The sequence below is a fragment of the Cohaesibacter gelatinilyticus genome, assembly GCF_900215605.1.
GTDB classification, from domain to species: Bacteria; Pseudomonadota; Alphaproteobacteria; order Rhizobiales; family Cohaesibacteraceae; genus Cohaesibacter; species Cohaesibacter gelatinilyticus.
In genome coordinates this window covers 2,137,164-2,194,834 of record NZ_OBEL01000001.1, presented here as the reverse complement: position 1 = coordinate 2,194,834, position 57,671 = coordinate 2,137,164, and the positions used below count along the sequence as shown (strand labels likewise).

55 protein-coding genes and 1 tRNA gene (1 of these 56 only partly in view) are annotated in these 57,671 nt (G+C 49.7%); 30 read left to right on the top strand and 26 right to left on the bottom strand.

What is annotated here, in order from left to right; genetic code table 11:
- Positions 1-31 precede the first annotated feature (31 nt).
- Positions 32-760, top strand: coding sequence for a uracil-DNA glycosylase (gene ung, locus CRO57_RS09975; RefSeq protein ID WP_097153094.1), 729 nt, complete (start codon positions 32-34; stop codon positions 758-760).
- A 121-nt stretch (positions 761-881) separates the two neighbouring features.
- Entirely contained in the window at positions 882-2,534 is a 1,653-nt protein-coding gene (ettA, locus tag CRO57_RS09970) for an energy-dependent translational throttle protein EttA (RefSeq protein ID WP_097153324.1), read from the top strand.
- Between the two features lie 446 nt (positions 2,535-2,980).
- Here the strand turns inward: ettA and CRO57_RS09960 are convergent, their stop codons facing one another.
- Positions 2,981-3,472 carry a GNAT family N-acetyltransferase gene (locus CRO57_RS09960; protein WP_097153093.1) on the bottom strand — a complete coding sequence of 164 codons (492 nt, stop codon included), beginning with the start codon at positions 3,470-3,472 and terminating at the stop codon, positions 2,981-2,983.
- A gap of 131 nt (positions 3,473-3,603) precedes the next feature.
- Positions 3,604-4,113, bottom strand: coding sequence for a tRNA (N6-threonylcarbamoyladenosine(37)-N6)-methyltransferase TrmO (tsaA, locus tag CRO57_RS09955; RefSeq protein WP_097153092.1), 510 nt, complete (start codon positions 4,111-4,113; stop codon positions 3,604-3,606).
- A gap of 182 nt (positions 4,114-4,295) precedes the next feature.
- Between tsaA and CRO57_RS09950 the strand changes: the two genes are divergently transcribed.
- Both CRO57_RS09950 and CRO57_RS09945 read left to right on the top strand, forming a co-directional pair.
- Positions 4,296-5,372: a DUF2336 domain-containing protein gene (locus tag CRO57_RS09950; RefSeq protein ID WP_097153091.1), complete on the top strand. Its 1,077-nt coding sequence runs from the start codon at positions 4,296-4,298 to the stop codon at positions 5,370-5,372.
- An 82-nt stretch (positions 5,373-5,454) separates the two neighbouring features.
- A complete protein-coding gene (locus CRO57_RS09945) occupies positions 5,455-5,805 on the top strand; it encodes a VOC family protein (protein ID WP_170956018.1) in 351 nt (116 codons plus the stop codon).
- Between the two features lie 153 nt (positions 5,806-5,958).
- Here CRO57_RS09945 and galU read toward each other — a convergent pair whose 3' ends face one another.
- Entirely contained in the window at positions 5,959-6,855 is an 897-nt protein-coding gene (gene galU / locus CRO57_RS09940; RefSeq protein ID WP_097153089.1) for a UTP--glucose-1-phosphate uridylyltransferase GalU, read from the bottom strand.
- A gap of 339 nt (positions 6,856-7,194) precedes the next feature.
- Between galU and CRO57_RS09935 the strand changes: the two genes are divergently transcribed.
- From CRO57_RS09935 to hisN, 3 genes are all read left to right on the top strand, one after another.
- On the top strand, positions 7,195-8,451 hold the full coding sequence (locus CRO57_RS09935; RefSeq protein WP_097153088.1) for a lytic murein transglycosylase: 1,257 nt from the start codon (positions 7,195-7,197) through the stop codon (positions 8,449-8,451).
- Positions 8,452-8,498: 47 nt separating this feature from the next.
- Positions 8,499-9,734: an SGNH/GDSL hydrolase family protein gene (locus CRO57_RS09930; RefSeq protein ID WP_097153087.1), complete on the top strand. Its 1,236-nt coding sequence runs from the start codon at positions 8,499-8,501 to the stop codon at positions 9,732-9,734.
- A 254-nt stretch (positions 9,735-9,988) separates the two neighbouring features.
- Positions 9,989-10,777 (top strand): histidinol-phosphatase, encoded by a 789-nt coding sequence (gene hisN / locus CRO57_RS09925; protein WP_097153086.1) that lies wholly within the window; start codon positions 9,989-9,991, stop codon positions 10,775-10,777.
- 51 nt (positions 10,778-10,828) lie between these two features.
- Here hisN and CRO57_RS09920 read toward each other — a convergent pair whose 3' ends face one another.
- Together CRO57_RS09920 and CRO57_RS09915 are read right to left on the bottom strand one after the other, a co-directional pair.
- Positions 10,829-11,803, bottom strand: coding sequence for an alpha/beta fold hydrolase (locus tag CRO57_RS09920; RefSeq protein WP_097153085.1), 975 nt, complete (start codon positions 11,801-11,803; stop codon positions 10,829-10,831).
- A 172-nt stretch (positions 11,804-11,975) separates the two neighbouring features.
- Entirely contained in the window at positions 11,976-12,416 is a 441-nt protein-coding gene (locus CRO57_RS09915) for a hypothetical protein (protein WP_097153084.1), read from the bottom strand.
- A 397-nt stretch (positions 12,417-12,813) separates the two neighbouring features.
- On the opposite strand from CRO57_RS09915, the gene CRO57_RS09910 reads away from it, so the two are divergent.
- A complete protein-coding gene (locus CRO57_RS09910) occupies positions 12,814-13,275 on the top strand; it encodes an Hsp20 family protein (protein WP_097153083.1) in 462 nt (153 codons plus the stop codon).
- A gap of 162 nt (positions 13,276-13,437) precedes the next feature.
- On the opposite strand, the gene CRO57_RS09905 is transcribed toward CRO57_RS09910, so the two are convergent.
- Complete coding sequence (locus CRO57_RS09905) at positions 13,438-13,986, bottom strand: TetR/AcrR family transcriptional regulator (RefSeq protein WP_170956017.1); 549 nt, start codon at positions 13,984-13,986, stop codon at positions 13,438-13,440.
- 254 nt (positions 13,987-14,240) lie between these two features.
- On the opposite strand from CRO57_RS09905, the gene CRO57_RS09900 reads away from it, so the two are divergent.
- Positions 14,241-14,717 (top strand): YHS domain-containing (seleno)protein, encoded by a 477-nt coding sequence (locus CRO57_RS09900; protein ID WP_097153081.1) that lies wholly within the window; start codon positions 14,241-14,243, stop codon positions 14,715-14,717.
- 81 nt (positions 14,718-14,798) lie between these two features.
- On the opposite strand, the gene CRO57_RS09895 is transcribed toward CRO57_RS09900, so the two are convergent.
- The 6 genes from CRO57_RS09895 to CRO57_RS09870 form a co-directional block, all read right to left on the bottom strand.
- Positions 14,799-15,854 (bottom strand): threonine aldolase family protein, encoded by a 1,056-nt coding sequence (locus CRO57_RS09895; RefSeq protein WP_097153080.1) that lies wholly within the window; start codon positions 15,852-15,854, stop codon positions 14,799-14,801.
- 84 nt (positions 15,855-15,938) lie between these two features.
- A complete protein-coding gene (locus CRO57_RS09890) occupies positions 15,939-16,520 on the bottom strand; it encodes a DoxX family protein (protein ID WP_097153079.1) in 582 nt (193 codons plus the stop codon).
- A 41-nt stretch (positions 16,521-16,561) separates the two neighbouring features.
- Positions 16,562-17,380, bottom strand: coding sequence for an HvfC/BufC N-terminal domain-containing protein (locus CRO57_RS09885; protein ID WP_170956016.1), 819 nt, complete (start codon positions 17,378-17,380; stop codon positions 16,562-16,564).
- Positions 17,370-18,263 carry an MNIO family bufferin maturase gene (gene bufB / locus CRO57_RS09880; RefSeq protein WP_244580047.1) on the bottom strand — a complete coding sequence of 298 codons (894 nt, stop codon included), beginning with the start codon at positions 18,261-18,263 and terminating at the stop codon, positions 17,370-17,372. Before bufB ends, CRO57_RS09885 begins: the two co-directional genes overlap by 11 nt.
- Before the next feature lie 46 nt (positions 18,264-18,309).
- Entirely contained in the window at positions 18,310-18,603 is a 294-nt protein-coding gene (locus CRO57_RS09875) for a BufA1 family periplasmic bufferin-type metallophore (protein ID WP_097153077.1), read from the bottom strand.
- A gap of 537 nt (positions 18,604-19,140) precedes the next feature.
- A complete protein-coding gene (locus CRO57_RS09870; RefSeq protein WP_097153076.1) occupies positions 19,141-20,034 on the bottom strand; it encodes an N-formylglutamate amidohydrolase in 894 nt (297 codons plus the stop codon).
- Positions 20,035-20,232: 198 nt separating this feature from the next.
- On the opposite strand from CRO57_RS09870, the gene cpdR reads away from it, so the two are divergent.
- Both cpdR and CRO57_RS09860 read left to right on the top strand, forming a co-directional pair.
- The gene (cpdR, locus tag CRO57_RS09865; protein WP_097153075.1) at positions 20,233-20,595 is read left to right on the top strand and encodes a cell cycle two-component system response regulator CpdR; all 363 of its coding nucleotides are present in this window, start codon (positions 20,233-20,235) and stop codon (positions 20,593-20,595) included.
- A gap of 151 nt (positions 20,596-20,746) precedes the next feature.
- Positions 20,747-20,821 (top strand) — tRNA-Val (locus CRO57_RS09860).
- Between the two features lie 60 nt (positions 20,822-20,881).
- Here CRO57_RS09860 and CRO57_RS09855 read toward each other — a convergent pair.
- The 3 genes from CRO57_RS09855 to CRO57_RS09845 form a co-directional block, all read right to left on the bottom strand.
- Positions 20,882-22,189: a TRAP transporter large permease gene (locus tag CRO57_RS09855; RefSeq protein ID WP_097153074.1), complete on the bottom strand. Its 1,308-nt coding sequence runs from the start codon at positions 22,187-22,189 to the stop codon at positions 20,882-20,884.
- On the bottom strand, positions 22,174-22,578 hold the full coding sequence (locus CRO57_RS09850; protein WP_170956014.1) for a TRAP transporter small permease: 405 nt from the start codon (positions 22,576-22,578) through the stop codon (positions 22,174-22,176). The genes CRO57_RS09855 and CRO57_RS09850 overlap by 16 nt, the downstream gene beginning before the upstream one ends.
- A gap of 115 nt (positions 22,579-22,693) precedes the next feature.
- Complete coding sequence (locus tag CRO57_RS09845; protein WP_170956013.1) at positions 22,694-23,704, bottom strand: TRAP transporter substrate-binding protein; 1,011 nt, start codon at positions 23,702-23,704, stop codon at positions 22,694-22,696.
- Positions 23,705-23,824: 120 nt separating this feature from the next.
- Here CRO57_RS09845 and CRO57_RS09840 point away from each other — a divergent pair, with 120 nt between their 5' ends.
- Together CRO57_RS09840 and CRO57_RS09835 are read left to right on the top strand one after the other, a co-directional pair.
- On the top strand, positions 23,825-24,274 hold the full coding sequence (locus CRO57_RS09840; protein ID WP_170956012.1) for a MarR family winged helix-turn-helix transcriptional regulator: 450 nt from the start codon (positions 23,825-23,827) through the stop codon (positions 24,272-24,274).
- A 128-nt stretch (positions 24,275-24,402) separates the two neighbouring features.
- Positions 24,403-27,540: a 2Fe-2S iron-sulfur cluster-binding protein gene (locus tag CRO57_RS09835; RefSeq protein WP_244580046.1), complete on the top strand. Its 3,138-nt coding sequence runs from the start codon at positions 24,403-24,405 to the stop codon at positions 27,538-27,540.
- On the opposite strand, the gene CRO57_RS09830 is transcribed toward CRO57_RS09835, so the two are convergent.
- From CRO57_RS09830 to hutG, 4 genes are all read right to left on the bottom strand, one after another.
- Positions 27,535-28,017: a hypothetical protein gene (locus CRO57_RS09830; RefSeq protein ID WP_097153069.1), complete on the bottom strand. Its 483-nt coding sequence runs from the start codon at positions 28,015-28,017 to the stop codon at positions 27,535-27,537. The genes CRO57_RS09835 and CRO57_RS09830 overlap by 6 nt on opposite strands.
- A 278-nt stretch (positions 28,018-28,295) precedes the next feature.
- Complete coding sequence (locus CRO57_RS09825) at positions 28,296-29,051, bottom strand: IclR family transcriptional regulator (protein WP_097153068.1); 756 nt, start codon at positions 29,049-29,051, stop codon at positions 28,296-28,298.
- A gap of 6 nt (positions 29,052-29,057) precedes the next feature.
- Positions 29,058-30,434: a formimidoylglutamate deiminase gene (locus CRO57_RS09820; protein ID WP_097153067.1), complete on the bottom strand. Its 1,377-nt coding sequence runs from the start codon at positions 30,432-30,434 to the stop codon at positions 29,058-29,060.
- A gap of 91 nt (positions 30,435-30,525) precedes the next feature.
- Positions 30,526-31,338, bottom strand: a complete 813-nt coding sequence (gene hutG, locus CRO57_RS09815; RefSeq protein WP_141401213.1) for an N-formylglutamate deformylase — start codon at positions 31,336-31,338, stop codon at positions 30,526-30,528.
- 115 nt (positions 31,339-31,453) lie between these two features.
- On the opposite strand from hutG, the gene CRO57_RS09810 reads away from it, so the two are divergent.
- From CRO57_RS09810 to CRO57_RS09800, 3 genes are read left to right on the top strand one after another with little or no spacing between them, the layout of a single operon-like run.
- Entirely contained in the window at positions 31,454-32,431 is a 978-nt protein-coding gene (locus tag CRO57_RS09810; protein WP_097153065.1) for a TAXI family TRAP transporter solute-binding subunit, read from the top strand.
- Positions 32,418-32,906 (top strand): DUF1850 domain-containing protein, encoded by a 489-nt coding sequence (locus CRO57_RS09805; RefSeq protein WP_097153064.1) that lies wholly within the window; start codon positions 32,418-32,420, stop codon positions 32,904-32,906. The genes CRO57_RS09810 and CRO57_RS09805 overlap by 14 nt, the downstream gene beginning before the upstream one ends.
- Before the next feature lie 12 nt (positions 32,907-32,918).
- The gene (locus CRO57_RS09800) at positions 32,919-35,135 is read left to right on the top strand and encodes a TRAP transporter permease (RefSeq protein ID WP_097153063.1); all 2,217 of its coding nucleotides are present in this window, start codon (positions 32,919-32,921) and stop codon (positions 35,133-35,135) included.
- Between the two features lie 71 nt (positions 35,136-35,206).
- On the opposite strand, the gene choV is transcribed toward CRO57_RS09800, so the two are convergent.
- From choV to CRO57_RS09785, 3 genes are all read right to left on the bottom strand, one after another.
- Positions 35,207-36,244: a choline ABC transporter ATP-binding protein gene (choV, locus tag CRO57_RS09795; protein ID WP_097153062.1), complete on the bottom strand. Its 1,038-nt coding sequence runs from the start codon at positions 36,242-36,244 to the stop codon at positions 35,207-35,209.
- Positions 36,241-37,077, bottom strand: coding sequence for a choline ABC transporter permease subunit (gene choW, locus CRO57_RS09790; protein WP_097153322.1), 837 nt, complete (start codon positions 37,075-37,077; stop codon positions 36,241-36,243). Before choW ends, choV begins: the two co-directional genes overlap by 4 nt.
- Before the next feature lie 94 nt (positions 37,078-37,171).
- Entirely contained in the window at positions 37,172-38,092 is a 921-nt protein-coding gene (locus CRO57_RS09785; protein ID WP_097153061.1) for a choline ABC transporter substrate-binding protein, read from the bottom strand.
- Positions 38,093-38,203: 111 nt separating this feature from the next.
- Here CRO57_RS09785 and betI point away from each other — a divergent pair, with 111 nt between their 5' ends.
- The 3 genes from betI to betA are packed head-to-tail and all read left to right on the top strand — an operon-like array spanning position 38,204 to position 41,972.
- The gene (betI, locus tag CRO57_RS09780) at positions 38,204-38,851 is read left to right on the top strand and encodes a transcriptional regulator BetI (protein ID WP_097153060.1); all 648 of its coding nucleotides are present in this window, start codon (positions 38,204-38,206) and stop codon (positions 38,849-38,851) included.
- 5 nt (positions 38,852-38,856) lie between these two features.
- Complete coding sequence (betB, locus tag CRO57_RS09775; RefSeq protein ID WP_097153059.1) at positions 38,857-40,317, top strand: betaine-aldehyde dehydrogenase; 1,461 nt, start codon at positions 38,857-38,859, stop codon at positions 40,315-40,317.
- Positions 40,317-41,972, top strand: coding sequence for a choline dehydrogenase (gene betA / locus CRO57_RS09770; protein WP_097153058.1), 1,656 nt, complete (start codon positions 40,317-40,319; stop codon positions 41,970-41,972). Before betB ends, betA begins: the two co-directional genes overlap by 1 nt.
- Before the next feature lie 143 nt (positions 41,973-42,115).
- Here betA and CRO57_RS09765 read toward each other — a convergent pair whose 3' ends face one another.
- On the bottom strand, positions 42,116-43,492 hold the full coding sequence (locus CRO57_RS09765; protein WP_170956011.1) for an aminotransferase-like domain-containing protein: 1,377 nt from the start codon (positions 43,490-43,492) through the stop codon (positions 42,116-42,118).
- Between the two features lie 51 nt (positions 43,493-43,543).
- On the opposite strand from CRO57_RS09765, the gene CRO57_RS09760 reads away from it, so the two are divergent.
- The 5 genes from CRO57_RS09760 (at position 43,544) to CRO57_RS09740 (ending at position 48,727) form a co-directional block, all read left to right on the top strand.
- Positions 43,544-44,896 (top strand): hydroxymethylglutaryl-CoA reductase, degradative, encoded by a 1,353-nt coding sequence (locus CRO57_RS09760; RefSeq protein ID WP_342068277.1) that lies wholly within the window; start codon positions 43,544-43,546, stop codon positions 44,894-44,896.
- Between the two features lie 35 nt (positions 44,897-44,931).
- The gene (gene dctP / locus CRO57_RS09755; RefSeq protein ID WP_097153055.1) at positions 44,932-45,975 is read left to right on the top strand and encodes a TRAP transporter substrate-binding protein DctP; all 1,044 of its coding nucleotides are present in this window, start codon (positions 44,932-44,934) and stop codon (positions 45,973-45,975) included.
- A gap of 64 nt (positions 45,976-46,039) precedes the next feature.
- Positions 46,040-46,537 (top strand): TRAP transporter small permease subunit, encoded by a 498-nt coding sequence (locus CRO57_RS09750; protein WP_210200797.1) that lies wholly within the window; start codon positions 46,040-46,042, stop codon positions 46,535-46,537.
- Entirely contained in the window at positions 46,534-47,853 is a 1,320-nt protein-coding gene (locus CRO57_RS09745; protein WP_097153054.1) for a TRAP transporter large permease, read from the top strand. The genes CRO57_RS09750 and CRO57_RS09745 overlap by 4 nt, the downstream gene beginning before the upstream one ends.
- A gap of 4 nt (positions 47,854-47,857) precedes the next feature.
- Positions 47,858-48,727 (top strand): hydroxymethylglutaryl-CoA lyase, encoded by an 870-nt coding sequence (locus CRO57_RS09740; RefSeq protein ID WP_097153053.1) that lies wholly within the window; start codon positions 47,858-47,860, stop codon positions 48,725-48,727.
- 57 nt (positions 48,728-48,784) lie between these two features.
- Here CRO57_RS09740 and CRO57_RS09735 read toward each other — a convergent pair whose 3' ends face one another.
- Positions 48,785-49,678: a DMT family transporter gene (locus tag CRO57_RS09735; protein WP_097153052.1), complete on the bottom strand. Its 894-nt coding sequence runs from the start codon at positions 49,676-49,678 to the stop codon at positions 48,785-48,787.
- A gap of 623 nt (positions 49,679-50,301) precedes the next feature.
- Here CRO57_RS09735 and ykgO point away from each other — a divergent pair.
- Complete coding sequence (gene ykgO, locus CRO57_RS09730) at positions 50,302-50,427, top strand: type B 50S ribosomal protein L36 (protein WP_097153051.1); 126 nt, start codon at positions 50,302-50,304, stop codon at positions 50,425-50,427.
- 163 nt (positions 50,428-50,590) lie between these two features.
- On the opposite strand, the gene pyk is transcribed toward ykgO, so the two are convergent.
- Both pyk and CRO57_RS09720 read right to left on the bottom strand, forming a co-directional pair.
- Positions 50,591-52,027: a pyruvate kinase gene (gene pyk / locus CRO57_RS09725; protein WP_097153050.1), complete on the bottom strand. Its 1,437-nt coding sequence runs from the start codon at positions 52,025-52,027 to the stop codon at positions 50,591-50,593.
- 21 nt (positions 52,028-52,048) lie between these two features.
- Positions 52,049-52,408, bottom strand: a complete 360-nt coding sequence (locus CRO57_RS09720; RefSeq protein ID WP_170956010.1) for a DUF1036 domain-containing protein — start codon at positions 52,406-52,408, stop codon at positions 52,049-52,051.
- 366 nt (positions 52,409-52,774) lie between these two features.
- Between CRO57_RS09720 and CRO57_RS09715 the strand changes: the two genes are divergently transcribed.
- The 5 genes from CRO57_RS09715 to metH all read left to right on the top strand — a co-directional run.
- Positions 52,775-53,071, top strand: coding sequence for a DUF1244 domain-containing protein (locus CRO57_RS09715; protein WP_097153048.1), 297 nt, complete (start codon positions 52,775-52,777; stop codon positions 53,069-53,071).
- Positions 53,072-53,215: 144 nt separating this feature from the next.
- On the top strand, positions 53,216-53,485 hold the full coding sequence (locus CRO57_RS09710; RefSeq protein ID WP_097153320.1) for a DUF2312 domain-containing protein: 270 nt from the start codon (positions 53,216-53,218) through the stop codon (positions 53,483-53,485).
- 173 nt (positions 53,486-53,658) lie between these two features.
- On the top strand, positions 53,659-54,621 hold the full coding sequence (locus tag CRO57_RS09705; protein WP_097153047.1) for an ArsR/SmtB family transcription factor: 963 nt from the start codon (positions 53,659-53,661) through the stop codon (positions 54,619-54,621).
- A 108-nt stretch (positions 54,622-54,729) separates the two neighbouring features.
- Positions 54,730-55,629 carry a methylenetetrahydrofolate reductase [NAD(P)H] gene (metF, locus tag CRO57_RS09700; protein WP_425291278.1) on the top strand — a complete coding sequence of 300 codons (900 nt, stop codon included), beginning with the start codon at positions 54,730-54,732 and terminating at the stop codon, positions 55,627-55,629.
- A 123-nt stretch (positions 55,630-55,752) separates the two neighbouring features.
- Positions 55,753-57,671, top strand: the 5' portion of a protein-coding gene (gene metH, locus CRO57_RS09695) for a methionine synthase (RefSeq protein WP_097153045.1). It continues 1,786 nt past the right edge of the window; only the first 1,919 of its 3,705 coding nucleotides appear in the window; it begins with the start codon at positions 55,753-55,755; its stop codon lies off the right edge, out of view.

Genomic DNA, 57,671 nt, shown 5'->3' with positions numbered 1-57,671 from the left:
GTGCATACCATATGATGTGAGGACGAGGTCAATGGCGGATCTGAGGCAGGAATTGGCGCAGTGCGGTGATTGGAATGAGGCTTTAAGCGATCAGTATGATACGCTTGCCAAGCTTCAGGATTTTCTGAATATAGAGGAGCAAAATGCGCAAATCCTCCCTGTTGCAGGCCAAAGGCTGAATGCCCTGCGCATGACATCCCTGAAAGACGTGAAGGTCGTCATAACGGGTCAAGACCCTTATCCGGGTCTGGAGGATGCAATCCCTCATGCCATGGGCCTATCATTTTCGGTGGCACCGGGTGTGAAGCCACCGCGCTCTCTGAACAACATCTATAAGGAGCTTGCTGAGGATTGTGGTTTGCTCAAACCCAACCATGGTGATCTGCGTGGCTGGGCGGAGCAAGGCGTCTTGATGTTGAACTCTGTTCTGACGGTTAGGCAGGGTGAGGCCGCAAGCCATGCGAAGAAAGGTTGGGAGGGATTTACCCGAGCCGTGCTTGATCTGATCAATGAGAAATCAGAGCCCGTTTGTTTTCTCTCATGGGGCAAGCATAGCCACGCTTTGACAAAGGATGTCGATGAAAGCCGTCATCTCGTGATCCGTACATCTCACCCCAGTCCGTTGGGTGCGCGAAAGGCTGGATCGGATTTCGAAGCGTTTCTTGGGTCCGGTTGCTTTGGTCGCGCGAATGAGTTTCTCATCAGTAAAAATCGAGAACCCATCGATTGGGCCTGCCTGTCAGAGCCTGTTTTGCTGTAAAATAGGGCAAATTCTGTTGTCGTGCTTGTCTGCAGACAACAAAGGGATTGAACAGGGCCTTCGCTTTCAATAAAACGGGCCAAACGCGATTTTCCACTTTTACATGAGTGACGGCAATTTCATGGCAAGACAGTTTATTTATCACATGCATGGTCTGTCCAAGACCTATACCGGTGGCAAGAAGGTGTTGGATAATATCCACCTGTCTTTCTACCCGGATGCAAAAATCGGCATTCTCGGCCCTAACGGCGCTGGTAAATCCACCATCCTGCGTATCATGGCCGGGCTGGATAACGAATTTACCGGTGAAGCTTGGGCCGCGGAGGGCGCAAAAATAGGTTATTTGCCGCAGGAGCCTGTTCTTGATGAGAGCAAGGATGTGCTGGGCAATGTGATGGAAGGGGTTGCTGAGAAGCAGGCCATTCTGGATCGCTATAACGAATTGATGATGAATTACTCTGATGAAACCGCCGAAGAAGGTGCGAAGCTTCAGGATATCATCGATTCTCAAAATCTTTGGGATTTGGAGAGCCAGGTTGAGATGGCAATGGACGCTCTGCGTTGCCCTCCATCTGATGCTGATGTCTCCGTTCTCTCTGGTGGTGAGAAGCGCCGCGTGGCGCTTTGCAAATTGCTGTTGGCTGAGCCTGATTTGTTGCTGCTTGATGAGCCGACCAACCATTTGGACGCTGAGACCGTTCATTGGCTTGAGAAGCATCTGCGTGAATTCAAAGGCTCTGTCTTGATCATTACCCACGATCGCTATTTCCTCGACAATGTTACCGGCTGGATTCTTGAGCTTGATCGTGGTTCAGGCATTCCTTATGAAGGCAACTATTCTGCCTACCTTGATGCCAAGGCCAAGCGTATGGCCCAGGAAGGCCGCGAAGAGGCCTCTCGTCAGCGTGCGCTTGCTCGTGAGAAAGAGTGGATGGCGGCAAGCCCCAAAGCACGTCAAACCAAATCCAAGGCTCGTATCAAGTCTTATGACGAGTTGCTCAAGCGCAATGAAGAACGTGCGCCTGGAACCGCTCAGATCATCATTCCAGCTGGCGAACGTCTTGGTGATGTGGTCATCAAGGTTGAAGGCCTCAAAAAGGGCTTTGGTGATCGGATGCTGATTGATGGGTTGGATTTCAACCTGCCACCAGGTGGCATTGTCGGAGTGATCGGTCCAAACGGTGTTGGGAAATCCACCCTGTTCAAGATGCTGACAGGCGATGAGCAGCCTGATGAGGGAAATGTGACGCTTGGTTCAACTGTGCAGTTGGGCTTTGTTGATCAGTCTCGTGATGCTCTGGATGGCAACAAGAATGTTTGGGAAGAAATTTCCGAAGGGGATGACATCATCAAGCTGGGCAAGCGTGAGATGAATAGCCGTGCTTATTGCTCTGCCTTCAATTTCAAAGGCGGTGATCAGCAACAGAAGGTTGGTTCCCTGTCTGGTGGTCAGCGGAACCGTGTGCATCTGGCCAAGATTTTGAAATCTGGCGCCAACGTGTTGCTGCTCGATGAGCCCACCAACGATCTGGATACCGAAACTCTTGCAGCACTTGAAGATGCTCTTGAGGATTTTGCAGGTTGTGCCGTGGTCATCAGCCATGATCGCATGTTCCTTGACCGTCTGGCCACGCATATTCTTGCCTTTGAAGGTGATAGCCATGTTGAATGGTTCGAAGGTAACTTCGAGGACTATGAACAGGACAAGATTCGTCGTCTAGGACCGGATGCAGCCAATCCAAAGCGTGTGAAATACAAGCCTTTCAGTCGCTGAGTTCAGATTTTATCTGAGAATTTGATTTGGAAAAGCCCCGCTCATTTGAGTGGGGTTTTTTGTTGCGATTCTAAAACGTGGAGCGTCTATTGGGTTGTTTCTATATATTTGTTCTCGGATTGTTTTTATCAAGAAGCAGGATCTGGAGTGGCAAAGTGGTAAGGAGCATGTGATACTTTACAAACCGGCTCTGCCTTATAAATATGGTCGCTGCTTTTGCAAGCAATGTGGAACATCGCTGGGTGAAATTTTGTCTGACGATGAAAGCTTTCCAATCGGGGCCAATGCGCTGGATGGTGAGTTTGCCGTTTGAAACCAGTTCCACGAGTTTGTCTCGGAGAAACCGTCCTGGCACGAGATTTGCGATGATGCATCGCAGTCAGAGGGGCATCCACCTGTCCCTGAATAAGGTAGGCGAGTGACCTGCTTGATCTGAAATCAACTTCTCAAGAGAAACTGGCTTTCAATCTTATGATTTTAATGGGAGGAAGATTTTCCCGACCAGGAAACATACCATCTCCAATCTCGATAAATCCCCACTTCTTATAAAATGGTACGGCGTTGAGGGTTGCCTCGATGATGACTTCATGGGTGCCGTTGGAGCGGGCATCCTCAAGTGCGAGTTTCATGAGAGCTGCCCCAACGCCATATCCTGTGAAGTCTGCATCGACAAATAGTCGTTTCACTTCACCTGGCTCGCCATGGGAAAACCCGATGGCTTGTTCATCGATTTCGGCAATCCAGATGAGGCCTTCTTCACAATCAGATCGATAGTCTTCAATAGTGCGGCCATGCATCCAGCTATCCACAACTTCTTGTGAATAGGGGATCGGCGCCAAGTCACGGGTAGAGGCTGATATGAGAGAGAATACTGCTGCTCTATCGTTAGCCTTGGAACGGCGATATATGATGCTTGGTGTCTCTGCTGAGATAGCCATCTCTCACCTCAATGGTCTGTTCTTTGAGCATGTGGAATGGGCAGGATAGGGGAGATGCGTTCAGCCTGACAGAGCCAAATCAGCTTCATTTAATAAAAAATGAGGCTACTAATTTTTTGTTCTGGGAAATATCAGATTTTGATTTTTTCTTCTTCTTTCACTTCAGATGCATGCCACCCGACTTCGGCTTGTGGGATTGCATCCGTCTGATGAAAATAAGGTTTGATATCCAGTAACGGTGTGCCATCAAGGCAGTCGATATAGCGAATTTTCAATCGATCCGGCAGAACATCCAGCAATTCCACAACAGAAATTGAGATCGGATTTGGTCTATTGGGAGAGCGCAACGCGAAGGTTCCATGGATACTTTCGGCAAATTTCGGACGCTGTTGAACGAGGGTGCGCATGGCCTCGTGCATCCAATAGAAAACAATGACATGGCTGCAGGTCTCAAGTGATTTCAGCGCTGGCCTGAACTCTTCTTTCACATGCACATAAGCGATTTCATCGGTTTTTCTGCCATTGCGAGGGCAATCTGCGCGGGTTTGGAAAGGTGTTTCGATGTGACCAATGAAACTGAGCCAGGCGTCCTGGGTCAGGCAATTGGCATCAAGCTCTAGTTCTCCGGGGCGCACGGGCATGATCTAATATCCTGCTGACTGAGTGGATTGTTCAAGTTTGAAGTAAATTTTAGCTATCTTTTCAAGGTATTATCATAAAAGCTGGCTGTTGTGTTTAGTCAATTCTACAGATGTGACGTTTATTCTCAATCTATCCTGTCTTGAAAAGCTGGTGGGTCTCGTGGATTTACCGAGGTAGAACTATGTATGCAGCACTTAAGACCGAATTGGTCGATATGAAATTGTTGGACGGTGAAAGCGGACGTGGGAAGAGTGACGAACTGGTTCGTCATGTATCGAGCTTGTTTGCGCTGACTTCCGAGCACTGCACCGATGAACAGATTTACACTTATGATGTTGTTTTGCAGCGTTTGGCAGACGTCGTTGATGTTGATGGACGTGCCTTTGCATCGAACAAGTTATGTATGTTGCAAAATGCTCCCTATGGTCTGATGCGACGCTTTGCGTTCGATGTTATCAGAGTTGCCGGACCGGTTTTGCGTAAATCTCCTGTTTTGAGTGATCAGGATTTGCTCGATGTAAGCGATGAACGCGGGGCCGATCATATGTTGGCGATTTCCTGTCGCAAGGATTTGTCTGCGAAAGTAACCGATTTGTTGATCCACTATGCTCATGGACCGGTATTGATGCAGTTGGCGGCGAATGGTCGGGCGCAGATCTCTCAAAAAGGAATGGCGTTCTTGCGGCAAATGGCGGCCAATGATGCGAAGATGGCGGAAAGCCTGAAACAACGTCAGGCCCAACATGATCAATTGCGACTGGTGAAAAATCCTACTAGCCCATTGGCACAAGAATTGAATTTGACTGAGATCATGCGAGATTTGGAAGCCCGAATTCCGCCAGACAAACTGGATCTTTCACTGGATCCGTATCTGGCTCGCTACAAATTCGAGGCATCTGCCGTGCGGGCGAAGGATCTGGAGAAAAAATCCCGATTGAATGAAACCAGTCTTCTTCGCTATGCAGGACATGATCAGTTTGCTGATGTGATATGTGGTATCGCCCTGATGTCCGGTATTTCCTACAAGATTATCGCGCGGATGATGTCTTCGCTGCATTGGGAACAGGTTTTGTGCCTGTTCAAGGTCATGCGGTTTTCAGATCGTTTGGTGAGCGAGCTTTTGTGTTGTGGCCCGTGGAAGTTGCGTTTATCTCGCAACCAATGCATCGCAATTCTGAAGCAATATCGACAGATGAGTGTTGAAGAAGCCCATGCAAAAGTGCTTTTATGGTCTCAGAATGGTATTATCCTTGATTGATTAAGGATGGGCTTACCAAATTCATGCAATAACTTGGAGAAATATTTGCCAGTTGGCATGAATGGGACAAAAAGGGACGGTCATGCATGTAACCGCATTTCGAATTTTCGTGCGAGATCTTGCTGTCGCACGAGAATTCTACGCAAATAATTTGCAATGGCCCATGGTTTGGGATCGCTCTGAACAAGGTGCTGTCGGATTTGAGCCGGGAATGCTCGTAATCATAGAGGAAGAGGATGCTGAAGGTCCGCAATCCTCGCTCATTGGTCGTTTTACCGGCTTGTCTTTGGCAGTGGATAATCTGCCGGAGATCTATAAATTGCTCAAATCACGTGGCGTTCCATTCGTTGCTCCACCTGAACGTCAATTCTGGGGCGGATCTCTGGCGCATTTTATTGACCCATCAGGCAATATCGTCAGTTTGGTTGAGTAATTTCCTGATGATTTGAATAGTCTGAAGAGACGGGTTTGGATGCCATCTTCTGTTGCTGCCAGAAGGTGGCATTTTTTGTTGTGGTTTCAGTTGCCATAAAAAAACGGGCTTTTGTGCCCGTTTTGTTTGAACATTCCAATGAAATCTATGAGATCAGGATGCCTGTTTCAGATCATAGCTGGTAACCAGTTCTCGCAGATGATCAATGATCTGCGGAGCCAGATCTTCTCTATCCAGACCATAGGCAATGTTGGCCTCGAGGAAGCCGGATTTGGAACCGCAGTCGTAGGTGGTACCCTTGAAAATAAGGCCGGAAAATTCCTGATCGTTGTTGAGTTTGATCATCGCATCGGTCAACTGAATTTCACCGCCGCTGCCAGGGGTTTGCGTTTCCAGATAGTCAAAGATTTCGGGTTGAAGGATGTAGCGGCCAGACAAGATCAGATTGGAAGGCGCTGTGCCAGGAGCGGGTTTTTCGATCATGCTCTCAATCTCGACACTGCCGTTCTGACGAGGACCTTTTTTAACCACACCATATTTATGGGTCTCTTCCATTGGCACTTCTTCCAGTGCGACAACATTGCCCTGGCGCTTGTGATAGATTTCCATCATGTCTGACAGACAGCCAGTTGGAGATTTCATGATCATGTCTGGCAACAACAGAGCAAATGGTTCATTGCCGACGAGATCACGTGCGCATTGAACAGCGTGTCCCAGCCCCAATGGCTGTTGCTGGCGTGTAAAACTGGTGCGACCAGCTTTGGGAAGATCCTGACGCAATTCTTCCAGAACATCGAGTTTTTGGCGCTGAATCAGTGTTTGTTCCAACTCTACCTGAACATCGAAATGGTCTTCGATCACCGCCTTGTTGCGGCCTGTAACAAAAATGAAATGCTCAATACCCGCTTTCTTTGCTTCATCCACTACATATTGGATAACCGGTCTGTCGACGATCGTCAGCATTTCTTTTGGCATGGCTTTGGTTGCTGGCAGAAAACGTGTACCAAGACCTGCAACCGGAAAAACAGCTTTGCGAATGCGTTGTGCCATTGTGATCCCCATTTCTTACCATCCGCTGCTGATTACTCCAGCGGACTGGCTCATTTTTTTATTGCTGGTGTTTGTCATTTTTTTGACATCCAGCAAGAGATTTGTCCGTATGTCCGGAAATCTCGTTTAATATCGGAATCCACGCCTCCCACAGACGTAGACATTTCGTGCAGGATATATGCAAGGTTTTAATAAAGGCCGAGTGAACAGTCAATTTGCGGTAATAGAGGAGCGCTAAACTGGCAAAAATCGGATTAAAGTAAATGATTTCCTAACTTGTTCCATATTTGATTGGCAAGAAGAGGTTGGGTGCCTTTGTGTTATTGATGAGGAACAGATATGCGGCGTGGCTTTTTGAAAGTTTTGGGCAAATTGGGCCGATCTTGCGGTGTTGCCAAACCCGCATTGTTGGCAATGACCCTTTTTATGGGATCCACTGCGGCATTTGGACAGAATGCCCAGGGTTTTGACCGTTGGGTCCGCAATTTTTGGCCAACCGCGCAGGCGAATGGTATTACTGCAGCGACCTATAATGCAGCCTTTGCTGGTGCCAAATATGACCCCTCCGTGATCCGCAGGGCGACCAATCAACCGGAATTTGTCAAGCCGATCTGGTCCTATCTAGATAGTGCTGCCAGTGCGACACGCATCAAGAATGGCCGTAAGATGAAGCAGAAATATGCGAATCTGCTCCGCCAACTTGAGGCTCGGTATGGGGTGGATCAACATATTTTGTTGGCTATCTGGGGCATGGAAAGTGCGTATGGTGCTATTTTTAAGAACAAGAAATTGATCAAGCCGACAATCCAATCTTTGGCCATGCTTGGATATGCGGATCGCAGGCGTTCCAAATTTGGCAAGACCCAATTGATTGCTGCTTTGAAAATTTTGCAGAACGGTGATGTGAAACCATCGCAGATGATGGGATCGTGGGCCGGGGCCATGGGGCATACCCAATTCATCCCGACGACTTATCTGGCCAAAGCTGCTGATTTTGATGGTGATGGACGACGTGATATCTGGAATTCCATTCCTGATGCTCTGGCGTCGACGGCCAATTTGCTGGCGACAGCGGGCTGGCAAACTGGCAAGACGTGGGGTTACGAAGTTCAGCTGCCACGCAGTTTCTCGTTTGAGCTGGCCAATGGCAAGATCACAAAGAGCCTTGCTGATTGGCAACGCATGGGAGTTTCTCGTGTTCATGGCAAGACATTCCCGCGCCCTACCGATATGGCGCAGTTGATTTTGCCTGCAGGTTATAAAGGTCCCGCTTTCCTGATCCTCAAGAATTTTGCCATGATCAAGCGTTATAACAATGCGACATCTTATGCTCTGGGAGTTGGGCATCTGGCGGATCGTATTCGTGGTGGTGGTACGTTTGTTCAGGCTTGGCCACGGTCAGACAGGGTTCTGACGCGGTCCGAGCGAAAAGAAGTGCAAACTCTTCTCAATCGGGCCGGATATGATACAGGCGGCATAGATGGTCGCTTGGGTTCAAAGTCAAAATCTGCTATTCGCCATTGGCAGAAGCGCCGTGGATTGGTACCGGATGGATTCGCGTCCGGGGCCTTGCTACAGGCTTTGCGCGCACGATAGTGTGTTATAGGTGCGGTTGCCTGTTCTGAGAGTGGATAATTGAAGCGATGACTGTTATGGGCCGAAAAAACTTGGCGCGCCGTGCGGGCCGGGGAGTGACATTGGGTGTTGCCATGTCGCTGTTAGTCAGTGCTGTTGCGCTGGCTGCGCCCAAGTCAGATGATTTTGTATCCAAGTCTTCGTCTTCATCTTCGATTGACCTTTCCTCATCATCGGGTCCGCGCGTTGGTACAGATGACGGTAGAATAATCGTTGCTCAAAATTTCTTTCAGCGTTTGTTCGGGATTGGGAGCAAGAAGAAAAAACCATCTGCGCAAAAACAGAAGAAGAGGGGGGGAACGAAAAAATCTCGTTCTACTACACCTCCAGCAGTCAAAACTGTTCCCAAGGATCCCGATGCTGCGGTTATTGCGGTCTTTGGTGATGAGTTCTCGCAAGATATCGCTTTTGGTTTGCGAGATGCATTTGCAAAGACACCTGATGTGAAGGTGGATATTCATAGTGTACGGAATACGGGCTTGTTGCATCGTGCCACGAGGAACCCATTAGCGGATCTGACTCCATTAATCGAGAGTAAGCCCTTTACCTTCGCAGTGGTTATGGTTGGTTTGAATGATCGGGGAAAATTTCCTGCTGTGAAGAATGAAGAAGGTGAAGTGGTGCGTGAGGCCATTGCGTTTCAAGAGCCTGGTTGGGAAGGTCTCTATGCCAAGCGTATTGATGCCGTGCGTATAAGTCTGCAGAATAAGGAAAAGCCTGTTTACTGGGTTGGCTTGCCTCCGGTAAAAAGTGCCAAGCTGACAATCGAGCTGAATTATCTCAATGATATCATACGATCTCGCCTGATTGAACGAGACGAGCGTTTCATTGATATCTGGGATGCCTTCTCCAATGAAGATGGTGACTATGTGCGCCGTGGACCTGATCTGTCTGGTCAGGATAAGAATTTGCGTCATAAAACGGGTATTCGATTTACTGCAGCAGGACGGCGAAAATTGGCCTTCTTTGTCGAAAAGCTGGTGATTCGAGCTTTGTCCCAATCCGTTGATGAAGCGGCACTACCTGACTTTCTATCATCCGATGACGAGGCTGCTCTCAAGGAAGGACGAGGAGATCGGCGTGGTATCTTCGTGGTTCGCCAACCGCCAGTGGATGCGACAAAGCTGATTGCACCGGGTGACAAGATTGTTATCAATAATCAGAATAAAGAGCTGGGAAATCCCGGAGCTGGCGTGCCTGATCTGCGGGTGGATGATTTCTCCTGGCCTGTAAAAAGTCAATAATTGAGGGTCGATAGAGACTGTTTCTCAATCGTGATCACTTGAAGCACTTCTTGCAATCGTTGAAACGCGAGTAGTGGTTTCGCTCTTTGTTTCGATGCGAGTTCTTATCCAAAAAGTGCTTCAGCTTTTCGGGAATACGCTCTAAATTGAGATCGACACGAAAGAAATTTGCTCTTGTGCTGAAAACTGTCTAAAAGGCGGGAAAGGTGCGAACTCTTTCAAGCGCCCAATCGCCCCAACTTTCAGGATAGCTCATGTCCGTCACAATCAAGCCGGATCAGTCCTTTTTTCACTCTCTCGCCGATATTGCGGGAGAGACTGTTCTACCTTTTTTCCGCCGTTCCATTGTCATTGAAAACAAGGAGCAGGATGACTTTGATCCCGTGACGGAAGCAGATCGTGAGGCCGAGCGCCGAATGCGCGAAATGATTGCGGGGACTTTTCCCGAAGATGGCATTCTCGGCGAGGAATTTGAGTCTGAACGTCTGGATGCTGACGGTCTTTGGGTGCTGGATCCCATTGATGGAACCCGCGCTTTTATTTCCGGTCTACCAGTTTGGGGAACCTTGATCGGCTATCGTCATATGGATGGGACTCATATGGGGATGATGAGCCAACCTTTTACTTCTGAACGTTATTTTGGCGATGGCAAACAGAGCTTTTACGTCGGCCCAGATGGGAAACGTGCCATTGAAAGCCGTTCTTGTGCCAGCCTGTCTGATGCGACCTTGTTTACCACCACACCCACTCTGTTCAATGAGCAAGAGCGTGCAGCCTATGACAAAGTGGAAGCAGCCTGTCGATTGCCTCGTTATGGTGTCGACTGCTATGCATATTGCATGGTTGCACTCGGTATGGCTGATATCGTGATTGAAACCGCTTTGAAGCCGGTTGATATTGCTCCGCTCATTCCCGTTGTGGAAGGGGCTGGTGGGATTGTAACCAATTGGCAGGGTGGTTCAGCCTTTGATGGTGGTCAGGTGGTTGCCAGTGGAGACAAGGATTTGCATGAGCAGGTTCTTGAGATGTTGACCTCAGGCTAAGGTTTATGCCAGTCCTTTGGACAGGCGCGGCTTTTTCAAATATTGGTTATCTCAATCATCTTTGGAGCCTGGGATGAAGGCGTCAAAGGCAGCCCAAAACTGCTCCCGATAGATGTTTTTTTCCATGAGAATTTCGTGACGGCTGCCTGCAATGGTAATAGCGTGACCACAGCGCATGGTTTGCGCCAGGATTGCAGTAGCTTTGGAGCTGACGATTTGATCAAAGCCGACAGGCATCATGAGGGTTGGTGTGTGGACGGCAGACTGAAAGTCGCTCGATTGCAGATTACTCATTGCTTTACAGGCTTCATGGACCCATTGAAAAGTTGGTCCGGCGATGCCTTTTTCGGGATAAGCTTCCAGAAATAGTCGATTGCGGTCATAGCGTGGACCATCTGATGTCAGCGGATTGGTGTCAAAAGACCAACTCCCGGTGACTGATCTCTTATCGACGCCCAATGCAAATTTCTGCCCCATCATCAGTAGTCTGGCCAAACCAGTCAGTCGGCGGATGGTGATTTGGGAGACACGCTTACCGAGGATTTTTCGACGATCGGTTGCCAATTGAACCAATGGTGCGGACAGGGCTGCACGGTCAAAGATGGTTCTAAGGCGCGGCAATTGGTTCAGGAGGATCAAGGCTCCCATGGAGTGAGCCAGAGCGAAAAATGGTCGTGGGCAATCAGGAAGTACTTGTTCGTGCAAAAATTGCTCCAAATCCCGACCATAATCTGAAAATCTGCCAATATGACCTTTGCGTGGATTCTCCAGCAGGCGATCGGAGCCGCCCTGTCCACGCCAGTCAAATGTGGCGACGGCAAAACCCTTTGCGCGCAGCTCGCTTACAACTTCATAGTATTTTTCGATATATTCGGCGCGCCCCTGAAGCAAACAGATCGTGCCTCTGGGTGTGGGAGTTGTTGCGGGCCAAAGTGCGGTTCGAACAATGTGGTCATCAAAGGCTTGCATTTCCCTGCATTTGCCGTCTTTCAGCTCGGGAAAAGTCTCAATCTGTTCAAGCCGCATAATGATGTCCGTGTGTCCGCCGTCGTTGACCTATTTTAACTGGAACTATAGCAGGCGGTAAGGGGAAATTCTCCAGAGTCCCCCGAAAGAAATGTATTCTTTTCTTTCATTTGGCAAAATGATATCAGGCACGCAGGTGCGAGCCTGATATCATTGTTGCTGGGATGGGAAATTAGTAGTACCAGAAAGGCTGACGTGGTGGTACATAGCCATTGTCCCAACCATAGCGATGGTAAGGAATCGGACGGGCACGCTGAATGATTCTTTTCTTCACGATACGTCCGTTATAAGCATTGACCTTCAGGCGAACTAATCGGTTGCGACGATCATAGGCTTTGGCTTTGTAGAACTTGCCTTTGATCTTCATGCCATGGACATCATAAAATCCATGATTGCGAATGATCCGGGCAATACGGCGTGGACGAATTTTCTGCTTCTTGTATTTTCTTGGTTTCTCATAGCGTATGGGGGCGACATTGCCGCGCTCATCGGTCGAAATGGTGAAACTGCCATTGGGACCGTGAAAACCAAAGGTCAAACCATTGGCATGAGCGGGGAGGGCGCTGGTGGCTATAGCGACGAGCATGGAAAGTGCGAGTGCGGTTCTTTTCATCTTTCTATTCCCTTCTTTGTTTTTATTCTGCCCCGGATATCGGCTTTGATCCCTTGAGTGCGGGCTTGTTTCCCGTGCTTTCTTTGTTTGTGAGATCAGATTAACAAAGCCGAGCTGAATGAAACTGGAAGGGGATGTTCATCTGGAGTTTAGCAACATGGCAGCAATGAGGAGATATTGTGGCAAGTAGAAAGTCTGAATTTTGGCTGATTTTTACGTGCGGCTTTATTGATTGAATTTCTTCTCATGGGTAGGTCTTGAAATCACAGATCATGGTTTCCATATCAATTGTACCGAAGGCCAGGACGGCTTCGGCGCATGTTGATCTCGCCACTATCCGGGAGATTGGCTTATCTATTTTACCATTCGCATATGTTGCTCAAAGGAGGACATTGTTATGCGTCATTTTGATCTGAGCCCACTTTATCGTTCTACCGTTGGATTTGATAAACTCTTCTCCATGCTGGATACCGCTTCTGGTGTTGAGGGAAGTGCCTCGTCTTACCCTCCATACAATATCGAGCGTCTAGCGGAGAATTCCTATCGTATCACCATGGCCGTGGCCGGTTTTACCGAAGAAGATCTGAGCATTGAGGTGAAGGAAAATGCTCTGACCGTGATCGGTGAGAAGGCAAGTGAAGCTGAGGGTGAGAAAGATTACCTGCATCGTGGCATTGCCGCCCGTGCATTTGAGCGCCGCTTCCAATTGGCCGATTATATGCGCGTCGATAGTGCCAGTATGGAGCATGGTTTACTCCATGTTGATTTGACCCGCGAACTGCCCGAGGCAAAGAAACCACGGCAGATTGAAATCAAGGGGTCCGGTTCCAGTAAGACACTTGAAGGAACCACCCACTAAATACCTGACCGGGAGGGGCTGATTGATCAGTGGTGAGCATTGTCGCCTCCCGGTTCCCCTTTCTTAGTTCCCTCGCTTGTAGATCCATTCCTCCCAGGATCTGCAGCCCCACTTGAGGCGCCTTTGGCGCCTCTTTTTTTATGCGGTGTTCAGGGTAAGTGATCAGATCAAAAGATCTTCCAGCATGCTTTGCCATTTATGGGGTTGTCTGCCTGCTTTGCCCATGGCTTGCGCTCCGAAATAAAGATGTAGTACAGCTTGGGCTTTGTCTTCCTTGGCATTATCTTGCATGGCAGGGCGATGATTGGAGATTTGCCCATAGATTGCGCGATAGAGACGGTCGGCCATGGCATTGGTCCGTTGAGCGACTTCCGCGTCTGTTGGGGCCAGTTCGACCATGGCGTTGCAGATAAAGCAGCCGCGGCGAGCAGCTTCGCTTTTCTGTTCACTCTCAACATCGTTTCCAAAGAGTGGCATCAATGTTTGAGTGAGATCCGGATCATCGGCTTGGTTCAGCGTTGAGACTGATTGGCTAACGACTTGCTGGTCGTAAAAATCCAGAGCAGCGAGATAGACAGATCGCTTGTCCACAAATGCTTTATAGAAACTACCCCGGGTCAAACCCATGGCTTTGAGCAAGTCTGGCAGATTGGTGGCGCCATATCCTTGCGCCCAGAAAATCTCCATTGCGCCTTGCAGCGCTTGGTCCATTTCAAATTCTCTTGGGCGGGCCATTTTTAGAAATCTTTCGCGTCTGTGTCTTTTCAAGACTTAGCAGCTTTGATCTCTCCTCACAATTATTTGTTTTGTACCATTTGGTTCCTAATTCTATATTCCATTTGTCTTCAAGACACAGGCACCAAGGCCATCTGATCTTCCTGTCAGATAGCCTATGTCGATTCCGGTCCTGGTGCCTCATCTCAGACCTTCATTCCCAGGGGCCGGGTCGAACGAGGAGATATAAAATGAAAGCTGTTCGTCATTTGATTACTGGCCTTGCCGTTTCTGCCGCTCTTGCCACTTCTGCTCTGGCAGCAGGCGTTGATGTGAATGCTTCCAGCACCGGCCTTGGTTTGCAGGGCTATGATCCGGTTGCCTATTTCACACAAGGCAAGCCAACCAAGGGTAACTGGAAAATTACCGCGACTTACAATGATGCGACCTATCGCTTTGCGTCTGAAGAGCATAAAGCAAAATTCGAAGCCAACCCAGGTGCCTATCTGCCGCAATATGGTGGCTATTGTGCCTTTGGTGCAGCAATGGGCTTCAAGTTTGATGGTGATCCGAATCTTTGGAAAATCGTCAAGAACAAGCTCTATTTGAATATCTCGCAGGACATTCAGAAAGAATGGGAAGGCAAGACTGCTCAATTCATTCCTCAGGCCAATGACAAATGGATCAAGATTGTTGACAAAGAGCCTGCCGAGCTTCTGGCGCAATAAACTTGAACGATGGAGCCACGAAAAACCGAGCTTGCTGTTTGCGAGCTCGGTTTTTGCATTTTTACTTCTTGAACAAACCGATCAGTCCTTCAGGAAATCAAGGAACTGATCGACATCCTGGTCTGTCGTGCGATAGGAGCAGACGAGACGATAGAGCCCAAATCCGTCTTGCGGCTTATCCTCTTCTGCCAGAGTGTTCTCTGGCCATTCGTGGAATGCGGCACCGGCGGTCTCAAGCTTTGCGGCCAGATCTGTTGGCAGATAGACGAAGACCTCATTTGATTGGCTATCCCAAGCCAATTGTGCCTTTTTGCTTTTCTGGATTCCCGCGATGAGGTTTGACGCCATGGTGTTGGCATGGCGGGCGTTTGCCAGCCAGTGATCATCTTTGAAATATCCATCAAATTGAGCGGCTGCAAAACGCATCTTGGAGAAGAGATGACCTGCGCGTTTGCGACGATATTCAAAGTTCTTGCCCAGTTGCTTGTTGAAGAAAACAACAGCTTCTGCGGCCCAGGCACCATTTTTGGTCGCGCCAAAGGAGAGCATGTCAACACCTGCTTTCCAGGTCATTTCGGCAGGAGTACAGTCAAGAGAGACAAGCGCATTGGCAAAGCGAGCACCATCCATATGCAATGCCAGCTCGCGGCTTTTGGCCAAGTCGGACATTGCCTCGATTTCCTTGACTGAGTAGGCTGTGCCAGCTTCTGTTGCCTGGGAAAGAGAAATGGCATTTGCCATGCCGTGATGGACGACGCCTTGCGGAATCTCTTCGAAGCCGTTCTTGATACTGTCTGGTGTCAGCTTGCAATGGCGGCCTTCCAGCCCCCACATGCGTGCGCCGGAGGAGAGAAACTCTGGAGCGCCGCATTCATCAACGCGGATATGGGCTTCCTTGTGACAGAAGACGGCACCACCGGGTCCTGTAGCGCAAGACAGGGATAATGCGTTTGCCGCCGTGCCTGTAGCAACCATCCAGACATCACAGTCGGTCTCAAATATATCGCGGAATTTTTGGGTGATCTGGTCTGTGAGTGGATCGCCCCCATAGGCGGGGCTATAGCCATCATTGTGGCGGGCAAGAGCATCCATGATCGGCTGGGAAGCACCAGCCCAGTTGTCACTGGCAAAAAACATTGGGTATGACCTTATGAGATCGAGGTAGGTGGCTCACTATCTCTTCCTCAATCTCATAAGGCAAGTCATTGATGTGTCCGACTATCAATCCTGTGTATTGCGATCCGACCAGACCTTGGACAGGAGATAATCGATGGAGATTTTACCAGGCCCTTTGATGATCAGATAGAGCAGTGGGAAGATCCAAAGCAGACGTTGGTCGGCGATCTCGGCATTATGTTGCTGATCGAAGAATGCGCCGATGGTCTCGGTTCCGACGCCATGCAAATTGATGTCGACAAAAGTCATGACAGCAATCACACCGATGAAAGCAAGGCTGGACAGGCGCGTAAAAAGGCCTGCCACAATCGTGATTGGCAAGACGATCTCGGCAATGGTACCAGCGATAACAATGATGGTCCAAGGAAAGAAGGCGATCTTGGACGTGTCATACACCACTGCTTCGGCGATATGCGGAATGATCTGGGCATAGGCCCCCGCATCGGGTGAAAAGAGACCGAAGATGCCTTCACCCAATTTGCTGATACCAGCATTGAAGAAGAGGAAAAACAGCACGCTGGCAAAGACGAGGCGTGCAACAAGGCCCAGAAACCAACCATTGAGAGCGGACTCAACAGCTTGAAAAATGCGAGAGTGCAGATTCTGCAATTGATTTATCAGCGTCATTTTTATTCGGTCTTTCAAATCAAGATGTTGGGTAATTGGTTCTAACTGGCTAGTTCAAGACTATGAAGGGCACCGGTTTCCAATAGGCCCCCCAAATTCTGGGCCAAATCGAAATTCTCATTGGTTTCGGAAGCATGTTCTGCTGCTACTGACAGACTGTTGCCTGACATCAAGGCTTCAATGAAAGCTCCACCACCCTCAGGTAAGGCGATGACAATAATATCCAAAGCTGGACGTGTGATCAGCACATTTTCTGGCTTTACCATGATATCCGCCATATGGGTGCCTGGATCATCTGTCTTGTGAGCTGCCCATATGGAATGGATCGGATAATCGGATTTGACCAGACGACAGGCTGGATGGAATTTGAAGACCACATCGCCCAAGCGCTCTTGAGGAACGGTTTGCAGCGCAACCGGATCCATCGGTGTTGCATCCGCAGAATGATAGCTTTGCAACCAGGCCTGCTCCAGTCTTGCGATGTCGGGCAGATAGGGTACATCTTGAACCGGCTCGAAACCTTGTAGAAAATCGGGGTAATCCTTGCCATATTCTGCCAGCATAGCACAAATGGGTGGTGTATGGCGCACATAGACAGGCGTCATGGCGCGGAAGAATTCCTCGCCTACCAATTCATTGACCACCGGATAGGCCGCCATCAAGGATTCGGTCAGTCCAACAATGACATTGTTACGATAGACATTGTAACGTTTGTTGGCCTTTTTGCCCTTGGCGGGACCAACCACATCGGCAGGTGTTGGCATTTCGGCTTCAAGCAGCCCTTTGGAAAAGACTGCCTGATCAACTATCAGGGGAGGCAGCTCGGGAAGACGTGATGCATTATCCACATTATCCTGCATGACGGATCTCCGCCTGTTTATCCGCTGCCTTGATTTTTTCCTCTGCACGCATGGCTTCTGCAAATAGCACATCCCATGCCGGGATATTGGCATCCCATTCAATCAGGGTTGGAACCGGGCCGGAACGTGCCAGAGCGTGATCATACAAATCCCAGACGGCTTCAGCGACTTGTGCATCATGGCTGTCAATGAGCAGCAATTCACCTTCATCATCTTCGTCGCGGGCAAAACCCGCCAGATGAATTTCGCCGACATGTTCTATCGGAAATGCATCAAGATATGCTACGGGATCATAATTCTGGTTTGTGGCTGAGACATAGACATTATTGACGTCCAGAAGCAGGCCACATTGGGTCTTCTCTACCACTTTCTCCAGAAATGCGATCTCTGTCATGGTTGACGAGGCAAAGGCCACATAGACGGATGGATTCTCTAGTAGAATCCTTCGGCCCAAGTGATTTTGCAGCTGATCGACATGTTCGATCACGCGCTCCATACTATCTTCGCGATAGGGAACGGGTAGCAGATCATTGAAAAAAAGCTCGTCATGGCTGGACCATGCCAAATGTTCTGAGAACAAACCAGGCTTGTAGCGGTCATTGAGCATTTTCAGCCGGTCTATATGGTCTTGCTTTAGCGGCTGATCGGCTCCAATGGAGGCCGCAACGCCATGCAAGGATAGCGGATAACGACTTGCAATCTCCGAGAGATAATGCAGAGGCGGCCCTCCGGCTCCCATATAATTTTCCGGATGAACCTCAAACCAGCCAATGTCGGGATTTGTTTCAAGGATCGTTTGGTAGTGTTCTGCCTTGAGCCCGACCCCGGCTCGCGCCGGGATCGGTTTAGGTGCCAAGGCAGACATCGGATTGTGCGATGTCATTTCTATCGTCCTATGTCATTCTGCTCTGGGGGAGCAGAAAGTGAACTTAAGATTTGATAGGCTCAAGGCTACCCATGCCGTTAGGGGTTTTCATGGTGGCGCAAGTGCCTTTTTTAACCAGTTTCCATGCATTACCCTGATAGTCAACGGTAGAGGTGCCTTTACAGGTGGTGCCTGGACCAGCAGCACAATCATTTTCACCTTTCAGTGCTACGCCATAGCATTTTTCCATTTCGGCAGCTTGTGCGCCGGTGGTGGATACGGTTGTCAGTGCGCCAGCAGATACTACGGTTGCAACTGCGCCTGCGATTACTGCTGCGGAAAATGATTTCTTAGACATGGAAGTCTCCCAGATCGTGTTTTAAAACTGATGTCGCCGGCTCTCTCAGTGTTCCTTGCCAGCGAACGAGGCCATACTGTCCCCTTTGCTGATCAATGGGAAATGAATTGGATGTGAGAGGCATTTCACCAGCGCTCACAAACGCGTGAGAATTTACGTTATATCTATGAAAGTATAATAAAATCATGATGTTATATGTTGATTGGGTTGGGTGATTTTTAGCTGGGGCGGTGTAAAATACCCAAAATCGAGTTTTGAGGCTGGTGAAAACAATCTGATTGTTAAGAAAGTATGTTGGATTGCTTGACTTATTGTGCAATGCAATGTAATTGTTGCAGTGCGATATTTATCGCAGCCCTATATGGGCGTTTCCTCCTTAGACTTTCAGGGCCGTTATGCGGCCCTTTCTTTTTGCCTGAATTTCACTTTGCCGACTACAGACGTGCTTACACATGCTTGTTTCATACGGTTCTGCGCCCGAATGATGCTTTGGCCCAATGGGTCCAATAGTCCACATGCTCAGATGATTTGTGAGTTTTATTCAGCTGCTGCCTTGGTAGGGCGGAAGAGGCGACTGGTAGAGAGTTGTAGTTGCTCTGAGAAATTTGTCATGGCTTTCTGAATGGCCGCAAAGTTTACTCCAGGGCAGATTGTTTCTTCGTCCATATACAGCGCACGGTTCAACTCGATCTGCAAAGCGTGCAGACCTTTGGTTGGTCGGCCATAGTGCTGGGTGATGAACCCGCCAGCATAAGGATTGTTCAGCGCAACGTTGAAGCCAAGATCAGTGAGAATGGCATAAGCGGCTTCTGTGAGATCACTATGGCAGGAAATCCCATAACGATCTCCCAAAATGATATCCGGCTGCTGACCAGAGGGAAGATGGCGAAAAATGCGCGAGGGCATGGAGTGGCAATCAATCAGGCAGGCATATCCAAACTGCACATGTATGCGGGCCAATTGATGGCGTAGCATTTTATGGTAGGGCTTGTAATAGAGTTCGATGCGATCAAGAGCGTGCGCCAGACTAAGTTTATGTTTGTAGATTTCCTGATTCTCCGAGACTATGCGAGCAATGGTGCCAAGACCTGATCCCACCCTTGGTGTTTGACTTTTTGCATAGGGTGGCAGAGCCTCATTGAACATATGTGGATCAAGCTCATAAGGTTCCCGGTTCAAGTCCAGAAAAGCACGCGGGAAGTTTGCTGCCATCAAAGGAATGCCCTTGGAGGGAAGATCCGAGAATATCAGATCGATGAAAGCATCTTCCGAGCGACGCAATTGTGTTGCGTCCAGCTTGCTGGAATTTCGGAATTGATCAGGATAACAGCGTCCGGAGTGAGGGGAATTAAACAGGAAAGGTGCTGATTGAAGTACGGCCCGGGAAAAGGAATAAGGGTCTGTCAGGTCTGTTTTCTGTTCAAAATCCATATATCTGCGCTTAAGCTTCTTTCATTCAAGTCGGTCGATATTAGCGGATTCGAGTGCAAAAAGGGAGCGTAAAGGGGTCTGCATTTACAAAAAATCATCACATGGCTATGAATAGTGTCAGAATTCACCGGATTTTTACACCTTTCAAGTGAGATTGGGTGTTAAGTTTATCAGGATTTGGCAACGCTAGGACGGAATGTGATGTCGCAGATTTTGCTGGCAGAAGATGATAATGATATGCGCCGCTTTTTGGCGCGTGCGCTGCAGAATGCGGGCTATGAAGTTGTGTCGTATGACAATGGCAAGAGTGCTTATGATCGTTTGCGCGAAGAGCCGTTCAATCTGCTCTTGACCGATATTGTGATGCCGGAAATGGATGGTATCGAGCTGGCGCGTCGTGCAACAGAGCTGGACCCGGATCTGAAAGTGATGTTCATCACTGGTTTTGCGGCGGTTGCCCTGAACCCGGATTCACAAGCTCCAAAAGATGCCAAAGTGCTTTCAAAGCCATTTCATTTGCGTGATCTGGTCAATGAAGTGGGCAAGATGCTGGCAGCTTAAGAGCTCGTTTCCATTATATTTTGACAAAAGCCCGCCATTGTTGCGGGCTTTTATCTTGTTGGGGATTTTTCTCCGAAAGGGACTTGCATTTAGATCAGCAGGAAAGTAGAACCCTTTTCACCGCAAGGCATTATACAATGCCGATCAGGATGGGCGTATAGCTCAGCGGGAGAGCACTTCGTTGACATCGAAGGGGTCACTGGTTCAATCCCAGTTACGCCCACCATCCTTTCTTCTATCCCATTCCTACAGTTGTTTTGAAACTCGATGGTATTTCCATCTGTAGTCAATTGCTGAACATCGCGTTGGGGAGTAGAAGCGCAATTTCTGGCATGAATACCAGTAGCGTTAGCGTTACGATCATTGCGATCCAAAAGGGCATGATGCCTGCAAATATGGTTTCAATCTTCACATCCGGCACGACGCTTTTGACGATGAAGACGTTGACGCCGATAGGTGGTGAAATCAAACCCATCTCCAGAACGATGACCATCACCACACCCAGCCAGATCGGATCGAAACCCAGACCAGTGATCAATGGAAAAACAATGGGCAGAGTGATGACCAGCAGCGATAATCCTTCGATGAACATGCCGAGAATGACATAGCCCAGCAAGATGATGGTAAGGGTTCCATAGGCACCTAATGATAGATCGGTGACGGCACCTGCGATGGTCTCTGGCAGGTGGGATAATGCCACGAATGGAGCGAAAACGTTGGCTCCGATCAGGATGAAAAAGACCATACCAGTTGTCCGCAAACTCTCAGCCCCAACATCATAGAGAACGCGGAGATTGCATTTGCGGCGAATGATCAGCATGAACAGGGCAAAGAACGCACCAACGCCAGACGCTTCAACCGGTGTGAAGAAGCCGGTATAGATCCCGCCGATGGTGATCATGATGATGGTGGTGATGCCGCCAGCCTGAACAAGGCTGCGGAATTTCTCGTTCCGATCAAAACTCGGCCCACGTGGTCCTTCTTCTGGCCAGATGAAGGTGATGACCAGAATGGCGAGAATGAAGCATCCTGTCAGCAACAGGCCTGGTAGAACACCGGCAATGAACAGACGTCCGATGGATTCCTCAGTCAGTACCGCATAGATTACAAATCCGGTGGATGGCGGGATCAGGATCCCAAGAGTACCACCTGCTGCAATGGCGCCTGTTGCCAATCTCGCACCATAATTATGGCGACGCATCTCGGGATAAGATACCTTGCCCATTGTGATCGCGGATGCAATCGAGGAGCCGGAAAGAGCTGCGAAACCGGCGCAACCCAGTATGGTTGCGGTGGCAAGACCACCGCGCAGATGGCCGATTATCTTATAGGCTGCATTGAAGAGGTCTCTGCTCAGACCTGCAGCAGAGGCCAGATTTCCCATCAAGATGAAAAGCGGAATGATCGATAACTCATAGACAGTGACTGTTGCAAACACCTGTCCGCTCAGTGTGTAAGCTGCAGCCGATATGCCTGACATGATGGCTGTTCCTATAAAACCGACCAGCGTCAATGCCATGGCGACTGGCATACCCGATGCCAGCAGGCCGAATAGGGCCAGAAACCCTAGGGAACCAATTAACTCGACCGCCATTCTTTCACCATTTTGACAAAGAGCAACACGGCCGATGCAGCGGACCCTGCTGAGATTACATAATAGGATGGAGCAAAGGAGAGCTGCAGGAGCAATGTTGTTTCTCCAAAATCAGCCGCGCTGAGAGCATTGAGGGCAGACCGCCAGGCGATATAGGCAAGCATGATGATGCTAAGACCCGTTACCAACCAATTGGCACTTTTCTCCAAATAGGAGGGTGCCATTTTGATCAGTGTGTCGATGGCAATCAATCTACCCGCGAGAACGCAGAGGGGCAGGCTGATGGACACGACGATAGAAAGGCCAATCTGTGTGAGGTCATTCGCACCAAATATTGGACTGTCGAAAAAGGATCTCAGCAATGCGTCCCCGACAGACAGAAACATCATGAGAAACAGGGCCAGTGTACCGCTTCCAATGAGCAATACCTCAAGCCGCTTGAGCCACCGCCCATTCTGAAGAGAATGGGCGGTGTGGAAGTGGTCCTCATCATTCATCGAAATACTATTTCGATAGCTGCGAAACGATATCGGATGCGTCAACGCCAGTTTCATCAGATGTTTTGGCGATAAAGGCATCCAGAGCCGGTTTCATGGCTTTGCGGAACTCAGCCTCTGCAGCAGCGTCAATCTCGATCAGCTCGACCTTTGATTTTACAGCCAGATCCAGTCCTGCTTGACCAGCTTTGCGGAACTCTTCCGCGCCCTTCAGGCTGATCTTACGGCCAGTCAGATTGTCGAGTTCTTTCTTCTGTTTGTCATCAAGGGCATCCCAGCTGCTCTTGTTCATCAGCAGATAGAAGGTATCCAGCGCAGAAGGTAGATTGGTGGTGATGTATTTTGCGGTCTCATTCAGCTTGTAGGAACGAATGCCGGAAGGGCCGATCATGACTGCATCCAGAACACCTGTATTCATGGCGTTATAGGCTTCAGTCGTTGGCATGGACACCGGAATGCCACCCCATGCCTTGATTAGCTCAGCCATGATTGGGTTTGGTGAGCGGACTTTCAGACCTTTGAAGTCGCCCATGGTGCGGACAGGCTTCTTTCTTGTGATCAGAACAGATGGATTGTTGGCCCAGAGACCAAGCAGCTTTGTTGCTGCATATTCGTCTTTGAAAAGATCGATATGGTCCCACATCTTGTTGGTTGCAACTGTACCGTCAGCAAATAGGCCCGGTACATGCACCATGGCGGTTTTGCGGAACTGCTTGGGTGTATAGTCAGGAATGCCGAAAACAATGTCAGCGACGCCGGTCACAACACGCTTATATTGCTGAACCGGTCCTTTACCCAACTCGCCCGAGGGAAATACGCGAATGGTCAAAGATCCATTGGTCGCTTTTTCAATGTCACCTGCCAGAGGTGTCATGACCCCTTTGTCCATGGGGTGCATTGAGGGCATGAAATGTGCAGCTTTCAGTTCTGCTGCCTGAATGCTTTGTGGTCCGAGGCCGACAAAAGCAGCCAATGCGATCAATGCAGCAATGCTACGCTTTTTTTCGCTTCCTACCATCTTTTCCTCCCAGTAATGATGATATTGCTCCATAATGCTTAACATTGTTAATTAACTATGTTAAGTAAAAATTCGTACGCATCTGAATGTGATCATCTGATCATGGAAGGGTTTTGCAGGATGGCGGAACAATTCACGCTCCACAATCGTATTGGTTTCAAGGTCACCAGTTTGGCCAGGGTCATGGAATCTCGGTTTGAAAGAAAGCTGAAAAAACATAATGTTACTCGTCTGATGTGGTGCGTCTTGCGAGGCGTGGGTATGGAAGGCCAGTCCACACCGTCTCAGCTCGCCAGCTATATTGGTGTCGCCCGTCCGGCAATCTCCCGCCTGTTGAAGACCATGATGGACAGAGGTTTCATCGAGCGGCAATCCAAGGGTGAAGATGGGCGGGTCAGTGAAGTTGTTCTGACCGAGCTTGGGCAAAGCACCATGAAGGAATGTCACATTCTAGTTCGGGAATTGAACAATCACTATTCCAGCAAGTTGGACGACGAAGCCTTCGAGCAATTCATGCAGACCATTAATGTGCTGCTAGAAGGTGAAGACGAAACACTGATGCGTTTGTAACGCACCCCATCTCCAGCGCATGGACCAGATGGTATTTGTGAGGCAGGGTTTTGAAGCTATTTTCCGACAAAAAACGACCGGTTTCCATGGGAGGATATCCTCTTGAGAGGCTCGCCAGAACTGAGCGAATGCCCGACCTGTCTGGTGTGCCTTCCTATCCTGTCGTATCTTTCCAAAGGCCCGATCATCGAGAAAGCCTTGTCAATGCAATGGCAGAGGCGCAGGCCATGCTCGATGCCATTCGCATCGGATTGATCAATAAGGCAAAGGCGGAAGTGCCAGAGGATCGATCGGAGCGTGCCAATCATATGAAGGCTTTTGGGTATTTTTCCGATGCCTCCATGATGGCAATTGCCAAGATCCCGCAAAGCGCGTTGTTGGAAAAGCCGTATGTGAACCCTGACATTGAGGCGCTGGCCTACAAGCTGCAAAATGAACAAACAACAACCCTGGCTTCGGGTGTTGATGTCATCATGGCTGACCTGAAGGAGTCAATGGAAGCGCCTCCAACGGGAATTGAAAAGCATAGTCATGCTTTGGTCATTGCTCAGGAGTTCGTTCGTGATCCCGAAGAAGGAGAGGTCGGAGCTGATTGGATCATGGATGCGCAAGAGGCACGTGCTTGCATGCGATCTTCCGAGGTGGCAATTGTACTGGCTCAATATCTAAGATTGCTTGGATATGACGCCCGGGCACATACCGGCTCCACCAGTGATGTCGACCTCAATCAGTTGGCTGTCGCCAGTGGTTTGGCGGGTGTTGAAGATGGTCAGGTGGTGAACCCGTATCTGGGAACCCGTTTCGGTCTGGCGGCTGTGACAACCAATTTCGAGATGCAGATTGATCATCCGATCAAGCCTTTGAAAGAGCAGTCTTCATTCCATACCTATGGACCCGCCTGGATGGTCGGTAAGGGTTTTGCCAAAAATGCCTTCAATCATGAGCCATTCAGCAAGCGGCGTTTCGTTGATGGCGCGCATCCGTTCGAGAAGCTGAAGCGTGTCGATGATCCGACCACCTTCATTGATGAAATGCGGGTGCCAAGAGTACCAAAGCGCACGGATATGTTTGCACGTTCTTTGTTTGGTGACATGGGCAAAGGCAATCAACAAGCGGCGAGAAACGGCCATTATGTTCGCAAATCAGCTCCTTCCATGGCGCAGCGCCGTGCCTTGGGGGCCTTTACCTTACTGCAGGATGGCCCGGCCAATCCGGAAAAATCTCAGCATACACAATCTGCCAAGTCCAATGCGGAGAATATCAAGGCAGCAGCTTACTTTCTGGGAGGAGATGCCATCGGACTATCCCGGTGCCCGGAGTGGGCTTGGTATTCTCATAACGCTCTGGGGGATGAGATCAACCCGCCCCATGATCAGGCCATATCAATGATCATTGATCAGGGCTTTGAGACCATGGAAGGGGCTTCTGGTGATGATTGGATTGCTGTGTCCCAGTCCATGCGGGCTTATCTGAGATTCTCGATCCTTGGTGGTGTTATTGCCAATCAAATACGCCGCCTTGGTTATCCTGCCAAAGCCCATTCGGTTATGGATGGTGAAGTCCTGCAGCCACCATTGTTGCTCTTGTCTGGCCTTGGGGAAGTTAGCCGTATTGGTGAAGTGATCCTCAATCCATTTTTGGGACCAAGGCTGAAGTCAGGCGCGGTTACCACCACCATGCCGATGGAACATGACAAACCCATTGATTTTGGTCTGCAGGAATTTTGCAATGCCTGCAACAAGTGTGCGCGGGAATGTCCTTCAGGGGCCATCACGGCTGGTCCCAAATTGATGTTCAATGGCTATGAAATCTGGAAGTCTGATAGTCAGAAATGTACCACTTATCGGGTGACACAACCCGGTGGGGCCATGTGTGGGCGTTGTATGAAAACCTGTCCATGGAATCTGGAAGGCTTGTTCATTCAAGCTCCATTCCGCTGGGCGGCCATGAACTTTCCCAAACTGGCGCCAGCTCTTGCCAAACTTGATGATAAAGTCGGGAATGGTGAGATCAATCCCATCAAGAAATGGTGGTGGGATCTCGAGATTGAGGAAGATGGCGGATACAGGCCTACCAAAAAGCCGGTTAATGAACGGGCGCTTCAGACAAGTCTCGATTTGCAATATGAAGATCAGACCCTTGCGGTTTATCCCGCCAATCTGGCTCCTCATCCATGGCCATTTCCCTTCCCAATGGATCGAGAAAAGGGGATTGAGGCTTATCAAGCCATGATCACGGCCAAGGAATATAAGGCTCGGTTGGCCGCTGGGGAGACTGATGATCTTGCACACAGTTATCACATCGAGGGTGATGCCCCTGTGATACGGGTGAAGATTGCCAGGGTTGAAGCCATGACGTCTGGCATCAACAAATATGAGCTCAGTTCGGTCGATGGCTCGCCGTTGCCAGATTGGACTGCAGGGGCTCATCTGGACATTGTGGTGGCGCCGGAATTCCTGCGTCAATATTCCATGTCAGGTGATCCTGCCAACAATCAAAGCTATCAGATCGGAGTTTTACGAGAGGATGAAGGGCGCGGAGGGTCTCAGTTGCTGCACCGTATATTCAACGAGGGTCGCAAGATCTTTATTTCCAAACCCATCAATCATTTCGGTCTGGATGAGGCTGCCAAGAAAACCTTCCTCATGGGGGGAGGGATTGGTATCACACCAATGATTGCGATGGCGCATCGTTTACATGCAATTGGTGCTGATTTTGCCATTCATTATTCGTGCTCAAGCAGGACTAATGCTGGGTTCTTAAGTGATCTGGCTGAGTTTCCTTGGAAGAATAAGCTTCAGTTGCACTTCAGTGATGAGGGATCGCGAGCTGACTTGAATGCAATTCTGGCAGGTTATCAGGACGGTTATCATGTTTATACCTGCGGGCCAGAGCGTTACATGAATGGTGTGCTGGATGCCGCTGAAGAGCAGGGTTATCCCGATGAGGCGCGTCATTTTGAATTCTTCAATGTTCCAGAACTACCCGAATATGAGAATTATGATTTCACGCTCAGGCTAGCGAAATCCGGAAGGGAATTCCTTGTTCCTGCGGATCGATCTGCAACGGATATTCTGACCGAAAATGGCATCTCAGTAGATGTGAAATGCTCAGATGGCATTTGCGGTGTTTGCAAATGCGGCATTGTTGAAGGGGATGTCGAGCATCGAGATTTTGTGCTCTCCAAAGCTCAAAGAGAGAAGGAGATGATCCTTTGCCAATCACGAGCTGCAGCAAAAGATGGTGTTGTGATCGTCGACCTATAGAGATTTGGAAATCTTCTGGCGGAGGTTATCATATATCTCGGAAAATTCGTCTTGGGTTGAGAAACCAAGATCGGAAATTTGTGTGATGCCTTTGTCGTGGTGGATTTGAATGACATTCAGGCTTGTACGAGCAATTTTGAGATAGTTTAGTTTCGTGATGTTGCTGTAGGGAATTGTAATTTCTCTGTTTGAAGTTACTGACTTGGGTAATGTGATGACTTCGGCTTGCAGAGAGATAGCCCGTGTGCTGTTCCTCTGATTGGACCAGATCCAAACTAAACGGATAGAAAGAAAGAGAGCTCCAGCAGCAAGTGCCCCATACGCCATCGCTCCGAATGGAAGGCCAATCTGAATTCCGATGAATTTGTCTGGCTCGAGAAAAGCGAGAAAGACCATCAGGCCGGAAAAAATCAGGATGAATAATGTGACTGCAGAGGTGGCGGGACCGTTGAGCTTATAGACATATGTAGATTTCATGAGAGCCTAATGGTTGCCAAAACCCACCATATTGATGGTTTTGGGTAAGAAATTGATAATAGGTCGGTTGATTGTTTCTAGCATTGACCTTGTCGTTTTTCATATGACCATATCGCCTTTGTCTAGTCCATATAGTGCAAATGTAGCAAGTTCTAATATCTTGATAAAAAACGTTAATCTCTATTCTATATGAAATCCACACAGCTAACAGGTTCAAGACTGTTTCCAATTTTGAACTGTCTAGTTGTGTGAGGTTTCATAAAGCGGAGCAGTACAGATTATTGCATTTCCGAGATGCGTTCAGCGCATTGGCGTACCATCTGAATCAGATCCTCGGTTGCAGTGAGCTGATTGCGGTGCCCGGAGATGTTAACCGAGCCAATGGCATAGTTTGATCGATCGTAAATCGGGGCGGCGATTGCAACAGTTCCCTCTGCCAATTGTGAGGCCTGAGCGACATATCCGCGCTTTCTGTCTTCAATCAATGCTGATTTCAATTCATCCAGTGTTTCAATAGTTGTTTCGGTGAATTTTTGAAATTCATAGTCTTCAAAGCGACGGTCAAGCTCTTCATCACTCAGGGAGCAAAGCATGATGCGACCCATGGAGGTTGCAAATGCCGGGAGCCGGGAGCCAACCGGGATGTTCGATACCATCGGGCTGGGGGACATGGCACGGAAAACATAAACCGCTTCAGTATTTTCCAGAACTGCCACATGTACTGAGAAGCCGGAATGATCACGCAATGCTCTGGCGTGATCTGCTGCGACTTCGCTCAGGTCCAAGGCCTTTATGTAACTATAGCCGAGTTCCATAACTCTTGGTGCTAGGCGAAAGGTCCGTGCGGCTTCATTCTTGATCAAATAGCCTTCTTGTTCCAGCGTATGAACAAAGCGGAATGCAGCTGAACTTGTCACCGAGATCTCATCAGCAATCTGTGACAAAGTCATCTGTGCGTGCCCAGATCCAAAGGCTTCCAGAATACGCAGCCCGCGCAGAAGAGAATTCGATTGGTACTTTTTTTCCTTAGACATACCTTGTCATAGCTTTTGCGCCAGCCTCTGCAAAGCGAAAATATAGGCGGAGTTGATGCTATCTTCCAGAGGATGTCGACCGGCCTCGATTACCCTGTTGCCGGCGACATAAACATCTCTGATTTCTGCCTGTTGACCAGAGAAAATATGGAAGTCCAATACGGCTTCTGGTGAAACTGCCGCCATTATGCCATCTCGGTCATAACTGATTTCGACAAAATCAGCCCGTGCTCCGACTGCGATTCGCCCAATCTCTCTTCCGCAGGCACGGGCTCCACCCTTGGCAGCATTCACCCAGAGATTGGTGCCATTGTTCGGATAGGCATCTGAACAGAAGACATTTCGCTGTCTTCGTTCCAGCCGTTGACTATATTCCAAGGTTCTTAGTTCCTGCATTGCTTCTGTGCAGATATTGCTGTCGGAGCCGATTCCGAAATGACCACCAGCATTCATGAAATCGGTCCCGCGGAAAATACCATCGCCAAGGTTCGACTCCGTCAGAGGGCAAAGGCCTGCAGTTGCACCAGATTTAGCGATCGCTTTGACTTCGCTATCATCCAGATGTGTTGCATGAATGAGGCACCATTTTTCGTCGACTGGAGCCTGATTCATCAGTGCCGCAACTGAACGCATGCCACTATAGGCAATGGAATCCTGAACTTCCTTGGTCTGCTCGGCAATGTGAATATGAACCGGACAATCTGGAACCAAACTTGAGCGAAGCTCCATGAGCCAGGTCATTTCATCTTCGGTAACAGCGCGCAGGGAATGCGGGGCGATGCCAAGATTGTGTGAAGGATGTTGTTTCTTCAATTCTTCCAGTAGCAACACATACTGATCTCTGGAATTGATGAAGCGCTTTTGGGCGTCCTCAGGAGCCAAGCCACCAAAGTTTGCGTGGGCATAGAAGACTGGCAAATGTGTCAGGTTTAGGCCAGTGCGTTCCGCTGCATGGATGATCGATGCAGACAACTCTTGAGGACATGCATAATAGCTGCCGTCCATATCGTTATGCAGATAGTGGAACTCGGCGATCTCAGTATAGCCACCCTTCAGAAGATCCATATAGAGCTTTGCTGTGATCGCCTGTAGATCTTCTGGGGAGACATTGAGCGCAAAATAATACATCATTTCGCGCCAGGACCAGAAGCTGTCTACCGGGTTCTTGCGAATCTCGGACAGACCTGCCATCGCATATTGAAAAGAGTGGCTATGCAGGTTCGGCATTCCCGGAATGACCGGATTTTTAAAGACAGGATAAGCGCTGCTATTCGCATCCTGAACCAGGCTTTCGATGTGACCATTGTCGTCAATCTGGATCGAGACATCGTGCATCCAGCCTTGTTCGGTCAGGACCTGTTTAAAGTGAAATCCACCGGCCATCTCTTATGTCCTTTTGGGCTTGGTAGGCGTATAGCGAAGAAGGGCCTGCTCATAAGTAGGGAGACGAATGAGCAGGCGGGGACAAGCATGCTTATGCTGTGCTGGTTTCAACAAGCAATGCGGAGGCAAGTCCCTTGATTGTAGACGTGAGCTGATCTGCTTTTTTCTGAACCAATGTCCAGGGTGCTTGCTCAATCATGTAAGTTGATTGGGCAATCTCGAGTTGCAGGGCATGAATGTTCTGTTCTGGTCTGCCGTAGTGGCGGGTAATGTATCCGCCTTTGAAACGGCCATTTTTCACAAAACTATAGCTGCTAGAACTGAGCAGATTTTCAGCACAGCTTTCATATTTGAAGTCGGTGCTTTGGCCGCTATTCGTTCCGAGATTCAGGTCCGGGAGAATATTTTCAAACAGTCTTGGAACTTGTGAGCGAATTGAGTGCAGGTCGAGCAGAATGCACATACCGAACTTGGATTTGATGCGCTGTATCTCTGCTTCTAAGGCATCGTGATATGGCACCCAATAGGTTTCGATCCTTGATTGGACCTCATCATGGTTTGGAGCCATTCCTTCTTTATAGAGTGGCTCACCATCAAAATCGATTTGAGAGATCAGACCTGTCGTGGGACCGGAGTAAAGAGGCGTGTCTTCGCGTGATCGGTTCAGATCAACCACATAGCGCGAATAATTTGCTGCCATGACACTTGCACCCAATTCGGCACAGGGCAGGGCGAAGTCAGCCATATGCCAATCCGTATCTTTCAGATTAAGCGCATTATCACGCAGATTGGCCTTCAGGGATGGAGGCAATTGTGTGCCGGCATGGGGAACATTGATCAGGATTGGTTGGGTTCCAGTCACCTGAAGCATCAATTCTGAAGGGGTCAAATTGGGTGTCGTCACGGCATGGCCTTTTTCATTATTGAAATTCTAATTTGACATTTAAAAATTTGTGAGTCAATTATTCTCAGGAGCCGGGTCGCGAGAAAATCCCGGTTGGTATCACAAGGAGGAAAAGATGCTCACTCGCAGAACCCTAATGTTTTCCGCAGCAGCTCTGCCTTTGGCTGGCTTGTCTGTGAAGGGTGCAGCCGCACAAACCCGTTCTTTCTTCGGCATTGCGACCGGTGGCACAGGTGGCACCTATTATCCACTTGGTGGTATGCTGGCGCAGTTGATTTCAAACACCGCAGAGCTGCCTAACACCAAACTGTCTGCAACCGCAGAAACCGGTAACGCGTCTGTCGCCAACACCAAGCTTCTGAGCCGTGGCGAGATCGAAAGTGCTTTTGCTGCCGCTGATATTCTGGATGCTGCTTACAAAGGTACCGGCCAGTTTGAAGGCAAAAAAGTTGAGAATGTGCGTGCGATTGGTGCTCTCTATCCAGAGACTGTTCAGCTGGTTGTTCGTGCCGATTCCGGCATCAACAAGTTCGAAGACCTGAAAGGCAAGTCCATCTCTTCCGGTTCTCCTGGATCCGGTCAATGGCAGTTGCTAGGTGATCTTATGGAAGCACATGGCATGTCTCGTGATGATGTCTCCGAAGATTTCTCTTCCTTCTCCCAGTCCGTTGAGAAGATTAAAGACGGCAATCTTGATGCGTCGCTTATCACTGCAGGTGCTCCAACATCTTCCGTGACCGAGCTGGCCAATGGCCATGAGATCCGCATTGTTCCACTGACCGGCCCGGCAATTGCCAAGCTGCAAGAGAAACAGCCTTATTATGTAAGCTCCATCCTTCCGGCTGGTTCCTACAAGGGCGTTGATAAAGATGTGGAAACACTGGCTGTTCGCGCTATTTGGGCAACGCATGATAAAGTGCCAGATGATGTCATCTATGCGGTTACCAAAGCTCTTTATGAGAACACAGAAACCCTTGGCAAAGTGCATCCAAAAGGCAAGGAAATTGCTGCCAAAACTGCACTTGAGAGTGTTTCCATTCCTGTGCATCCCGGTGCTGAGAAATACTACAAGGAAATCGGTGTTTCGAAGTAAGCTGACGGTTTTTGGAACAAGATGGCTTGCCTTCATGGCAAGCCTGTTCATTCTGTCGGCTTCGGCTGAAGCCGACAGTTTAGATGGCGAGCTATGTCTTTTCGAAGGATATTCTGATCAGGAAATAGCTCGATATTCCGTTGATTCCGAAGGGATGTTTTCGCTCTCATTCATTCATTCGGTATCGCTAACACCTGTCCTTGATATTTATGAGATCAAATCAACGGGCATACATCAGATCGCAGAGATGTTTGAGGCGCATGGAGCAGGGCTTCCTTCTTTCGCGGGGGACGTCGGTGCCAAGGGTTGGCGTCATCAGGATGGAAAATTTGTTTTGGATATGGATCGGCAGTTCGATCGTATCCAGCTGCGTATCCAACGAGAATATCTCAACATTCTGCATCTTTCCGATCAGGACGTCACGCTGGCCGATTTCGGTTCCAGCCGTCTTGGCATAGCAATCTGTGCGAACTAAGGAAACGAAACCATGTCGACGCAGCCAAGTCAGACAGCACAGTCCGACTCCGAGTTATCGCCCGATGAAATCGAGGCGATGATCAAGGAATATGACTCTGAGTCAAATTTCCGCAATCTTCTGGGGCCGGTTGCAATTCTTGTTACGATCGCTTCTGTCACCTTGTCATTGTTCCATTTGTATACGGCAGGGTTTGGTCTTCTGAACGAAGTCATGCACCGAACTGTGCATCTTGCCTTCGTGATGGGGTTGGTATTCCTTGTTTTTCCGCGCAAGCGGGCAGAGCCTACCGCTGCGATCTGGCGCTCGTCCATATTGTTTGCGGCCTTTTATCTCTTCCTGATCTTTGATCTGTTCGACCAGCTGCCAGACAGCACAACCACCTATGTATTCAGTGCGGCTATGGTGGGCCTGACAATCCTGACCCTTCCGATAAAGGGACGTGGGAAGGCTTCTCATAAAATCGCGTTACGTGACTGGTTGTTTGCAGCTCTGGGAGCCAGCTTTTCTGCCTATCTCGCCGTTTTCTTCAAAGACATCTTCATTGTGAATGTGGGCGAGCCTCGACCGCAAGAATATATGATGGGCTTGATTGCCATCATCATGACGCTGGAAGCCACACGCCGTACCATGGGGCCAACGCTTGCCTATATCGGTGCATTCTGTGTTCTCTATGCCATGTTCGGGCCCTACATGCCCGGCATTCTGGCGCATCGTGGCTATGGGATTGATCGTATCATCAATCACTTGTTCGTGGGTACAGAAGGTATCTATGGTGTGGCTGTCGGCGTTGTTGCGACCTATGTCTTCCACTTCGTGTTGTTTGGTATTCTGGCTCAGATGAGCGGGCTTGGTCAGCTCTTCATCGACCTTGCAACCATCATTGCCGGTCGCCAGTCAGGTGGCAGTGCAAAGGTATCGGTTGTGTCTTCAGGCTTCTTTGGGATGATCTCCGGCTCGCCGATTGCCAATACGGTTACAACGGGTGCATTTACGATCCCTTTGATGAAGAAGATGGGTTTTTCCGGGCGCTTTGCCGGTGCGGTTGAAGCATCAGCTTCTTGTGGTGGACAAGTGACACCGCCGATCATGGGGGCTTCGGCCTTCGTGATGACGGAAATGCTGGGTGTACCCTATAATGAGATCATTCTCATTGCGATCATTCCTGCTGCCTTCCATTATCTGGCAATTCTGGTCATGGTTCATCTGGAATCCAAGCGGCTCGGGCTGGCCGGAATGTCCTCAGACAAGATCCCGCAATTGGCGGCAGTTCTGAAACGTTCCTGGCACCTGCTCATTCCGCTGGGTGTCATGGTGGCATTGCTCTTGATGCAATATACGCCGTTTTTGGCTGCTTTCTGGGGTATCCTGCTGACAATCGCATTCTCTTATGTACCTTTGTTTGCTCATAAAATGGGCAATCGCGACATGGATCTGCATTCCGTGCTGACACCAAGACGTCTGGTTATCGGCTTTGAAGATGGTGCAAAATTTGCTCTGGCAATTGGTGCTGCCTGTGCTTGTGTCGGGTTCCTTCTTGGCATCACGACCCTGACCGGGCTTGGCTTCAAATTTTCAGCTGCAGTTGTTCAGCTGGCCTATGATTTGGCAGCCTATGTCACAGCTCTTGATTTCACGGGGTTGCTGTCTGAGAAGTCCATTGCTTTGTTCTTCGGTCTTTGCTTAGTTGCCATTGCCTGTATCTTGATGGGGGCAGGCATTCCTACAACGCCGACCTATATCATCCTTGCTTCAATCGCAGCACCTGCATTGACCGAGTTTGATGTGCCATTGATCGCGACCCACTTCTTCGTGTTCTATTTTGGTGTGCTTGCGGATGTGACGCCACCGGTTGCCTTGGCGGCCTATGCCGCTGCCGGATTATCTCGTGCCGACCCTATGCGAACTGGTACAACGGCTTTCCGTCTTTCCATGGGTAAAGCATTGGTGCCGTTCATGTTCATTTATGCGCCAAGTCTTCTGTTTGTCGATTTCTCGGCAACAGAGTTTGTCCTGGCGTTGGTGAGCGGCATATTGGCCATCATTGCATTATCTGCAGCTTATATTGGGTATTGGGGACGGGATCTTGTGCTGGCAGAGAAGATCTTGCTGACACTTGCTGGTCTGATCCTGATTTCCAACAGTTGGATAGCAATTACCATTGGATCACTTATCGTGGTGGCAATTCTGACATTGGCCATGATGCAGGGACGAGCCAAGACTGCATAAATCAAGATATGAAAAGGGCCGGAAACAGCTTGTTTCCGGCCCTTTTGCCAAATTACAACTGGGTGATAAAGCTATCCGTCATCACTCAGATGTCCGGCAAGGAAGCGAAGAACTTTTCTTCGGGTCAGCTCGCCAACGACTTTATCCCCTTTCACAACACCGACTGGTTGATCGTTGTCTGCGATTGTATCGAGAATGTCTGCCAGTAGAGCTTCAGTCTTCACTGTTTGCTCGTAGCTATCTGAGTGCGTCTTGTTCATGGCGTCGCTGGCACGAAGAATGCCGAGTGGGTTCATGTGGGCCACGAAGTCCTGCACATAGTCATCTGCAGGCTTGGCAAAGATTTCACGTGGCGTGCCAATCTGGGCAATATGACCGCCTTCCAGGATGGCAATACGGTTGCCGAGTTTGAAGGCTTCATCCAGATCGTGGCTGACAAACAGGATCGTCCGTTTCAGTTTGGCCTGCAGATCCAGCAACTCGTCTTGCAACTTGTTTCGGATGAGAGGGTCAAGGGCAGAAAACGGTTCGTCCATCAACAGAATTGGCGCTTCTGTAGCAAAGGCACGGGCCAGACCAACACGCTGTTGCATGCCGCCAGACAATTCGGAGACCATATTGTCTGCCCAGTCTTCCAGCCCCACAAGGGCGAGCTGCTCGATGGCAATTTCCCGCCTTCGCTTCTTGCCCATGCCAGACAGTTCCAGGCCCAGGCTGACATTTTCGACGACGCTACGCCAAGGGAGCAGGCCGAATTGCTGAAAGACCATGGCAACACTTTGGCTGCGGATATGACGCAATTCCTGTGTAGACGCTTCGGTGACATTTGTGAGCGTACCGCCATTGTTGACATGAACGGCACCACGAACGACCGGGTTCAGGGCATTCACGCCCCGTAGGAGAGTCGATTTGCCTGAGCCGGATAGTCCCATCAGAACAAAGATCTCACCTTCATGAACGTCAAATGAGCAATTATGAACGCCCATGACCTGATCTGTTTGTTCCTGAACTGCGGTTCGATCCAGCCCCTGATCCATCAAAGGCAGAGCAGTCTCTGGCTTGTCTCCAAACACGATGGAAACATTGTCAAATTTGATTGCAGTGGTCACTGTTCGCGCTTCCTGTTCAGAACTCGGTCAAGGATGATGGCGACAACAACAATGATGAAACCACTTTCGAAGCCAAGACTTGTATTTACCTGATTGAGGGCGCGCACAACGGGAACACCCAGGCCATCTGCTCCGACGAGGGCTGCGATCACAACCATGGACAGGGCAAGCATGATGGTCTGGTTCAAGCCCGCCATGATTTGTGGCATGGCATAGGGAAGTTCAGCCTTCAGCAACACATCGCGATCAGAGCCTCCAAAGGCACGGACTGCTTCGATCAGGCGATCTGGCGTTGAGGAAATACCAAGTTGGGTGAGGCGGATGGGAGCTGGTAGAACAAACACGACGGTCGCGATCAGGCCCGGTACCATGCCAATACCAAAAAAGACGATGGCTGGAATTAGATAGACAAAAGTTGGCAGCGTTTGCATCAGATCAAGGACCGGTCGCATGGCTGCGTAAAGCCTTGGCCGATGGGCTGCGGCAATTCCGATTGGCACTCCGATGACCATGCACACCGCGCAGGAAGTCAGCACAAGGGTCAGGCTTTCCATGGTCTCGCGCCAGTAACCCTGATTGAGAATGAAGAGAAAGCCAATGCCAACGAGCAGACATGTTTTCCAGCTGCGTTGGATGAACCAGGTCGCAGCGACAAAAACTGCAATCACGATCAATGGATGAGGAGTGTCCAAAAGCCAAAGAATGCCATCGATCGTATTTTCCAGTATGAGACTGAGAATATCCAGAGGTCCTTCGGCGTGGGTGCGAACCCATTCAAACAATGCACTGGCTAGATCCCCGACAGGGAGTTTGTGCTCGTAGAGCCATTCCACAGCAAGCATTCCTTCAATTAACTAGGGCAGGGAAAAGGTGCGGTGTGTAAGAAAAAAGCCTCACCTTGGGAAGGTGAGGCTTTTCTGTCTTGTCTTACAGGCCGAGGGCTTTTTTGACCGCTGGCAAGGCGTCCTTGCCATCAAGGGTTTTCACACCAGCTAGCCATCCGTCCAGTATGCCAGAATTTGCTTTGAGCCATGCAGCAGCAGCTTTGTCTGCTTTCTCGCCGTCATTCAGGATTGCGCCCATGATCTCGTTTTCCATCTTCAGAGAGAATTCAAGATTGTTCAGGAGCTTGCCGACATTTGGGCACTCTTCACTATAGCCCTTGCGGGTGTTGGTGTAGATGGTTGCACCACCCAGATCCGGACCGAAATAGTCGTCGCCACCTTCTAGGTAAGTCAGCTTGAAGTTCGCATTCATTGGATGCGGTTCCCAACCAAGGAAGACGATTGGCTTGTCACGCTTGGTCAAACGCTCAACCTGGCTCAACATGCCTTGCTCGGAGCTTTCGCGGATTTTGAAATCCTTCAGGCCGAATGCATTTTTTTCAAACATGTCCATGATGAGACGGTTGCCATCATTGCCTGGCTCAATGCCATAGATGACACCATCCAGTGCATCGGCATGTTTGGCAATGGAGTCAAAACTGTTGATGCCGAGTGTGGCACCTGCTTGGTTGGTTGCGAGGGTGTATTTGGCACCTTTCAGGTTCGCACGTACGGTGTCGACGGTTCCTTTTTCGCGGTATGGCTTGATGTCAGCTTCCATGGTTGGCATCCAGTTGCCAAGGAAGACATCCACATCACCCTTTTCAAGAGAGATATAGGTGACAGGTACAGACAGAACGCGGGTCTGGGTTTTGTATCCCATGGCGTTCAGAACCGTAGATGCGGCAGCAGTTGTGGCGGTGATGTCCGTCCAGCCAACATCTGAGAAGGTCACTTTTGAGCAATCGGCAAAAGCAGCACCAGTGGACAAGGCGAGAATAGAGGCAGCAACAGCCAGTTTCATGTCAAATCTCTCTTTCAAACTCTGGATATGTGATTTTTGATAGTTATTGATTGACTATTCAATAAATAACAAGGTAGACCAATTTGCAACATATTTTGCAGGAAACTAGCATTGGTCAGGAAAACGGAACAAGAGAGACGCGCAGAAATTATTGCCGCTACTATCAAAGAAGTGGCGGCGGCAGGGTCTCTGAATGTGACAATCAGCCAGATTGCGAAAAGTGCTGGCATGTCAGCAGGTCTTACATTCCATTATTTCAAAGACAAAGACAGTTTGTTTCTGGCTGCAATGCGGGATTTGCTGCGTCGCCATGGTGAGGACTTCTGTGAGAAGCTTGCAAAGGCAAAAACGCCCAGACAGCGTTTTGAAGCCATTGTGCATGCAAGCTTTTCCAGTCCGAATTTCACCCGTGAAGCTATCTATGCCTGGTTGATATTCTATACGCTTGCACTCAGTTCTGCGGACGCTCGCAGACTTCTCTATGTTTATCAGCGCCGTCTGCATAGCAATCTGGTTTTTGAGCTCCGTTCTCTGATTGGTGAGCGGGCACCAGATGTGGCTCGCAGGATTGCAGGGCTGATTGATGGCCTCTATTTGCGTTATGCCCTTGATGAAAATGTAGAAGATGGACGCGAGGCTATTGCTCATATTCTGCGTGCGTTTGACGCGGAGTGCCGAGAAATACAACAGAATGAAAATAGTTCCGTAATGGGTGCTGATCCTAGCCCCATGGACCCAATTTCCAAGCCGCAGGAGTAACACGCATGAGCTCGGTTTATCAGCCACTTGGTAGCCATTTCGTTGATGGTCGCTATGTGAATGACGAAGCAGGGGAAGCAATCCCGGTTATTTATCCTGCCGATGGAAAGGTATTTGCAACTGTTCATGGTGCAACGCCTGCAATTGTTGAGCAAGCGATAAGCGGTGCTGTTGCTGCCCAAAAGGAATGGGCTGAATTGACCGGAACTGAGCGTGGTCGTGTTCTGACCCGTGCTGCTGCTATCATGCGTGAGCGCAATCGTGAACTTTCCGAGCTGGAAACCCATGACACCGGTAAACCGATGTCCGAAACCCTGTATGCCGATGCTGCTTCCGGTGCTGATGCTCTGGAATATTTCGGTGGCTTGGCCGGTACTCTGACAGGGGAGCATATACCGGTCGGTCAGGGTGACTTTGTCTATACCAGCCGTGAGCCACTTGGCGTTTGTGTGGGCATCGGTGCCTGGAATTATCCCATTCAGATCGCATCCTGGAAGGCTGCACCCGCACTGGCTTGTGGCAATGCCATGATTTTCAAACCATCTGAAGAAACGCCGTTGTCAGCTTTGAAACTGGCCGAGATCTTGATCGAAGCCGGCGCTCCTGCTGGTTTGTTCAATGTGGTTCAGGGTCGAGGAGAGGTCGGGGCTTCATTGGTTTCTGACCCACGAGTGGACAAGGTATCACTGACTGGCTCTGTGCCAACTGGTCAGAAAGTTTATGCAAGTGCTGCTGCAGAGATGAAGCATGCGACCATGGAGTTGGGGGGGAAATCCCCGATTATCATCTTTGACGATGCGCATTTGGATAATGCTGTTTCTGCTGCCATCAACGGCAACTTCTACTCCACCGGACAAATTTGTTCGAATGGTACCCGTGTCTTTGTTCAGGACGGTATTCGAGATGCCTTCCTGCAACGCCTTTCAGAGCGCATGAAAAATGCCGTGATCGGCGATCCGATGGATGACGCTACCACCATTGGTCCTATGATTTCCGACCGCCAGCGACAGATCGTTCTCGGTTATATCGCCAAAGGTCGGGAAGAAGGTGCCCGTTTGGTTGCCGGGGGAAATGCAATTGATGGTGAAGGCTACTTTATTGAGCCAACTGTTTTTGCCGATGTGAAGGATGACATGATCATCGCCAGAGAGGAAATCTTCGGCCCGGTTATGTCCGTCCTGTCTTTCTCCGATGAAGAAGAAGCCATTCGCAGAGCGAATGATACCGAGTTCGGCCTGGCAGCAGGTGTGTTCACCAATGATCTGGCACGGGCTCACCGGGTGGCCGCACGTTTTGAGGCCGGAACCTGCTACATCAATACCTATAATCTGACACCTGTTGAGGCTCCGTTTGGTGGCTCAAAAATGTCCGGTGTCGGGCGCGAAAATTCCAAGGCCGCAATTGAGCATTATAGTCAGCTCAAGTCTGTCTATGTGTGTGTAGGCGATACAGAGGCGGCCTTTTAATGCGCGCGGATTATGTAATCATTGGCTCCGGATCTGCGGGTAGTGCGCTTGCATTTCGCCTTGCGGAAGCCGGTAAATCTGTCATCGTGATTGAACAAGGGGGCAGTGATATCGGCCCCTTCATCCAGATGCCGGGTGCTCTGTCCTATCCCATGAATATGCCTATCTATGATTGGGATTTCAAAACTGAGCCCGAACCAAATCTGAATAATCGCCAGCTGGTTACACCGCGTGGCAAGGTCAAAGGGGGGTCTTCTTCCATCAACGGCATGGTCTATGTTCGTGGACATGCCTGTGATTATGAACATTGGCAAGAAAGTGGTGCTGATGGTTGGGGTTATGGTGATGTCCTTCCCTATTTCAAACGCATGGAAAACTGGCATGAAGGTGGCCATGGAGGCGATGCGAGCTGGAGAGGGTCTGATGGCCCTCTGCATGTCAGTCGTGGTCCTCGTGATAATCCACTGATTTCCGCGTTTGAGACCGCAGGTGAGCAGGCAGGGTATCAAAGAAGTGTTGACTATAATGGTGAACGACAAGAGGGTTTCGGCCCGCTGGAAGCCACCATTTGGAAAGGAACGCGCTGGTCAACAGCCAATGCCTATTTGCGTCCGGCATTGAAAACCGGAAACTGTGAGCTGGTCAGTGCTTTTGCGCAACGGATTGTGATTGAAGAAGGCAAGGCTGTTGGCGTTGAGGTTCTACGACGGGGCATCGCTGAGACCATTCATGCCAATTGTGAGGTGATTGTCTCAGCATCTGCCATCAACTCGCCAAAGCTCCTTATGTTATCTGGAATTGGTCCTGCTAAAGAACTTGCCGGGCATGGGATTGAAGTGGTTGCAGATCGAGCCGGGGTTGGTAAAAATCTGCAAGATCATCTGGAATTATATATCCAGCAGGCCTGCATCGAACCTATTACCCTATTCAAATACTGGAATATCTTCGGTAAAGCATGGGTTGGCGCGCAATGGCTGTTTACTCGAACAGGCCTTGGTGCATCGAATCAATTTGAGAGCGGAGCCTTCATTCGATCTGCTGCTGGCGTGAAATATCCTGATATTCAATATCACTTTTTGCCAATCGCAGTGCGTTATGATGGACAGGCTGTTGCTGAAGGCCATGGTTTTCAGGCTCATGTTGGTCCAATGCGTTCCAAGTCTCGCGGTGAGGTGACTTTGAAATCAGCTGATCCAAAGCAAGCCCCTAAAATCTTCTTCAACTACATGTCGCACGAAGACGATTGGAGCGATTTTCGGACTTGTATCAAACTAACCCGCGAGATCTTCAGACAAGAGGCCTTTGATCCGTATCGTGGTAAGGAAATCCAGCCTGGTGAAACCGTGCAAAGCAATGATGAGCTCGATATGTTTATTCGTGATCATGCCGAAAGTGCATTTCATCCATGTGGTACTTGTAAAATGGGTTCCAGAGATGATTTCATGGCAGTGGTTGATCCTGAGCTGAAGGTTATTGGTATTGAAGGTCTTCGTGTAGCTGATAGCTCGATATTCCCACGTATCACCAATGGCAATCTGAATGGACCGTCGGTCATGGTCGGCGAACGGGCTGCGGATTTCATTCTAGGTACCAAATTGCCTGTGGAGGATACCGAAGTCTGGATCCATCCGAATTGGCAAAACAGCCAAAGATAGACAACCTTTTCAGGATATCTCCGATTGGGAAGGGTTCGATGCAACAAGCTTCGAAATGGTGCATTCATTGCTTTCGTCTTCACAATTGTCTGGCGTGTTGATCTAGAGCTTTTCAGCAGCGCTTTTGTAAATGCTGGGAACCATCAGGTGACGAGCTCGTGCAAATAATTGAAAAATCTTTTATCTGCGGATCTGCTGAAATTGATACGCAGGCTGTTTTTGTGGGCAGTGGATCCAGAGGGAAAGAACCATTGTCCCTGAGCTACAAATATGCGCCGTTTTGTCGCCAGAGATTGAATTCGCTGTATATTTGCATCTTCAGGGAGTTCAACGAGAGTATAAAAACCGTTTGGATTTTTGCTAAATGGTGTGAGATCAAGTTGTTCGATAGCCTTCATGCAGGCTGCACGAGCGTCTTCCAGTCGCCGACCGAGCTTTTTCAGATGACGGTCATAGCGGCTTGATTCAATCATCTGAGCGATCAGCATTTCGGACAGACGCGAGCTGTTGACAGCTGTGATCATTTTCAGCTCCGTCAGATCGGATATGAGATCGGGACTTGCAACAATATGGCCAGATCTGAAGCTTGCAGATAGCAATTTCGAGTGGCTGCCGACGAAAATGACCTTGCGAAAACCATCGAGTTCCCACAATCGCGTGCCGGAAACGCCATGACCATGCAGGTCAATGAAGGGATCATCATCGACAATCATGAAGTTGTGCTGAACCGCCAATTGAAGTGCATTGTGAGCTGTTTGCAGGTCAAAGGATGTTCCTGTTGGGTTGTGGGCCGTTGACTGGGTGAAAAACAATCTGGGTTTGTAGCGATGTGCCAGACTTTCGAGCGCATTCAAATCGGGTCCTGTTGGGCCACGGGGAATCCCTATGGCATTCACCTTTGCCAGTTTGAGTTTGGCAAACAAGGGATAATATCCTGGTGCATCGACCAGAACGGTTTGCCCTTCAGACAGATAACGCCGGATGATGAGGTCCAGCGCGTGATTGGCTCCGAAGGTTGTTACTATCTGGGAAGGGGAGATTGATGTCCCTTGATTGGCAAAGCGTCGTGCAATCAGTTCTCGTAAACGCGTATTTCCAAGTGGGCTACCATATCCACTTTGATCCGTCTCCATGGAGATGAGCAGACTGGTATCCACTCGTTTGGGTAAAGTGTCTTGCATCCAGGATAGCGGAGGGCGCCCATCTCCGGGCCTGATATCAAAATCCTGTTTCAATTGAGCACGTAGAAGCGAGACAATATCTGAAGCCTGAGTGACTGCTTCTTCATTGACGGATATATGCTTTTGTCGATCAGAGACGAAAAACCCTGACCCCTGTCTGGAATAGATGGATTGGAGTGCTGCAAGGCGAGCATATGCCTCGACAATGGTATTCTTGGCTACATCATATTGTTCTGCCGCTGCCCGGACAGATGGCAATCGACTGCCCGGTTGTAAGGCTCCAGTCTGGATTGCGGTTTCGATGGAACGGACAACTTGCTCTATCTTGCTAATCTGCACGCGTGCCTCTCCAGATACAACATGGGTACAATTATAATTTTTGTACCATAATTGTACCTTTCTTGCGAAAGTTTTTTGGTCAACTCTTTGTTCGATTTTGGGACAAAGAGTACAAAACATATGACCAAATATTGCTCGCAACTATCCGGCCTTCGGCATCTCAGTCCATCTGCTCGGTTTGAAAAAATAGATGAGGCAACAGGGGAGCTGATGTCTGGGATAGAGTCCTTGTCAGATGCAACCGCTCTTTCAATGGCTTCTGCAGATGGAATGATCGAGAATGTTATCGGTCTTTTTGAACTTCCATTGGGTGTAGCGGCGAATTTTCAGATCAATGGAAAAGACTATTTTGTTCCTATGGCCGTAGAAGAGCCATCTGTCGTGGCGGCCGCCTCTTATATGGCCAAGATTGTTCGTGAAAATGGCGGCTTTAAAGCTGTATCTTCTGCTCCCATCATGCGGGCGCAGATTCAATTGCTTGGAATTGGTGATCCATTTGGTGCGCGACAAAAACTGCTCCAGCATAAAGATGAAATTCTGGCTTTGGCCAATTCAAAGGATCGGGTTCTCATCGAACTTGGTGGTGGATGCTGCGATATCGAGATTGAGATCTTTGAAGACACGCGCATTGGTTCGATGGTGGTTCTGCATTTGCTGGTGGATGTTCGTGATGCGATGGGGGCGAACACCGTCAATACGATGGCGGAGCTGGTTGCCCCTTTCGCAGCTCAGATTACTGGAGGGGACGCACGGTTGCGAATTCTCTCCAATCTGGCTGATCGAAGAATCGTTTCCGTTTATGTTTCAATCAGCAGGGACAGTCTGACGACAAACAACTTTGATGGTGATCGTGTTGCCAGCGGCATTGTCGAAGCCTGTGTTCTGGCGGAAATCGATCCCTACCGGGCAGCCACACACAATAAAGGCATCATGAACGGTATAGATCCTGTTGTTCTGGCGACAGGAAATGACTGGCGTGCTGTGGAAGCCGGAGCGCATGCCTGGGCAGCAAAAGACGGACAATATACATCATTGACCCGATGGGAACGCGACAAGTCAGGAAATCTGATTGGTACCTTGGAGCTGCCTATGCCTGTCGGGATTGTGGGGGGAGCAACCAAAACACATCCTGCTGCAAAGGCTGCCCTGAATCTCATGCGCATTGGCTCGGCAAATGAGTTGGCGGAAGTGATCGCTTCAGTGGGACTGGCACAAAATATGGCCGCGCTCCGAGCACTTTCCACCGAAGGAATTCAAAGGGGGCATATGGCACTGCATGCCCGCAATATCGCAATCGCAGCCGGCGCGACCGGAGCCGAGATCGACCATATCGCCAAGGAATTGGTGCGTATAGGGGATGTGTCTGTAGATCGGGCGCACGGCTTGCTGACTATCCAAAAATAATAGTGCGGAGACGCGCATATCAGGGAGGAACAGATATGAATATCAACCGTAGAAAAATGCTGACCATGACGGGCGTCGCCGCTCTGGGGGCTCCTGCATTGGTCGCTGCAAGTTCGACCTCGGTGGCTGCCCAGAAAAAGGTTGAATGGCGTATGCAGGCTTTGTGGGGAGGTGGTACCACCCCGATGACCTATGAAAAGGCATTTTGTGATCGTGTCCGGGAACTGACTGGCGGAACTTTTGACATCAAGGCCTTTTCTGGAGGATCAATTGTTCCGAACGCTCAGGCTTTTGATGCCGTTCGTGGTGGCGCTTTCCAGTTGATGAAAACATATGATGGCTATACAGCGGGCAAAATACCGGCCCATGGATTTACATCATCTGTTCCCTTTGGCTTCCCTCAAGCGGATCAATATGAAAGCTGGTTTTATGAACGTGGTGGCCTTGATCTTGCCAGAAAATCCTATGCACCTGCTGGTTTGACCTATATTGCACCGACGGTTTATGGCGAGGAACCCATTCATTCCAAGGTTGCTATTCGTTCGATCTCGGACATGAAAGGTCTCAAGGGGCGCTTTGTGGGGCTTGCCTCTGCTGTCATGGCGGACTTGGGTGTTGCGGTATCTCCATTGCCAACGTCCGAGGTCTATTCCGCACTTGATAAGGGCCTGATCGATTTTGCTGATCGTGGAGATATCAAGGCAAATTATGAGGCGGGGCTACATGAGGTCGCCAAGTATCTTATATTGCCAGGCGTCCACCAGCCAACGACTGCCACTGCTTATGTTGCCAATACCGCAGCTTATAAGAGCCTGTCTGATCAACATCGTGCTGCGTTGGAGGTGGCGGCACGAGAGGTCTCAGGTGCTTTGCGCCAGAATATCATGGTGTCCAACGCAGAGTATGTCGGGAAATTTGTGGAAGCTGGTGTTGAGATTGTCAATCTGGATCCGCAAGACGTTGCTGACAACCGGGCCAATGCCGTGTCGTCTTGGGAAAAAGCCGCAAAGAGTGACGGACTGGCCACTGAAATTCTCGGTTCGCAACGAGAGTTGATGCAGGATTATCGCCTGCTCTGATGCCAATCAATTATCACCCTGTCCCACGCAGTCTTCTGCGTGGGATTGTTTTTTGAAAGGGCCAATGATGCTCTCGATTGCCTTTGCCGTGACAGCGCTCAACCGGACACTCTTTCGTTTGGTGAAATGGCTTGTCGTTCTGTTTGCCCTTTTGATGCTGTATGAGGTTGCGGCACGCTATAGTTTCGCTTCTCCGACATCCTGGGCACCTGAACTGGCGACCCTTTTGTTCGGGCCATTCTTTTTGTTGGGTGGGCCATATTTGCTGCATACAGGTGGACATGTATCGGTCGATTTGCTGTCTGCTCGCGCCTCTGGGCTAGCTGCCAAAGCTTTGAAAGTTATTGCCATCATACTCGCAATTGTATTTGGGGTAATCCTGTTATGGTTTGCATTTCCTCTTGCCGAGCAATCATTTCAATATCGAGAAACGTCCTACACATCCTGGAACCCACCTGTATGGCCCGCAAAACTGGTGCTGCCTGTCTCCGCCTTGTTGCTGGTCTTGCAGGGGTTTGCGGAACTTCTCTTTGTTCTGCATGAAGAGGTTACTTCCCAATGAGTTCGAGTGTCATTCTGTTGGGGATGTTTTTATCCCTTGTTGCCTTGATGTTGACGGGTGCACCATTGGCCTTTGTTTTGGGCGCGATTGCCTTTCTTACCACGATTATTGCGTGGGGCCCGTCTGCTTTGATCGTGAGCGTTCTGAACACATTTGAAACCATGACATCGGAAGCTTTGATGGCTATTCCGCTTTATATTTTCATGGCGTCGATCCTGCAAAAATCTTCTATTATTGAGGATCTATATAATGCCATGGAGACGTGGTTTAGCCGTGTGAATGGTGGACTTGCCATCGGTACCATCATCATTTGCACAATTATGGCGGCCATGACTGGTGTGGTGGGAGCGGCAGTTGCAGCCATGGGCATTCTGGCTCTGCCCTCCATGTTGGCGAGACGTTACAATACAGAGTTGGCAGTCGGTTCCATTTGCGCCGGAGGAACCCTTGGAATTCTTATTCCACCATCCGTGGTCACCATCGTTTATGCAATCACTGCACAAATCTCCATCGGGCAGATGTTTGTTGCGTGCATTGTTCCCGGTCTGGTTCTGGCCACGGTTTATTGTCTCTACATTATTCTACGTGTGGGTTTGAATGGAGATTTGGCGCCAAAACCTGAGCATTCCAGAACTATCCCGCTTTCTGAGAAACTTCTGAGCCTCAAGGCGTTGGTGCTGCCTTTTTTGGTGATCATCTCTGTGCTTGGGTCAATATATCTTGGTTTGGCAACTCCAACCGAGGCAGCAGCGGTTGGGGTATTCGGTGCCTTTTTATCTGTCCTGTTCTCAGGACGGTTCAAATTTTCCATACTTTCTGACGCAGCTTCAGATACCTTGCGCGTTACAGCCATGATCCTCTGGATCACCATTGGCGCGCGTGCATTCATATCTGTTTTTGTTGCAACCGGGGGGCCGGATTCGATTTTGGGTTTTGTTGAAAATCTGGATGCAGCCCCGATTGTCATCCTATTGACCATGTTGCTGATTTTGGTCTTTCTCGGCCTTTTCCTGGATGAGATTGGTATCATCCTTCTTTGTGTTCCGGTCTTTCTGCCAATTGTCAAAGCTTTGGGATATGAGCCGCTTTGGTTTGGTGTTCTTTTCATGATCACGGCGCAGATGGCGTATATCACGCCGCCCTTTGGCTATACCTTGTTTTATCTAAAAGGGGTGCTTCCCAAAGGTATCAGTATTGGAACTGTCTATCGCGGAGTTATTCCGTTTTTTGCCCTGCAAATTCTGGTTCTGGGCCTCTTCCTTATCTTTCCTGATCTTGTGACCTGGCTTCCTGAGCAAATTCGTGATGTGAGATAGATTTATGGTCGACCAAGTTACCCTCTTTGAGGTTGGTCCGCGTGATGGTTTGCAGAATGAACCTAGGCAAATCGCGACTGAAAACAAAATTGATCTGGTGAATGCACTTTCAGAAGCAGGTCTGAAAAAAATTGAAGTTAGCAGCTTTGTTTCTCCCAAATGGGTGCCGCAATTGGCAGATGCTGCAGAGGTCTTTGCGGGAATTGAGAGAAAGGATGACACTGTTTATTCTGCTCTTGTTCCCAATATGCGTGGATGTGAAGCTGCAATTGCGGCGGGCGCGGATGAAGTCGCTATTTTTGCCTCTGCATCAGAAACTTTCAGCCAGCGAAATATCAATTGTTCTATTGCGAAAAGCATGGACCGCTTTGCTCCGGTGCTGGAGTTTGCAAAAGATTGCTCCCTACCGGTCAGGGGGTATGTTTCTTGTGTGACGGATTGTCCATATGAAGGGTCGGTCAGTCCGAATGCGGTTGCGATGGTGACGGAACACCTGCTTGAAATGGGCTGCTATGAGGTGTCTTTGGGTGATACCGTCGGTAGAGGGAGCCCAACATCTGTTCGAGCAATGCTTGATGCGGTTTTATCGATTGTACCTGCCAATTGTCTAGCCGGGCATTTCCACGATACTGGTGGTCGAGCATTGGAGAATATACAGGAATGCTTGGAAAAAGGTATTCGGGTATTTGACACTTCGATAGGCGGGCTTGGTGGCTGTCCCTATGCTCCAGGCGCTTCTGGAAACGTTGCTACCGAGACTGTTGTCCAATGGTTTGAGCAGCAAAAAATTGAAACACATATCGACCATTCAAAATTGATTGAACTGTTACGTGATGTATTGGGAACACAGGGCTTGGCGGGAGACTGTGAGTAATATCTCTGGTCTCTTTCAATAGTGTTGCACTGTGTCGACCAGTTTCTTGCTGGATGATCAGTAAAGGAAGATCAAAGCCGAGCCGATGACAACCAGGGCAGCACCAATCCAGGCACCCAGTGCGGGGCGCTCACCGGTTTTGATCCAGAGAATTGGCAGCATCATGACCGGAGATGTGGCGGACAAAGAGGCAACGATACCGATTTCGCCAATGGAGAAGGCATAGAGCAGCAAGGTCATGCCAATGCCCATGGCAATCAGGCCTGATCCTGCAATTTGCAGGAAGGATGAGAGATCCAGTTTGCCAAGTGGTTTGACCGATTGAATGGGAAGCAGGCCTACAACAATAAGACTGACTGCTGAGATTGCCACTCGAATTGCGGAGACGGCTACCGGGTCTGCACCTTCCAGAAGAGTTGGCTTGATGATCAGTGAGCCAACTGCCTGACCAGCAGCGGCCAATAACCCCCAGATAACACCGATCCATAAAAGACCTTTGATGCTTTCCCATTTGTGGATCTGGTCTTTGCGTTTTCCAAATAGAATGGCCAGCATCACACCACCAATCACCAAAAGCGTGCCAATCAGCTCGGGCCAACTGAGGATTTCGCTGAAGATGAACCAGGATAACAGTGTAGCCATTGGGGCATTGGTGGCAAAAAGGATACCGGATCTGCGTGGTCCAAGGCGTCGCATGGCGATGAAGAGTGCAGTATCACCGAGAACAATGCCGATCATGGCACTCCATACAATGGCGTTCATCTGGTTCCAGTGAATGGTATCCCATGTTCCAATGATGGTTGTATAGGCGATCAGCATCACTGCGACCAGCGTCATGCGGATGCGATTGAAGGCAATGGAACCAAGCTTTTCTACCGGATTGACAGAAAGAAGCCCGGCAAGGGCCCAAGTCGCAGCAGCAGCAAGAGCAGCAATTTCGGCTCCAAACATGGCACGCCTCCAAAATATCGAGTCTCAGGGCTCGTAAATTATGGGATATTGGCGACGATGGGGTGAGGAGTTAATGCCTGTTTTCGCGCCATTCAAGATGCTGTAGCTTAGGGAAGGGTCTTCAAGCTTGCAAAGAAAAAATCAGAAAAATGGCTTCGTTTGTGTCCATTTATTATTGAAAGAGCAAGCTTGCACCAGTGCTTGAGATAATGGTGAGTCAGCAAATTGCGCTCGTGTGATTTGTTGATTTGGAGATGTGCAGGGCGGTGCAAAATGGTGGGGTTGTATTCAAGTTTTCAAATCACTGAGGCATTGTGTGATGATCATTTGAGCGCCTGTTTGGCGAATCCGTTGTCGCGCATGTTTGAAGGATAAGCAGGCTATGGTCCTACTATATTGGCGTTCTTTGGCTCTCAGTTATGATGAAAGTCACATTAAATCGGCTTTGTTTGGGTCTTTGAGCCATTACCAAGTTGGATTAATTGGGTTTCTCTCAGTTTTCGATTGGAATTTCAGATTCAATAGTTGACAAGAGGGGGGAGGAATCGTAGTTTCCGCTCGAATTTTGCGCGCCTCGGCGCGCTTTTTGTTTCGCAAAATAAAGATGGCCGAGGCTTGGAACAATGAAAATCAAGAATTCACTGAAAGCTCTTGCCAAGCGTCACCGTGACAACCGCATGGTTCGCCGCAAGGGTCGTGTCTATATCATCAACAAGAAGAACCCTCGCTTTAAAGCTCGTCAGGGCTAAGCATTGTTCTCCTTTTGATTTTGCATTAAACGCGCGCAGGTTTGACCTTCGCGCGTTTTTTGCGTTTGGACAATCATTCGACATGCAGACAGTCGCTCTGCATACAAAAAGAGGCCGTGACGGCCTCTTTTCGAATCTGCGGTCATTGAAGTGTAGATGACTGTCAGATGCCGCCCAGACCGTCGCTACCGATGAAGGCAATGCGCAACATGTTGGTCGCGCCTGGTGTACCCAATGGCACGCCCGCAGTGATGATGACGCGCTGCCCTGGTTTTGCAAAGCCTTCCTGGAAGGACAAGCGGCAGGCACGATCCACCATATCATCCAGATCCCGGGCATCGTCTGATGTCACGCAATGCAGGCCCCAGACAAGGGCAAGGCGGCGTGCCGTCTTTGGAATCGGGCTGAGGGTGATGATTGGTGTTTGTGGTCGCTCGCGAGCGGCACGAAGGCCGGTGGTACCGGACGAGGTGTAGCAGACGATGGCCGCGAGATTGAGCGTCTCTGCCATCTGACGAGCAGCGGCGGAGACTGCATCAGCCCCGGTTGCTTCCGGTTCGGCGCGTTGCGCATAGATGATGGAGCTATAGGTCGGATCCTGCTCCACTTCCTCGGCGATACTGTTCATGGTGGAGACAGCTTCGGCAGGGAAGGAACCCGCCGCAGATTCGGCACTCAGCATAATCGCATCAGCACCTTCGAAGACGGCAGTGGCCACATCGGAGACTTCCGCACGGGTTGGGGTTGGGCTCTGGATCATGCTTTCCAGCATCTGGGTGGCCACGACCACTGGCTTGCCTGCTTTGCGGGCCGCGCGAGTAATCTGTTTCTGAACGCCAGGGACACGCTGCAAAGGCATTTCGACACCCAGATCACCACGTGCCACCATGAGGGCATCCGACAGATCAATGATCTCGTTCAGGCGTTCGACAGCTTGTGGTTTTTCGATCTTGGCCAGAACGCCAACACGACCACGAGAAAGCTTGCGAACCTCTGCGACATCTTCCGGGCGTTGAACGAAGGAAAGAGCCAACCAGTCAACTTCTGCTTCGACTGCTGCATCGAGATCGGCGCGATCTTTATCGGTCAGGGCTGAGAATGATAGGGTGCTGTCGGGAAAAGAAACACCCTTGCGATCAGAAATCGGTCCGCCATTGATCACTTCGGTGACAATTGTGTTAGCGCTAACTTCGGTGGTTTTAACACGCACTTTTCCATCGTCGAGAAGGAGCAGGTCGCCAACGCTGACAGAGCCGAAAATTTCCGGGTGAGGTAACTGAACACGGCCAGTATCACCAGGTTCTTCAGACATATCCAGAGTGAAGGTTTGACCATCTTGTAGATCAATCTTTGTGTCGGCAAACTTGCCAAGGCGCAATTTAGGGCCTTGTAAATCGGCGAGAATGCCGATGGGGCGGCCTACCTGCTGCTCAACATTGCGGATTTTGCGCACATAGTCACGCAACATTTCATGGCTGGAGTGGCTCATATTGATGCGAAAGACATCGGCACCGGCCAGAAAAAGATCTTTGATCTGGCTTTCCTCGTTGGAGGCAGGGCCCAATGTGGCGAGAATTTTGACTTTCCGCTTGCGTCTCATTGGCTAAAGTTGCCTTTCTCTCTATTTTTGATCGGTCAATTGGACCGTGTAATCCTGCTTGCCCGCGGTATCTACTTCATAAAAACCGGTCTTCTCGAAGCCTCGGGCGACGCATTCCTTTACGCCCTTGATGGTGAATTGCTTGTCCTGAGTGCACATGAAGTTTTCACCCACCCACTTGCCGCCTTTATCATAATCAATGGCATGGACGAGGAACTTTGTGCTCACCAAGGCGCCCATCAGGACGGTGTCACATTCATCTTTTTCCAGATTCCACCAGCCCTCACTGATCCATTCTCCATCCAGCTGGTAGCCTATGGCAAGGCCCACTGTAGAGGAAGTTCTGTTACAAACGCGCAAATCTGCCTGCGCTGTTGTCAAGTTTGCACATAAAAGGAGACCAGTGAGTGCGAATGAGTGAATAAATGTCTTTGTCATAGGGCGAGAATTGTAAATCCGGGCAGGTATGGAGCTGATTTTCATTGTCTTTGGTGCAAAAGGTGCAAACCGCTCTTTGTTTCGCGTATTCGCGCCCCTGCTGTCAATCTAGGATTTCAGGGTTTTCGGGCTTTTGAGCCAATGAGACGTCGCACCAGGTGACTATTGCTCCAAATATGGGAAAATTTGTGGCTTTGTTCGATGACCAATGAATCGGAGCTTGTGCTTGCCAGACCGGGGTCTATCTATGCTATCAGATTGCCAAAGCCTCAAGAGGCATAGAAAGAGACAAGAGCTGAGGATTGAAGAATGGATCAACAAACTCGTCTTGAGTTGGAAGCTGCTGCTTTCCGTCGTCTGGTTTCGCATTTGCAGGAACGTACAGATGCACAGAATATCGATATGATGAATCTGGCTGGCTTCTGCCGCAACTGCCTTTCACGCTGGTATATGGAGGCTGCCAATGAGTCAGGGCTGGACATGTCCAAAGATCAAGCTCGTGAAATTGTCTATGGTATGCCATATGATGAATGGAAGGCGAAGCATCAGACAGAAGCGACTCAGGAGCAAATGGACGCATTTAAAATCAGCCATAATCACGATTAAGCCACAGTTGCGGGTGCAATTGTCAGCTCGTTAAAGACTTGGCAAGGGTTGCTTGGTTAAGCCAAGGTAAATGTCGGTTCGGCGCAAGAACCGATTGGCAAGCGCCAGATGCTGTTTGCCGCGCTATTCGAAACGGAGAATTTTATGTCAAATCCAGGTGGTGTTGCAGCTGACCAGCTGCGCGCATTTGTAGAACGCATCGAGCGCCTAGAAGAAGAAAAGAAGGCCATTTCCGACGACATCAAGGATGTTTTCGCAGAAGCCAAGGGCAATGGCTATGATGTGAAAGTCATGCGTCAGGTGATCCGTCTACGCAAGCAAGACAGCAATGAGCGTCAGGAGATGGAAGCATTGCTGGATTTGTATCTGCATGCTCTGGGCATGGCACCTGCTTTCGAGGAAAGTGCAGGCTAGTTGCCACTATATATGGTGGCCCGCCGAAGAAGGCAGCCCGGTATAGAAAGCTCCGTCACTGGCGGGGCTTTTTTTGTGTCTTTTACAATTGTGGGTCTTTTGGAGAGAAGTGCTTGAAACATGAAATTTAATCGTATAAAGATATCTTTATGTCTTTTATTTGGTAGCGTGTTATGGCCACTTTGGATGAAATCGTTGGGATCTTGAAAGCTGCCGGGGAGCAGACGCGCTTGCGTTTGCTTGCGCTTTTGCAGCGCGGAGACCTTTCTGTGAAGGATTTGACCGCTATTCTCAACCAGAGCCAACCGCGCATTTCTCGCCATTTGAAACTGCTTTTCGAAACAGATCTGGTGGAGCGGGTGCCAGAAGGGGCCTGGGTATATTATCGCCTGTCTCAGGATCGCGTGCTTCGTGGCCTGATTTCTCATCTGTTGTCCGAGTTGGATGAGAATGATGTGCAGATGGCTCGTGATCGTGAAAAGCTGGAAGCCGTAAAGAGTGCCAACGCGCAGGCCGCTCAGGAATACTTCCAGACCAATGCAGGCCGTTGGGATGAAATCCGGGCCCTGCATGTTCCTGAAAGTGCGGTTGAGACAGAGATACTGGATCTGATTGGTAAGGATGGCTTTTCCAGTCTTCTTGATCTGGGAACAGGAACCGGGAGCATATTGGCGCTGCTGGCTGGCCATTGCCAACATGGCTTGGGATTGGATTCCAACCCGCCGATGTTGTCGGTGGCACGGGCGAGATTGGATGCGCCTCAATTCCAGCATCTGCATGTCCAGCAAGGGGACATTCTGGATCTGGCGACCCATGAAACGCGCTATGATCTGGTGAGCCTCCATCAAGTTTTGCACTATTTAGATGATCCTTTGGCAGCGATTTCCGAGACGGGTCATGTGATGGCCGTAAAAGGTCGGTTGCTGATCGTGGACTTCGCTCCGCATGAACATGAGTTTTTGCGCAAGGACCACGCACATCGGCGCCTTGGCTTCTCCCACGAGATCATGGAGGGCTGGCTGGGTGAGGCTGGCTTCGATCTGCTCTCGGTTCGGGATCTGGAAGCTGAGCAAGGCGAGTTGGCCAAAGAACGCGTACCGTTGACTGTGAGCTTGTGGTTGGCGCAGCGCCGTTAGGCGATGAAAACAAAAGAATATATCAGCCTATTGGGGTGATTGAAGTGATGAAAGGATATGGCCGTAGCAAGGGAGCCCATATCCTGTCCAGTAAAGTGTGGTGAGATGATGAACCATAATACCGAACGCAGCGGGCGAAGAAGCCAGGATGCGGACAAGTTGAAGATTTCTTTTGAATTCTTTCCGCCGAAATCGGAGAAAATGGAAGAAAATCTATGGGCATCAGTTGAGCGCCTCGCTCCACTGTCTCCCAGTTTTATCTCTGTGACCTATGGAGCTGGAGGTTCCACCCGCGAGCGTACCCATGATATTGTGGCTCGCATGGTTGAGGAAACCAAGGTTAAGCCAGCCGCACATTTGACTTGTGTTGGAGCAACCAAGCAAGAGGTGAATGATGTCATTCGCTCCTATGCAGATTGCGGTGTCAATCACATTGTTGCTCTTCGTGGTGATCCGGTTGATGGCGTTGGTAGTCGCTATGAACCCCATACGGGTGGGTATGTGAATGCTGCGGATCTGGTAAGTGGAATTCGCGAGATAGGTGATTTTGAAGTGACCGTCTCTGCGTATCCCGAAAAGCATCCGGAAAGCCCGGATTTTGCGATGGATATCGAGATGTTGCGTCAGAAGGTTGATGCTGGTGCGACGCGGGCGATCACGCAATTTTTCTTCGATAATGATCTGTATGAAGCTTATGTGGAACGGGTGCGTCGAGCTGGGATTTTTATTCCAATCGTTCCTGGCATTCTGCCTATCCACAACTTCAAGCAGATGGCTAATTTTGCCAGTCGAACCGGGGCCAGTGTGCCGCAATGGCTGGCAAACCGGTTCGAAGGTCTGGATGATGATCCGGAGACACATCGTCTGGTGGCAGCAGCGATCGCAGCCGAGCAGGTTCAAGATTTGCTGGAACGTGGCATCGATGACTTCCATTTCTACACCATGAACCGCGCGAACCTGTCTTATGCTATCTGCCATCTGCTTGGTTTGCGCCCCGATGGTGCCTGATTGCTCTGTTGGTGGCTGAACTTGACAAGGCGAAGAAGCATTTCTCTGCCTGAAATATACGAATGATAGATTGATCCTTTGATTGGATCCGGGCCGTGATGGTCCTGAAGCTGGAGAATTTTCATGTCGGTTTTACCTCAATCCCCTTCATTTGAAGCGCTGAGCATCTTGGCTAAAGAGCGTATTCTTATTCTGGATGGGGCCATGGGTACCATGATCCAGCGTCTTGGGTATGAGGAAGGCGATTTCCGTGGGGAGCGCTTCAAGAACTGGAATCAGGATTTGAAGGGCAACAATGATTTGCTGTCCATCACTCAACCTGATGCCATTCGTGACATTCACCGTCAATATCTGGAAGCTGGTGCTGATTTTGTCGGAACGAATACCTTCTCGTCAACCACCATCGCTCAGGCTGATTATGCGATGGAAAGCCTGGCTTATGAGCTGAACTTTGAAAGTGCCAAGATTGCAAGGGAAGCCGTCGTGGCGGTGGAGGCAAACGAGCCAGGGCGCAAGGCTTTTGTTCTGGGCGCCCTTGGTCCAACCAACCGGACAGGGTCGATCTCTCCTGATGTGAATGATCCAGGCTATCGGGCTGTCAGTTTCGATGAGTTGAAAGATGCTTATCGTGAAGCCGCGCGTGGCTTGATTGAAGGCGGGGCGGATGCTCTGGCGGTTGAAACCATCTTTGATACCTTGAATGCCAAAGCAGCTCTCTTCGCGATTGATGAATTGTTTGAAGAGAAAGGTATGGTTTGGCCTGTGGTGATTTCCGGCACCATCACCGATAAGTCTGGTCGTACTCTCTCGGGCCAGACTGCGGAGGCTTTCTATAATTCTGTGCGTCATGCAAAGCCATTTGCTGTTGGCTTGAACTGTGCGCTTGGTGCTGCCGAGCTGCGCCAGCATGTCGACAGTATTTCACGAGTTGCAGAGACTTATGTTTCCACTTATCCCAATGCCGGTCTGCCGAACGAGTTTGGTGAATATGACGAGAGCCCGGAACATATGGCTGGTCTCCTGGAGGGTTTTGCCAGGGATGGTTTGATCAATCTGGTCGGTGGCTGTTGTGGTACCACGCCTGATCACATTCGGGCTATTGCAGATGCGGTAAAGCCTTATCCGCCACGGGCCATTCCCGAGGTGCCGCAATATATGCGTTTGTCCGGTCTTGAACCATTCACGCTGACGCCAGAGACCAATTTTGTCAATATTGGCGAGCGAACCAATGTCACCGGTTCTGCCAAATTTCGTCGTCTGATTACCGACGGAGACTATGAGGCCGCTTTGGATGTGGCGCGCCAGCAGGTGGAGAGTGGTGCACAAATCATCGATGTGAATATGGACGAGGGGTTGCTGGATTCGGAAGCCGCCATGGTCACATTCCTAAATCTTGTGGTGGCTGAACCCGACATCTCCCGTGTGCCGATTATGGTGGATAGCTCCAAATGGAGCGTTATTGAAGCAGGCCTGAAATGTCTTCAGGGGAAGTCGGTGGTCAACTCCATCTCATTGAAGGAAGGCAAAGAGGCTTTTGTTGCTCAGGCCAAACTGATCAAACGTTATGGTGCAGCCGTTGTTGTCATGGCTTTTGATGAGAAAGGTCAGGCGGATAGCTATGAGCGGAAGATCGAGATCTGTAAGAACAGCTACGATATTCTGGTCGATGAAGTCGGTTTCCTGCCGGAAGATATCATTTTTGACCCGAACGTCTTTGCGGTTGCGACGGGCATCGAAGAACATAACAATTATGGAATGGACTTCATTGAGGCAACACGATGGATTCGTGAGAATTTGCCTCATGCCCATGTGTCAGGCGGTTTGTCGAACCTGTCCTTCTCCTTCCGTGGTAACAATCTCGTTCGCGAAGCCATGCATTCAGCTTTCTTGTATCATGCCATCAAGGTTGGTTTGGACATGTCGATCGTCAATGCCGGACAGCTCATGGTCTATGATCAAATTGACAAGGAGCTGCTCGAGCGCATTGAAGATGTGGTGCTGAATCGGCGCGAAGATGGCACAGATCGATTGCTGGAAATTGC

Coding starts and splice junctions, on each gene's coding strand:
- CRO57_RS09920 (WP_097153085.1), bottom strand. CDS start 11,803: ATGCGGCTTGAACAGATTGAGACTTTTCCCGAGCTGAAAGACGGCAAA.
- metF (WP_425291278.1), top strand. CDS start 54,730: ATGAACCATAATACCGAACGCAGCGGGCGAAGAAGCCAGGATGCGGAC.
- CRO57_RS09705 (WP_097153047.1), top strand. CDS start 53,659: ATGGCCACTTTGGATGAAATCGTTGGGATCTTGAAAGCTGCCGGGGAG.
- CRO57_RS09750 (WP_210200797.1), top strand. CDS start 46,040: ATGATGCTCTCGATTGCCTTTGCCGTGACAGCGCTCAACCGGACACTC.
- CRO57_RS09875 (WP_097153077.1), bottom strand. CDS start 18,603: ATGTCTAAGAAATCATTTTCCGCAGCAGTAATCGCAGGCGCAGTTGCA.
- CRO57_RS09870 (WP_097153076.1), bottom strand. CDS start 20,034: ATGGATTTTGAACAGAAAACAGACCTGACAGACCCTTATTCCTTTTCC.
- CRO57_RS09800 (WP_097153063.1), top strand. CDS start 32,919: ATGTCGACGCAGCCAAGTCAGACAGCACAGTCCGACTCCGAGTTATCG.
- CRO57_RS09930 (WP_097153087.1), top strand. CDS start 8,499: ATGACTGTTATGGGCCGAAAAAACTTGGCGCGCCGTGCGGGCCGGGGA.
- CRO57_RS09825 (WP_097153068.1), bottom strand. CDS start 29,051: ATGTCTAAGGAAAAAAAGTACCAATCGAATTCTCTTCTGCGCGGGCTG.
- CRO57_RS09935 (WP_097153088.1), top strand. CDS start 7,195: ATGCGGCGTGGCTTTTTGAAAGTTTTGGGCAAATTGGGCCGATCTTGC.
- CRO57_RS09915 (WP_097153084.1), bottom strand. CDS start 12,416: ATGAAAAGAACCGCACTCGCACTTTCCATGCTCGTCGCTATAGCCACC.
- CRO57_RS09950 (WP_097153091.1), top strand. CDS start 4,296: ATGTATGCAGCACTTAAGACCGAATTGGTCGATATGAAATTGTTGGAC.
- CRO57_RS09960 (WP_097153093.1), bottom strand. CDS start 3,472: ATGGCTATCTCAGCAGAGACACCAAGCATCATATATCGCCGTTCCAAG.
- CRO57_RS09840 (WP_170956012.1), top strand. CDS start 23,825: ATGGCGGAACAATTCACGCTCCACAATCGTATTGGTTTCAAGGTCACC.
- CRO57_RS09900 (WP_097153081.1), top strand. CDS start 14,241: ATGAAAGCTGTTCGTCATTTGATTACTGGCCTTGCCGTTTCTGCCGCT.
- CRO57_RS09785 (WP_097153061.1), bottom strand. CDS start 38,092: ATGAAACTGGCTGTTGCTGCCTCTATTCTCGCCTTGTCCACTGGTGCT.
- tsaA (WP_097153092.1), bottom strand. CDS start 4,113: ATGCCCGTGCGCCCCGGAGAACTAGAGCTTGATGCCAATTGCCTGACC.
- pyk (WP_097153050.1), bottom strand. CDS start 52,027: ATGAGACGCAAGCGGAAAGTCAAAATTCTCGCCACATTGGGCCCTGCC.
- CRO57_RS09740 (WP_097153053.1), top strand. CDS start 47,858: ATGGTCGACCAAGTTACCCTCTTTGAGGTTGGTCCGCGTGATGGTTTG.
- hisN (WP_097153086.1), top strand. CDS start 9,989: ATGTCCGTCACAATCAAGCCGGATCAGTCCTTTTTTCACTCTCTCGCC.
- CRO57_RS09745 (WP_097153054.1), top strand. CDS start 46,534: ATGAGTTCGAGTGTCATTCTGTTGGGGATGTTTTTATCCCTTGTTGCC.
- CRO57_RS09905 (WP_170956017.1), bottom strand. CDS start 13,986: ATGGACCAAGCGCTGCAAGGCGCAATGGAGATTTTCTGGGCGCAAGGA.
- CRO57_RS09890 (WP_097153079.1), bottom strand. CDS start 16,520: ATGACGCTGATAAATCAATTGCAGAATCTGCACTCTCGCATTTTTCAA.
- CRO57_RS09845 (WP_170956013.1), bottom strand. CDS start 23,704: ATGGTAGGAAGCGAAAAAAAGCGTAGCATTGCTGCATTGATCGCATTG.
- dctP (WP_097153055.1), top strand. CDS start 44,932: ATGAATATCAACCGTAGAAAAATGCTGACCATGACGGGCGTCGCCGCT.
- ung (WP_097153094.1), top strand. CDS start 32: ATGGCGGATCTGAGGCAGGAATTGGCGCAGTGCGGTGATTGGAATGAG.
- ykgO (WP_097153051.1), top strand. CDS start 50,302: ATGAAAATCAAGAATTCACTGAAAGCTCTTGCCAAGCGTCACCGTGAC.
- CRO57_RS09910 (WP_097153083.1), top strand. CDS start 12,814: ATGCGTCATTTTGATCTGAGCCCACTTTATCGTTCTACCGTTGGATTT.
- CRO57_RS09855 (WP_097153074.1), bottom strand. CDS start 22,189: ATGGCGGTCGAGTTAATTGGTTCCCTAGGGTTTCTGGCCCTATTCGGC.
- CRO57_RS09895 (WP_097153080.1), bottom strand. CDS start 15,854: ATGTTTTTTGCCAGTGACAACTGGGCTGGTGCTTCCCAGCCGATCATG.
- galU (WP_097153089.1), bottom strand. CDS start 6,855: ATGGCACAACGCATTCGCAAAGCTGTTTTTCCGGTTGCAGGTCTTGGT.
- ettA (WP_097153324.1), top strand. CDS start 882: ATGGCAAGACAGTTTATTTATCACATGCATGGTCTGTCCAAGACCTAT.
- CRO57_RS09945 (WP_170956018.1), top strand. CDS start 5,455: ATGCATGTAACCGCATTTCGAATTTTCGTGCGAGATCTTGCTGTCGCA.
- CRO57_RS09885 (WP_170956016.1), bottom strand. CDS start 17,380: ATGCAGGATAATGTGGATAATGCATCACGTCTTCCCGAGCTGCCTCCC.
- CRO57_RS09820 (WP_097153067.1), bottom strand. CDS start 30,434: ATGGCCGGTGGATTTCACTTTAAACAGGTCCTGACCGAACAAGGCTGG.
- CRO57_RS09710 (WP_097153320.1), top strand. CDS start 53,216: ATGTCAAATCCAGGTGGTGTTGCAGCTGACCAGCTGCGCGCATTTGTA.
- betB (WP_097153059.1), top strand. CDS start 38,857: ATGAGCTCGGTTTATCAGCCACTTGGTAGCCATTTCGTTGATGGTCGC.
- CRO57_RS09810 (WP_097153065.1), top strand. CDS start 31,454: ATGCTCACTCGCAGAACCCTAATGTTTTCCGCAGCAGCTCTGCCTTTG.
- betA (WP_097153058.1), top strand. CDS start 40,317: ATGCGCGCGGATTATGTAATCATTGGCTCCGGATCTGCGGGTAGTGCG.
- bufB (WP_244580047.1), bottom strand. CDS start 18,263: ATGACATCGCACAATCCGATGTCTGCCTTGGCACCTAAACCGATCCCG.
- CRO57_RS09835 (WP_244580046.1), top strand. CDS start 24,403: ATGCCCGACCTGTCTGGTGTGCCTTCCTATCCTGTCGTATCTTTCCAA.
- CRO57_RS09715 (WP_097153048.1), top strand. CDS start 52,775: ATGGATCAACAAACTCGTCTTGAGTTGGAAGCTGCTGCTTTCCGTCGT.
- CRO57_RS09830 (WP_097153069.1), bottom strand. CDS start 28,017: ATGAAATCTACATATGTCTATAAGCTCAACGGTCCCGCCACCTCTGCA.
- CRO57_RS09735 (WP_097153052.1), bottom strand. CDS start 49,678: ATGTTTGGAGCCGAAATTGCTGCTCTTGCTGCTGCTGCGACTTGGGCC.
- CRO57_RS09850 (WP_170956014.1), bottom strand. CDS start 22,578: ATGATGTTTCTGTCTGTCGGGGACGCATTGCTGAGATCCTTTTTCGAC.